50 protein-coding genes and 3 tRNA genes (1 of these 53 only partly in view) are annotated in these 56,985 nt (G+C 68.8%); 39 read left to right on the top strand and 14 right to left on the bottom strand.

Annotated elements, in window-relative coordinates:
* The 9 genes from AC5RUP_RS12160 to AC5RUP_RS12120 all read left to right on the top strand — a co-directional run.
* Positions 1–713, top strand: partial view of a fumarylacetoacetate hydrolase family protein gene (locus AC5RUP_RS12160; protein WP_493986890.1) — the 3' portion only. 61 nt of this gene lie to the left of the window's left edge; only the last 713 of its 774 coding nucleotides appear in the window; the start codon falls outside the window, past its left edge; the stop codon is at positions 711–713.
* Positions 714–717: 4 nt separating this feature from the next.
* Complete coding sequence (locus AC5RUP_RS12155) at positions 718–918, top strand: hypothetical protein (RefSeq protein WP_494153723.1); 201 nt, start codon at positions 718–720, stop codon at positions 916–918.
* A 56-nt stretch (positions 919–974) separates the two neighbouring features.
* Positions 975–2,474 carry a glutamate--tRNA ligase gene (gene gltX, locus AC5RUP_RS12150; protein WP_494153724.1) on the top strand — a complete coding sequence of 500 codons (1,500 nt, stop codon included), beginning with the start codon at positions 975–977 and terminating at the stop codon, positions 2,472–2,474.
* Between the two features lie 142 nt (positions 2,475–2,616).
* A tRNA-Gln gene (locus tag AC5RUP_RS12145) sits at positions 2,617–2,688 on the top strand.
* 63 nt (positions 2,689–2,751) lie between these two features.
* Positions 2,752–2,824, top strand: a tRNA-Glu gene (locus tag AC5RUP_RS12140).
* A 50-nt stretch (positions 2,825–2,874) separates the two neighbouring features.
* A tRNA-Glu gene (locus tag AC5RUP_RS12135) sits at positions 2,875–2,950 on the top strand.
* Positions 2,951–3,061: 111 nt separating this feature from the next.
* Positions 3,062–4,840 carry a dynamin family protein gene (locus tag AC5RUP_RS12130; RefSeq protein ID WP_494158584.1) on the top strand — a complete coding sequence of 593 codons (1,779 nt, stop codon included), beginning with the start codon at positions 3,062–3,064 and terminating at the stop codon, positions 4,838–4,840.
* On the top strand, positions 4,837–6,447 hold the full coding sequence (locus tag AC5RUP_RS12125) for a GTPase (RefSeq protein ID WP_494158583.1): 1,611 nt from the start codon (positions 4,837–4,839) through the stop codon (positions 6,445–6,447). The genes AC5RUP_RS12130 and AC5RUP_RS12125 overlap by 4 nt, the downstream gene beginning before the upstream one ends.
* Before the next feature lie 23 nt (positions 6,448–6,470).
* Positions 6,471–7,508: a thiamine-phosphate kinase gene (locus AC5RUP_RS12120; RefSeq protein ID WP_494153436.1), complete on the top strand. Its 1,038-nt coding sequence runs from the start codon at positions 6,471–6,473 to the stop codon at positions 7,506–7,508.
* A gap of 7 nt (positions 7,509–7,515) precedes the next feature.
* On the opposite strand, the gene AC5RUP_RS12115 is transcribed toward AC5RUP_RS12120, so the two are convergent.
* Entirely contained in the window at positions 7,516–8,235 is a 720-nt protein-coding gene (locus tag AC5RUP_RS12115) for an IclR family transcriptional regulator (RefSeq protein WP_493977303.1), read from the bottom strand.
* A 148-nt stretch (positions 8,236–8,383) separates the two neighbouring features.
* Between AC5RUP_RS12115 and leuC the strand changes: the two genes are divergently transcribed.
* From leuC to AC5RUP_RS12085, 6 genes are all read left to right on the top strand, one after another.
* Entirely contained in the window at positions 8,384–9,850 is a 1,467-nt protein-coding gene (gene leuC / locus AC5RUP_RS12110; protein ID WP_494153437.1) for a 3-isopropylmalate dehydratase large subunit, read from the top strand.
* A 15-nt stretch (positions 9,851–9,865) separates the two neighbouring features.
* Positions 9,866–10,465 (top strand): 3-isopropylmalate dehydratase small subunit, encoded by a 600-nt coding sequence (gene leuD, locus AC5RUP_RS12105; protein WP_494153438.1) that lies wholly within the window; start codon positions 9,866–9,868, stop codon positions 10,463–10,465.
* Positions 10,466–10,688: 223 nt separating this feature from the next.
* The gene (gene murA / locus AC5RUP_RS12100; RefSeq protein WP_494075408.1) at positions 10,689–12,005 is read left to right on the top strand and encodes a UDP-N-acetylglucosamine 1-carboxyvinyltransferase; all 1,317 of its coding nucleotides are present in this window, start codon (positions 10,689–10,691) and stop codon (positions 12,003–12,005) included.
* A 6-nt stretch (positions 12,006–12,011) separates the two neighbouring features.
* Positions 12,012–12,797, top strand: a complete 786-nt coding sequence (locus AC5RUP_RS12095; RefSeq protein WP_493986905.1) for a lysophospholipid acyltransferase family protein — start codon at positions 12,012–12,014, stop codon at positions 12,795–12,797.
* Positions 12,794–13,828, top strand: coding sequence for an NAD(P)H-dependent glycerol-3-phosphate dehydrogenase (locus AC5RUP_RS12090; protein WP_494153439.1), 1,035 nt, complete (start codon positions 12,794–12,796; stop codon positions 13,826–13,828). The genes AC5RUP_RS12095 and AC5RUP_RS12090 overlap by 4 nt, the downstream gene beginning before the upstream one ends.
* A gap of 11 nt (positions 13,829–13,839) precedes the next feature.
* Positions 13,840–14,976: a D-alanine--D-alanine ligase family protein gene (locus tag AC5RUP_RS12085; RefSeq protein WP_494153444.1), complete on the top strand. Its 1,137-nt coding sequence runs from the start codon at positions 13,840–13,842 to the stop codon at positions 14,974–14,976.
* Between the two features lie 36 nt (positions 14,977–15,012).
* Here AC5RUP_RS12085 and AC5RUP_RS12080 read toward each other — a convergent pair whose 3' ends face one another.
* On the bottom strand, positions 15,013–15,492 hold the full coding sequence (locus AC5RUP_RS12080; protein ID WP_494101514.1) for a DUF3515 domain-containing protein: 480 nt from the start codon (positions 15,490–15,492) through the stop codon (positions 15,013–15,015).
* 125 nt (positions 15,493–15,617) lie between these two features.
* Between AC5RUP_RS12080 and AC5RUP_RS12075 the strand changes: the two genes are divergently transcribed.
* The 4 genes from AC5RUP_RS12075 to rsmD all read left to right on the top strand — a co-directional run bounded on the left by AC5RUP_RS12075 (position 15,618) and on the right by rsmD (position 20,515).
* Positions 15,618–16,661 carry an LCP family protein gene (locus tag AC5RUP_RS12075; RefSeq protein ID WP_494131716.1) on the top strand — a complete coding sequence of 348 codons (1,044 nt, stop codon included), beginning with the start codon at positions 15,618–15,620 and terminating at the stop codon, positions 16,659–16,661.
* Positions 16,662–16,809: 148 nt separating this feature from the next.
* On the top strand, positions 16,810–17,748 hold the full coding sequence (locus tag AC5RUP_RS12070) for a DAK2 domain-containing protein (RefSeq protein WP_494149400.1): 939 nt from the start codon (positions 16,810–16,812) through the stop codon (positions 17,746–17,748).
* The gene (locus tag AC5RUP_RS12065) at positions 17,738–19,933 is read left to right on the top strand and encodes an ATP-dependent DNA helicase RecG (protein WP_494153440.1); all 2,196 of its coding nucleotides are present in this window, start codon (positions 17,738–17,740) and stop codon (positions 19,931–19,933) included. The genes AC5RUP_RS12070 and AC5RUP_RS12065 overlap by 11 nt, the downstream gene beginning before the upstream one ends.
* A 3-nt stretch (positions 19,934–19,936) precedes the next feature.
* Positions 19,937–20,515 carry a 16S rRNA (guanine(966)-N(2))-methyltransferase RsmD gene (gene rsmD, locus AC5RUP_RS12060; RefSeq protein WP_494153441.1) on the top strand — a complete coding sequence of 193 codons (579 nt, stop codon included), beginning with the start codon at positions 19,937–19,939 and terminating at the stop codon, positions 20,513–20,515.
* A gap of 108 nt (positions 20,516–20,623) precedes the next feature.
* Here the strand turns inward: rsmD and AC5RUP_RS12055 are convergent, their stop codons facing one another.
* On the bottom strand, positions 20,624–21,394 hold the full coding sequence (locus AC5RUP_RS12055; protein WP_494153442.1) for a spermidine synthase: 771 nt from the start codon (positions 21,392–21,394) through the stop codon (positions 20,624–20,626).
* Between the two features lie 3 nt (positions 21,395–21,397).
* Positions 21,398–22,639, bottom strand: coding sequence for an aminotransferase class I/II-fold pyridoxal phosphate-dependent enzyme (locus AC5RUP_RS12050; RefSeq protein ID WP_494153443.1), 1,242 nt, complete (start codon positions 22,637–22,639; stop codon positions 21,398–21,400).
* Positions 22,640–22,702: 63 nt separating this feature from the next.
* On the opposite strand from AC5RUP_RS12050, the gene coaD reads away from it, so the two are divergent.
* From coaD to mutM, 6 genes are all read left to right on the top strand, one after another.
* Positions 22,703–23,185 (top strand): pantetheine-phosphate adenylyltransferase, encoded by a 483-nt coding sequence (coaD, locus tag AC5RUP_RS12045; RefSeq protein WP_494067055.1) that lies wholly within the window; start codon positions 22,703–22,705, stop codon positions 23,183–23,185.
* Positions 23,186–23,244: 59 nt separating this feature from the next.
* A complete protein-coding gene (gene galU, locus AC5RUP_RS12040; protein ID WP_494131712.1) occupies positions 23,245–24,177 on the top strand; it encodes a UTP--glucose-1-phosphate uridylyltransferase GalU in 933 nt (310 codons plus the stop codon).
* Positions 24,178–24,296: 119 nt separating this feature from the next.
* A complete protein-coding gene (locus AC5RUP_RS12035; RefSeq protein WP_494091646.1) occupies positions 24,297–24,860 on the top strand; it encodes a YceD family protein in 564 nt (187 codons plus the stop codon).
* 2 nt (positions 24,861–24,862) lie between these two features.
* Positions 24,863–25,066 carry a 50S ribosomal protein L32 gene (gene rpmF, locus AC5RUP_RS12030; RefSeq protein WP_127511582.1) on the top strand — a complete coding sequence of 68 codons (204 nt, stop codon included), beginning with the start codon at positions 24,863–24,865 and terminating at the stop codon, positions 25,064–25,066.
* Positions 25,067–25,077: 11 nt separating this feature from the next.
* Positions 25,078–25,797 carry a ribonuclease III gene (gene rnc, locus AC5RUP_RS12025; protein ID WP_494131711.1) on the top strand — a complete coding sequence of 240 codons (720 nt, stop codon included), beginning with the start codon at positions 25,078–25,080 and terminating at the stop codon, positions 25,795–25,797.
* Positions 25,790–26,785 (top strand): bifunctional DNA-formamidopyrimidine glycosylase/DNA-(apurinic or apyrimidinic site) lyase, encoded by a 996-nt coding sequence (gene mutM / locus AC5RUP_RS12020; RefSeq protein WP_494131710.1) that lies wholly within the window; start codon positions 25,790–25,792, stop codon positions 26,783–26,785. The genes rnc and mutM overlap by 8 nt, the downstream gene beginning before the upstream one ends.
* A 4-nt stretch (positions 26,786–26,789) precedes the next feature.
* Here mutM and AC5RUP_RS12015 read toward each other — a convergent pair whose 3' ends face one another.
* From AC5RUP_RS12015 to AC5RUP_RS11990, 6 genes are all read right to left on the bottom strand, one after another.
* Entirely contained in the window at positions 26,790–27,605 is an 816-nt protein-coding gene (locus tag AC5RUP_RS12015; protein WP_494131709.1) for a serine hydrolase domain-containing protein, read from the bottom strand.
* Positions 27,606–27,614: 9 nt separating this feature from the next.
* Positions 27,615–28,580, bottom strand: coding sequence for an NAD-dependent epimerase/dehydratase family protein (locus AC5RUP_RS12010; protein ID WP_494158604.1), 966 nt, complete (start codon positions 28,578–28,580; stop codon positions 27,615–27,617).
* A 44-nt stretch (positions 28,581–28,624) separates the two neighbouring features.
* Positions 28,625–31,267: an alpha/beta fold hydrolase gene (locus AC5RUP_RS12005; protein WP_494158582.1), complete on the bottom strand. Its 2,643-nt coding sequence runs from the start codon at positions 31,265–31,267 to the stop codon at positions 28,625–28,627.
* A complete protein-coding gene (locus AC5RUP_RS12000) occupies positions 31,261–32,286 on the bottom strand; it encodes a 3-oxoacyl-ACP synthase III (RefSeq protein ID WP_494067048.1) in 1,026 nt (341 codons plus the stop codon). Before AC5RUP_RS12000 ends, AC5RUP_RS12005 begins: the two co-directional genes overlap by 7 nt.
* A gap of 127 nt (positions 32,287–32,413) precedes the next feature.
* Entirely contained in the window at positions 32,414–33,811 is a 1,398-nt protein-coding gene (locus AC5RUP_RS11995; RefSeq protein WP_494148939.1) for a hypothetical protein, read from the bottom strand.
* Positions 33,812–33,966: 155 nt separating this feature from the next.
* Complete coding sequence (locus AC5RUP_RS11990; RefSeq protein ID WP_494154533.1) at positions 33,967–34,977, bottom strand: glycosyltransferase; 1,011 nt, start codon at positions 34,975–34,977, stop codon at positions 33,967–33,969.
* A gap of 214 nt (positions 34,978–35,191) precedes the next feature.
* Here AC5RUP_RS11990 and smc point away from each other — a divergent pair, with 214 nt between their 5' ends.
* The 6 genes from smc (at position 35,192) to AC5RUP_RS11960 (ending at position 42,818) form a co-directional block, all read left to right on the top strand.
* The gene (gene smc, locus AC5RUP_RS11985) at positions 35,192–38,803 is read left to right on the top strand and encodes a chromosome segregation protein SMC (protein ID WP_494148942.1); all 3,612 of its coding nucleotides are present in this window, start codon (positions 35,192–35,194) and stop codon (positions 38,801–38,803) included.
* A gap of 18 nt (positions 38,804–38,821) precedes the next feature.
* Complete coding sequence (locus tag AC5RUP_RS11980; RefSeq protein WP_494148943.1) at positions 38,822–39,598, top strand: alpha/beta fold hydrolase; 777 nt, start codon at positions 38,822–38,824, stop codon at positions 39,596–39,598.
* The gene (locus AC5RUP_RS11975; protein WP_494154268.1) at positions 39,595–40,296 is read left to right on the top strand and encodes an esterase/lipase family protein; all 702 of its coding nucleotides are present in this window, start codon (positions 39,595–39,597) and stop codon (positions 40,294–40,296) included. Before AC5RUP_RS11980 ends, AC5RUP_RS11975 begins: the two co-directional genes overlap by 4 nt.
* A 214-nt stretch (positions 40,297–40,510) precedes the next feature.
* Positions 40,511–41,494, top strand: coding sequence for a 1-phosphofructokinase family hexose kinase (locus AC5RUP_RS11970; RefSeq protein ID WP_494154269.1), 984 nt, complete (start codon positions 40,511–40,513; stop codon positions 41,492–41,494).
* A complete protein-coding gene (gene surE, locus AC5RUP_RS11965) occupies positions 41,491–42,273 on the top strand; it encodes a 5'/3'-nucleotidase SurE (RefSeq protein ID WP_494154270.1) in 783 nt (260 codons plus the stop codon). The genes AC5RUP_RS11970 and surE overlap by 4 nt, the downstream gene beginning before the upstream one ends.
* A gap of 71 nt (positions 42,274–42,344) precedes the next feature.
* Positions 42,345–42,818, top strand: coding sequence for a flavin reductase family protein (locus AC5RUP_RS11960; RefSeq protein ID WP_494154271.1), 474 nt, complete (start codon positions 42,345–42,347; stop codon positions 42,816–42,818).
* A gap of 22 nt (positions 42,819–42,840) precedes the next feature.
* Here AC5RUP_RS11960 and AC5RUP_RS11955 read toward each other — a convergent pair whose 3' ends face one another.
* Both AC5RUP_RS11955 and AC5RUP_RS11950 read right to left on the bottom strand, forming a co-directional pair.
* Positions 42,841–43,308, bottom strand: a complete 468-nt coding sequence (locus AC5RUP_RS11955; protein WP_494154272.1) for a GatB/YqeY domain-containing protein — start codon at positions 43,306–43,308, stop codon at positions 42,841–42,843.
* Between the two features lie 30 nt (positions 43,309–43,338).
* On the bottom strand, positions 43,339–44,073 hold the full coding sequence (locus AC5RUP_RS11950) for a glutamine amidotransferase (RefSeq protein WP_494154273.1): 735 nt from the start codon (positions 44,071–44,073) through the stop codon (positions 43,339–43,341).
* Positions 44,074–44,173: 100 nt separating this feature from the next.
* Between AC5RUP_RS11950 and ftsY the strand changes: the two genes are divergently transcribed.
* Positions 44,174–45,391 carry a signal recognition particle-docking protein FtsY gene (ftsY, locus tag AC5RUP_RS11945; RefSeq protein WP_494092543.1) on the top strand — a complete coding sequence of 406 codons (1,218 nt, stop codon included), beginning with the start codon at positions 44,174–44,176 and terminating at the stop codon, positions 45,389–45,391.
* A gap of 107 nt (positions 45,392–45,498) precedes the next feature.
* On the opposite strand, the gene AC5RUP_RS11940 is transcribed toward ftsY, so the two are convergent.
* Entirely contained in the window at positions 45,499–46,764 is a 1,266-nt protein-coding gene (locus AC5RUP_RS11940) for an MFS transporter (RefSeq protein ID WP_494155193.1), read from the bottom strand.
* 330 nt (positions 46,765–47,094) lie between these two features.
* Between AC5RUP_RS11940 and AC5RUP_RS11935 the strand changes: the two genes are divergently transcribed.
* From AC5RUP_RS11935 to AC5RUP_RS11925, 3 genes are all read left to right on the top strand, one after another.
* Positions 47,095–48,399: an ammonium transporter gene (locus tag AC5RUP_RS11935; protein ID WP_494154988.1), complete on the top strand. Its 1,305-nt coding sequence runs from the start codon at positions 47,095–47,097 to the stop codon at positions 48,397–48,399.
* Positions 48,396–48,734, top strand: a complete 339-nt coding sequence (locus AC5RUP_RS11930; protein WP_494154989.1) for a P-II family nitrogen regulator — start codon at positions 48,396–48,398, stop codon at positions 48,732–48,734. Before AC5RUP_RS11935 ends, AC5RUP_RS11930 begins: the two co-directional genes overlap by 4 nt.
* A 349-nt stretch (positions 48,735–49,083) precedes the next feature.
* The gene (locus AC5RUP_RS11925) at positions 49,084–50,856 is read left to right on the top strand and encodes a DUF222 domain-containing protein (RefSeq protein WP_494158581.1); all 1,773 of its coding nucleotides are present in this window, start codon (positions 49,084–49,086) and stop codon (positions 50,854–50,856) included.
* Between the two features lie 61 nt (positions 50,857–50,917).
* On the opposite strand, the gene AC5RUP_RS11920 is transcribed toward AC5RUP_RS11925, so the two are convergent.
* The gene (locus tag AC5RUP_RS11920; protein WP_494132584.1) at positions 50,918–52,312 is read right to left on the bottom strand and encodes a glucose-6-phosphate dehydrogenase; all 1,395 of its coding nucleotides are present in this window, start codon (positions 52,310–52,312) and stop codon (positions 50,918–50,920) included.
* Positions 52,313–52,626: 314 nt separating this feature from the next.
* On the opposite strand from AC5RUP_RS11920, the gene ffh reads away from it, so the two are divergent.
* The 4 genes from ffh to AC5RUP_RS11900 form a co-directional block, all read left to right on the top strand.
* Complete coding sequence (gene ffh, locus AC5RUP_RS11915; RefSeq protein WP_494012310.1) at positions 52,627–54,213, top strand: signal recognition particle protein; 1,587 nt, start codon at positions 52,627–52,629, stop codon at positions 54,211–54,213.
* A gap of 362 nt (positions 54,214–54,575) precedes the next feature.
* Positions 54,576–55,133, top strand: coding sequence for an NUDIX domain-containing protein (locus AC5RUP_RS11910; RefSeq protein ID WP_494131693.1), 558 nt, complete (start codon positions 54,576–54,578; stop codon positions 55,131–55,133).
* A gap of 10 nt (positions 55,134–55,143) precedes the next feature.
* Entirely contained in the window at positions 55,144–55,857 is a 714-nt protein-coding gene (locus AC5RUP_RS11905; protein WP_494131692.1) for an alpha/beta hydrolase, read from the top strand.
* A 24-nt stretch (positions 55,858–55,881) separates the two neighbouring features.
* A partial coding sequence (locus tag AC5RUP_RS11900; protein WP_494158580.1) for a hypothetical protein occupies positions 55,882–56,985 on the top strand: 1,104 nt, incomplete at its 3' end.

The raw sequence follows: 56,985 nt of genomic DNA, 5'->3' as shown, positions 1-56,985 counted from the left end.
AGGGGAGCGAACAGATCACCGTCATCGCCGGCGACCCGTTCTTCAACGGCATCCAGCCCACCGGCGCCCAACACAAGCTCGAGGACGTGCGGCTGCTCGCCCCGATCATTCCGCGCAGCAAGGTGATCGGCATCGGCCGCAACTACGCCGACCACATCCAGGAAATGGGCAACGAGACGCCGGCCGCCCCGCTGATGTTCCTCAAGCCCAACACCTCGGTGATCGGCCCGAACGAGCCGCTGGTCCTGCCCGAATTCTCCGACGAAGTCTCCTACGAGGCCGAACTCTGCGTGATCATCGGACGGATCTGCAAGGACGTCCCGGTGGAGCGCGTGGACGAGGTCATCTTCGGCTACACCTGCGGCAACGACCTGACCGCCCGGGACGCGCAGCGCACCGACAACCAGTGGGCCCGCGCCAAGGGATTCGACGGCTCGGCCCCGCTCGGCCCGTGGATCGAGACCGAACTGGACACCGAAGACCTGGCCATCCGCGGCCGGCTCGACGGCGAGCTGAAGCAGGACGGCAATACCTCGCAGATGATCTGGGGCGTCAAGGAACTGGTCTCCTACGCCTCCCAGGCCTTCACCCTGCTGCCCGGCGACGTCATCATGACCGGCACCCCCTCCGGCGTCGGCACCATCGAATCCGGCCAGCGCTACGAGGTCGAAATCGAGGGCATCGGCACCCTGTCCAACACCGCCCGCCGCTGATCCCATGCCGGCACGCCGCCGCTCGTTCGGAGTCTTTGCGCTCGGATCGCTGGCCACGTTTTCCGTGGCGGCCCGGGCCACCCACTACTGGGGCGGCCCGGACTGGCTGTCCGGGACGTTCCTGGCGGTCGGCATCCTGTTGGCGCTCTATTACCTCTACCGATACACCGCCGGTTGGCGCCGGAAGAAGCCGCGCAAGAAGTAGCCGGGCCTCCGGCCCGGCAAGCGGCAGTGGCTCGGCAGACTAAACTGGAGCACATCATGACTACTGCTGCTGCCATCCCCACTGTCGACGACGAAACTCCTGTCCGTGTGCGCTTCTGCCCGTCTCCCACGGGCACGCCGCACGTCGGACTGATCCGCACCGCCCTGTTCAACTGGGCCTACGCCCGGCACACCGGCGGCACCATGGTGTTCCGGATCGAGGACACGGATGCCGCCCGCGACAGCGAGGAAAGCTACCAGCAGCTGCTGGAAGCGCTGAAGTGGCTCGGCATCACGTGGGACGAGGGCGTGGAGGTCGGCGGGCCGCATGAGCCGTACCGCCAGTCCCAGCGCGGCGACATCTACCAGGACGTCGTCGCGAAGCTCAAGGAGGCCGGACACCTCTACGAGTCCTACTCCACCCCGGAAGAAGTCGAGGCCCGGCACAAGGCCGCCGGCCGCGACGTCAAGCTGGGTTATGACAACTTCGACCGGGAGCTGACACAGGACCAGATCGCCGCGTTCAAGGCCGAGGGGCGCGAACCGGTGCTGCGGGTGCGGATGCCGGACGAGGACATCACCTTCACCGACCTGGTGCGCGGGGAGATCACCTTCAAGGCCGGCAGCGTGCCGGATTTCGCCGTCGTCCGCGCCAATGGCAAGCCGCTCTACACGCTGGTCAACCCGGTGGACGACGCGCTGATGGGCATCACCCACGTCCTGCGCGGCGAGGACCTGCTGTCCTCGACTCCTCGCCAGATCGCGCTCTACCGGGCCTTGGTGGACATCGGCGTGGCCCGCTACATGCCGTTGTTCGGCCATCTCCCGTACGTGATGGGCCAGGGCAACAAGAAGCTTTCCAAGCGCGATCCCGAGTCCAACCTGTTCCTGCACCGGGAACGCGGTTTCATCCGCGAAGGCCTGCTCAACTATCTCTCCCTGCTGGGCTGGTCGCTGTCCGCCGACGAGGACATCTTCACCATCGACCAGATGGTGGAAGCCTTCGACATCCACGACGTGCTGGCCAACCCGGCGCGCTTTGACCTGAAGAAGGCCGAGGCGATCAACGGGACCCATGTGCGCCTGCTGGAGCCCGGCGACTTCAAGCTCCGCCTGATCCCCTACCTGCAGCATGCCGGCCTGGTCGGGGAGTCGTTGACGGAACGCGAGCAGATGATCCTGGCCGACGCCGCACCGCTGATCCAGGAGCGGATCACCCTGCTGGGCGAGGCCCCGGAGATGGTGGCGTTCCTCTTCAAGAACGACGACGAGATCGAGGTCGCCGACGATGCGCGCAAGGGCCTGCCCGAGAACCTGACGGAGGCCTTGGACGCCGCGCTGGCCGCGCTGGAGCCGCTCGAGGAGTGGACGGCAGAGAACATCCAGGCGGCCCTGCGGTCGGCCTTGGTCGAGGGCCTGGGGCTGAAGCCGCGGCTGGCCTTCGGGCCGGTGCGCACCGCCGTCTCCGGCCGTCGGATTTCGCCGCCGCTTTTCGAGTCCATGGTGATCCTGGGCAAGGACTCCTCCCTGGCGCGGATCAAGGCCTTCCGCGGCTGAGCGCGGCCCGAGCGACGCGCGGCGGCACTGCCGCGCGTTGCTCGTTTTGCACTTTCGAGCAGGCATCCGGTAAAGTAATTACTCGTGCTGAGGCGCTAGGGAATGGGCAAGAGCCCGTTTCCAACGGCTCCGAAAGTGCCAGTGGGATATGGTGTAATTGGCAACACAACGGTTTCTGGTACCGTCATTCTAGGTTCGAGTCCTGGTATCCCAGCGCTACAGTCTCCGCTTCGGCGGAGACTGGATTGTGTGGAGCGAAAACTCCACGCAAACCTACGGCCCCATCGTATAGCGGCCTAGTACGCCGCCCTCTCACGGCGGTAACGCGGGTTCGAATCCCGCTGGGGTCACGGTCCGGCAAGGACAAGGCAGTGCAGGCCTTCAACTGCGCAAGCTATGCGGCCCCATCGTATAGCGGCCTAGTACGCCGCCCTCTCACGGCGGTAACGCGGGTTCGAATCCCGCTGGGGTCACCAACAGCCGGTCCCGGACATCCCGTCCCGGACCGGCTTTTTGTATGCCCCGAAGAACCAGGCCCACGGCCCGCCGTGGCAGGGTTGGCGGCTCCTGCTGGCATGATAGGAACCGTGACAAGCAGGTTGCCCGAGGGCCAGGACAGGGGAGCGGCGGACGCCGTCGTGCTCCTGGAACAAAGCCGCGGCTCGCTTAAAGCGATCCAGTTGCCGCTGGACGTTCCCGGCGCCGCCGCAGCCCGCGGCGCCATCGCGGCCGCCATTGCCCAATTGAATGACTACATCCTGCCCCGCTACCGCACGCTGGAAGCCCCGCTGCTGGCAGTCGTGGGAGGATCCACCGGCGCCGGGAAATCGACGCTCGTGAACGCGGTGGCGGGCTTCCCGGCCACCCGTGCCGGGGCGATCCGCCCCACCACGCGCCAACCCGTCCTGCTGCACCATCCGGGCGACTCGGCCTGGTTTTCCGATCGGCGGATCCTGCCCGGCCTCAGCAGAATCACCGGAAGGCCGGCGACGGACGCCGCCGACGGGCAAGTCCCCAATCCGGAACCGGCCGGCGAACCTGCCGGAACTTCGCTGGTGTTGCTCGCCGACAGCAGCATTCCGGCGGGCATAGCGTTGCTCGATGCGCCGGATATCGATTCGATTGCCGACGAGAACCGGCGCTTGGCGGGACAACTGCTGGCCGCCGCCGACCTGTGGATTTTTGTTACCACGGCCAACCGGTACGCCGATGCCGTGCCGTGGGCGCTGCTCCTGGACGCCGCACAGCGGGACATCGAAGTGGCGGTCGTCCTGGACCGGGTGCCGGAAGAAGTTGAGCGTGAAGTCCGCGCCGACCTGGCCGGTCTGCTGCAGCGGCAGGGTCTCGCCGCGGCCCGGCTGTTTGTCATCCTCGAGTCCCGGCTGGACGAACAGGGCATGCTGCCGGCCGGCGCCGTCGATCCCCTCCGCGCGTGGCTCCAAGAACTCGCCGCGGACGCCTCCGGCCGCGCCGACATCGCCCGGCGCACCCTCGGCGGGGCGGTGCGCTCACTGGCCGCGACGGTCGGGGCGGTCGCCGACGCCGCCGATGATCAGCATGCCGCCGGCCAGCGACTGCGCAAGGTCGTGGAAGACGCCTACGAGGCGGCGACCACGCGGGCTCTCGCCGCCACGGAGGACGGAACGCTCCTCCGGGGCGAGGTGTTGGCGCGCTGGCAGGACTTCGTCGGCACCGGGGAATTCTTCCGGGGTATCGAGAGCGGCATAGGCCTGCTGCGGGACCGGATCGGCGCGTTCTTTTCCGGCAAACCCGCTCCCTCCGTCGAAGTCGAGGAAGCCATCGAGTCCGGGCTGCAGGCCGTCGTCGTCGAGGCAGCGGCCGCCGGGGCGGAGGAGGCCGACACGCGCTGGCGGACGGACCCGGCCGGGCAGGGGCTGCTCGGACGCGAAGACCTGTCGACCCCCAGCGCGGGCTTTGCGGATGAAGTAGCGCGTGAAATCCGGGCGTGGCAGGCAGACCTGCTGGACCTGATCCGCAGCGAAGGCGAAAGCAAGCGCTTCACCGCACGCATGCTCTCCTTCGGAGTCAACGGCCTCGGGGTAGCGCTGATGGTGGCGATTTTCGCGGCCACCGGAGGGCTGACCGGTTTGGAAATCGGCGTGGCGGGCGGAACGGCCGTAGTGGGCCAGAAGCTGCTGGAAGCGGTCTTCGGCGAGGACGCCGTACGCAGGCTGGCGCGCAAGGCCCGCGCCGAGCTGCAGGAGCGCACGCGCAGGCTCATGCGCGCCGAAGCGGAGCGCTTCCTGTCCCGGATCCCGGACGTGCAGGAGGCAGGGACCCTGCGCGAACTGGCAGGGCGGCTGCAGGTCCTGGGGGCAAAGACAGACACGGGAGCCCCGGATTGAGCCGCCACCGGGGCCAGCCCGAAACCTCCCTGTTGCAGGCACGGCTGGATGCCCTGAACACGGCCGCCGAGCTCGCCGCGGGAGTGCTGCCGGAAGCGGAACTAGCACCCGTCACCGAGGTCCTGGAACGGGCCAGCACCCGCCGTTCCCTGTCTGCCGAGCACACCGTGGTCGGCTTTTTCGGTGCGACCGGCAGCGGAAAGTCCTCCCTCTTCAACGCCGTATCCGGGACGCGCCACGCCACGGTGGCGGCACGTCGCCCCACCACGTCGGAAGCAATGGCGGGAATTTGGGGAACGGCCGGCAGCGAACCGCTGCTGGACTGGCTGCAGGTGGCCAACCGGCACGTGGTGGAGGACGGGTCCTTCGCCGGGCACGGCGGCCTGATCCTGCTGGACCTGCCGGACTTTGATTCCACCGCCGTCGAGCATCGCGCCATTGTGCAACGGTTCGCCGGCCAGGTCGACGTACTGGTCTGGGTGCTGGATCCGCAGAAGTACGCCGATGCCGCCGTGCACCAAGGATTCCTGCGCCCGCTGGCCTCCCACGATGCCGTAACGCTGGTGGTGCTGAACCAGGTGGACCGGCTGGCCGAGGGACAGCTGCAACCGGTACTGGGTTCGCTGAGGGAGATTTTGCTGCGGGACGGGCTCGCCCGGGTGGATGTCTACCCGGTCTCCGCGAAGACGGGGACCGGCCTCGACGAGCTGACGGCAGCCATCACGGCCTTCGCCGACAAGCGGCAGGCCGCAGCGGAGCGGCTGCTCGCCGACGTCAGAAAGGCAGCCCGGGCCCTGGCCGTTGAACCCGAGGCGGAGCCGGCAGGCGTCAGCAAGGCGTCCAGGAGCGTGTTGGCCGAGCAGTTGGCGCAGGCGGCAGGCGTGGAAGCGATCAGCGACGCCGTGGGCGCCTCGTACCGGCGGCGGGCGCATGCCCGGACCGGCTGGCCAGCGGTCCGCTGGCTCGGAAAGCTGCGCCGCGACCCGCTCAAGCGGCTCAACCTGGACCGCAAGGACGTGAATCCGCTGCTGAACCGCTCGTCCATGCCGGCGCCGGGTCCCGCCCAGCGGGCGCAGGCCGACAAGGCTATCCGTCAGTTCGCCGACCGCGCCGGTGAAGGCGCCGACGCCCCTTGGCGCGCGGCCATCCGCCGGGCAGCACGATCCGCGGAGGAGACGCTTCCGGACGACCTGGACCAGGCCCTGGTCGGTACGGACCTGCGCTCCGACCGCGCGTCGTGGTGGTGGCCGGTTTTCGGGCTGCTCCAGTGGCTCGCCCTCGCCGCCGCCTTGGCCGGAGCGCTCTGGCTCCTTGGCATCGCCGCCCTGGGTTACTTGCAGTTTGCGGTCCCCGAGACGCCCACGGTCGAAGGCTTCCCGGTGCCGACCTTGTTGCTGGCCGCCGGGATCCTCGCCGGGGTGGTGCTGGCGCTGGCATCGGGCGTGATCGCACGATTCGTGGCCCGCGCCAGGGCCGCAAAGGCGCGACGGCGGCTCCGCGACTCGGTTGCGCGGGTGGCGGAAGAGCGGGTGGTCCGGCCGGTCGAAGAGGCAGTGGCCCGGCACCGGGACTTCAGGCGGGCAGTGCTGACGGCGTCGGGCGAATGACATCCCGGGGGAACCGCGGGGCCATGGAGCCGGCACCAGACGAGATACAAGGGAGAACGCAAAGATTGGCCGCTGAACTGACTGTCAACGATCTGGACGAAGGCTCGCTTCTGGACAGGATTTTCCCGCGTCTCGGCCCCGCCCGCGTCCCTGTCGGCCCGGGCGATGACGCTGCCGTGATCGAGGCACCCGATGCCCGAACCGTCATCTCGATCGATACGTTGGTCCAGGATCAGGACTTCCGGCTTGAGTGGCCCTCCGGGTACCGGACGACGGGCTACGACGTCGGATGGAAGTCCGTGGCGCAGAACCTCTCGGACATCAATGCCATGGGAGCCGTGCCGACGTCACTGGTCATCAGCCTGACCCTGCCCGGTGCGACGCCGGTGGCGTGGGTCGAGAGCCTGGCCGACGGCGTGGCCGATGCGATGCGGAAACTGGGAGCGGACCGGTGCTCCGTCGTCGGCGGTGATCTTGGCCGCGGCGACGCGCTCGTGGTCACGGCTGCCGTTACCGGCGATCTCGAAGGCCGCAGTCCGGTCCTGCGCAGCGGCGCGCGTCCCGGCGACATCGTCGCCGTGGCCGGCACGCTGGGACGCGCGGCGGCCGGACTGGCCCTGCTCGAAAGCCCGGTTTTCGACGACGAGGCCCCGGTTCAGCTGCAGGAGCTCGCCGCGATCCAGTCCCGGCCGGTGCCTCCGCTGAGCGCCGGCCCGGCTGCGGCCGAATGTGGCGCGACCGCCATGATGGACATCTCGGACGGCCTGCTCCGCGATGCGGCGCGGTTGGCCCGTGCCAGCAGTGTCGCGGTGGACCTGGCCTCGGCGCAGTTGCAGCACTTTGCCGCACCCTTGGAGGAGGCAGCGGCCCTGCTGGGGGTGGAGCCCAGCGACTGGGTCCTCGGCGGCGGCGAAGACCATGGCCTGCTGTGCACCTTCCCCGCGGCACAAACCCTGCCGGCGGGATTCGCCGCCATCGGCGTCGTCGGCGGCGGACCGGCTCCGGTGACCCTGGACGGCGTCCCCGTCCGGGCCCGGGGATGGGACCATTTCAGGGGCTGACGCGCCGCTAGTCGTTGGTCTTTCGCAGGGCTTCGGTCAGTTGGGCGGCCGCGTTGCAGACCACCTCGGCATGCAGCCGGCCGGGTTGCCGCGTGAGCCGCTCGATCGGCCCCGAAATGGAAACGGCGGCGATGACTCGCCCGGACGGACCACGGACCGGGGCCGAAACCGATGCCACACCGGGTTCGCGTTCGCCCAGGCTCTGGCCCCAGCCGCGGCGGCGCACGCCGGCGAGGACCGTCGGGGTGAAACGCGCCCCATGGAGTCCTTCGAGCAGCCTCTCGTGGTCTTCCCAGGCCAACAGCACCTGGGCGGCGGAGCCGGCCTTCATCGAAAGCTGCGTCCCCACCGGAATGGTGTCCCGCAATCCGATCGGCCGCTCGGCCGAGGCGACGCATACCCGTGAATCGCCCTGCCGGCGGAAGACCTGCGCGCTCTCACCCGTGGCATCGCGGAGGTTCATGAGCACCGGGCCGGCGGCGGCTATGAGCCGATCTTCGCCGGCGGCCGCGGCCAATTCGACCAGCCTGCTGCCCAGGACGAACCTGCCCTGCATGTCCCGGCTGACCAGCCGGTGGTGGACCAGCGCCAAAGCGAGCCGGTGGACGGTGGGCCGGGCCAGACCGGTGGCGGCCACCAGTTGGGCCAGGGACGTGGGTCCGGCCTCCAGGGTGTCCAGCACCATGGCCGCCTTGTCGATGACGCCGACACCGCTAGGATTGTCCATAAGCTGATATTCTCATCTCAATATGTGAGATGCAAGTCGATTGACTGGCGGGCGGGCAGCCGCGCTGGAAGAGTTAAAGCACACACTTAGTGCGGGCCTCCCGGCGGGAGGAAAAGCCCGCGTTGGTATTGATGGAGGAGATCTGGCCATGGCCGGTAACACTGCGGGCAAGACGCTCGCCGAAAAAGTCTGGGATGCACACGTGGTGCGCCACGGCGACGGTGAAGGCGCTGCGCGCCAGCCCGACCTCCTCTACATCGATCTTCACCTCGTGCATGAAGTCACGTCGCCGCAGGCCTTCGAGGGCCTGCGCCTGGCGGGGCGCGGGCTGCGCCGCCCGGACCTGACCATCGCCACCGAGGACCACAACACCCCCACGCTGGATATCGACAAGCCGATTGCCGACCCGACCAGCCGCACCCAGATTGAGACGCTGCGCACCAATTGCCGGGAATTCGGGGTCCGGCTGCACTCGCTCGGGGACGCCGAGCAGGGGATCGTGCACGTGGTGGGTCCCCAGCTGGGACTCACCCAGCCCGGCATGACGGTGGTGTGCGGCGACTCGCATACCTCCACCCACGGTGCCTTCGGTGCGCTGGCCTTCGGCATCGGGACCTCCGAAGTCGAGCACGTCATGGCGACCCAAACGCTGTCGCTGAAGCCGTTCAAGACCATGGCCATCAACGTCGAGGGCACGCTGCGCGCGGGGGTCACCGCCAAGGACATCATCCTGGCGGTCATCGCCAAAATCGGAACCGGCGGCGGCCAGGGCTACGTGCTGGAGTACCGTGGCTCCGCCATCCGGGCCCTGAGCATGGAAGCCCGGATGACCATCTGCAACATGTCCATCGAGGCGGGGGCCCGCGCCGGCATGGTCGCGCCGGACCAGACCACGTTCGACTACCTCAAGGGCCGTCCGCACGCCCCGGAGGGTGCGGACTGGGACGCCGCCGTCGAAAACTGGCGGACCCTGCGTACCGACGACGACGCGGTGTTCGACGCCGAGGTCTTTTTGGACGCCGATACCCTGGAGCCGTTCGTCACCTGGGGGACCAACCCCGGACAGGGCGTTTCCCTGTCGGAAGCCGTGCCGTCGCCCGACGACTTCGCCGACGAGAACGCCAAGGCCGCGGCGGAACGTGCGCTGGCCTACATGGGGCTCGAAGCCGGCACCCGCATGAAGGACATCCCGGTAGACACCGTCTTCCTGGGCTCCTGCACCAACAGCCGGATCGAGGACCTGCGCATCGCGGCGGACATCATCCGCGGCCGGGCCAAGGCGCCGAACGTGCGCATGATGGTGGTGCCCGGATCTGCCCGTGTCCGCCTGGAAGCAGAGGCCGAGGGCCTGGACAAGGTGTTCAAGGAGTTCGGCGCCGAGTGGCGGTTCGCCGGCTGCTCCATGTGCCTGGGCATGAACCCGGACCAGTTGGCGCCGGGCGAGCGCTGCGCGTCCACGTCCAACCGGAACTTCGAGGGCCGGCAGGGCAAGGGCGGGCGGACGCACCTGGTATCGCCGGTAGTTGCGGCGGCCACCGCGGTCAGGGGCACGCTGAGTTCGCCCTCGGACTTGGACCCGGTCAACAACGACGCCGTCTCGCGGCCTGCCGCCTAAGGAGCCTGAAGAATCATGGAGAAGTTCACCACCCATACCGGCATCGGGGTCCCGCTGCGGCAGTCCAACGTGGACACCGACCAGATCATCCCGGCGGTGTACCTCAAGCGGATCACCCGGACAGGCTTCGAAGATGCCCTGTTCGCAGCCTGGCGCAAGCACGAGGACTTCATCCTCAACCAGGAGCCGTTCAGCCGCGGGTCCGTCCTCGTGGCCGGCCCGGATTTCGGGACCGGTTCCTCGCGCGAACACGCTGTCTGGGCGTTAAAGGACTACGGGTTCCGTGTTGTCCTCTCCTCCCGGTTCGCCGACATCTTCCGGGGGAACTCCGGCAAGCAGGGGCTGCTGGCCGCCGAGGTCGCCCAGGATGACATCGAGCTGATCTGGAAGGAACTGGAGAACCACCCGGGCACCGAAATCACGGTGGACCTGGAGTCGAAGACCGTCACCTGCGGAACCATCACCGCGCCGTTCGAGATCGACGACTACACCCGCTGGCGGTTGCTCGAAGGCCTGGACGATATCGGGCTGACCCTAAAGCATGAGGCGGAAATCACCACCTACGAGGCCACCTGCCTATCCTGGAAGCCGAAGACCCTTCCGGTAAAAGTCTGAGGATACGCGCCCTGGCGCGAATCGGCGCCGTCGAGGGAGCTTTCCAGTTCTGTCGGCGGCGCCGATTTGCACCTGCGACTGCCTCATGCAAGGCACCTGCCGGCGGGACGGAGAGCGCCGGACTCGCTGCCCGTTTATTTCAGAGTGGTCACGGATTGCCAATATGCTTAGCTGAGGCCTTGGCGCAGTTCGGCGCTAAACTAGCTTGAGGAAACAGGTATTCATGGCAAGTGTTTTGACCATTCGTGGTGGCGTTCCGTTGGCGGGGAAGGTGTCCGTCCGCGGTGCCAAGAACCTGGTTCCCAAAGCGATGGTCGCGTCCTTGCTCGGCAGTAATGCCTCGGTCCTGCGGAATGTGCCCGAAATCCGGGACGTGGAGATCGTCACCAGCCTGCTCCGCCTGCACGGCGTCGAGGTTTCCAAAGACCCGGTGACCGGTGACCTGACGCTGGATCCGACGAACGTCAAGACCGCCCAGATGAAGGACATCGACGCGCACGCCGGCGATTCCCGCATTCCGATCCTTTTCTGCGGGCCGCTGATCCACGCGATCGGAGAGGCCTTTATCCCCGACCTGGGCGGCTGCCGGATCGGCGACCGTCCCATCGACTACCACCTCGACGTGCTCCGCCAGTTCGGAGCCATCGTGGACAAGCGGCCCGGTGGCATCTCCATCTCCGCACCCAGGGGACTGAAGGGCGCGAAACTCACGCTGCCGTATCCCAGCGTGGGCGCCACCGAACAGGTTCTGTTGACGGCAACCCGCGCCGAGGGCATCACGGAATTGAGCGGCGCCGCCATCGAGCCGGAGATCATGGACCTGATCGCCGTGCTGCAGAAGATGGGTGCCATCATCACGGTCCAGACCGACCGTGTGATCCGTATCGAGGGTGTCACCGAACTCTCCGGCTTCAACCACCGCGCGCTGCCCGACCGCAACGAGGCCGCGTCCTGGGCATCCGCGGCGCTCGTGACGCAGGGAGACATCTACGTCGAAGGCGCCCATCAGGGCGACCTCACCGCCTTCCTGAACACCTACCGCAAGATCGGCGGGGCCTTCGACATCGACGACGACGGCATCCGCTTCTACCACCCGGGAGGCAGCCTGTCGCCGCTGGTGCTCGAGACCGACGTGCACCCGGGCTTCATGACGGACTGGCAGCAGCCCCTCGTCGTCGCCCTGACGCAGGCCGAAGGCGTCTCGATCGTGCACGAGACTGTGTACGAAAACCGGTTCGGCTTTACCGAGGCGCTGATTCGCATGGGCGCGAACATCCAGGTGCACCGCGAATGCCTCGGCAGCATTCCGTGCCGCTTCGGGCAGCGGAATTTCCTGCATTCCGCCGTGATTTCCGGACCCACCCAGCTCTCCGGCGCGGAAATAGACATCCCCGACCTCCGCGGCGGCTTCAGCCACCTGATCGCCGCGTTGGCGGCGGCCGGAACCTCCCGCGTGACCGGCATCGAACTCATCAACCGTGGCTACGAACGCTTCCAGTCAAAGCTGGAGGGCCTCGGCGCGGACTTCGACGTCGAGTAGGCGGACATGGGAGCAGCCTCCAAAGAGCGGGTGGTCATTGGTGTCCTCGCCGGCGTTGTCCGGCCATTCCTGAACCTGGTCCTCCGGCGCAACTGGACGGGAACGGAGAATTTCCCCAAGGACCGGGGATTCATCGTCTGTCCGAACCACAACACGGAAATCGATCCACTGGTGGTCGGCCATTACGTCTACAACCAAGGCGCCCTGCCGCACTTCCTGGCGAAGGCCTCGCTGTTCAAGATTCCAGTGGTCGGGCAACTGTTGACGGCGGCCCGGCAGATACCGGTGGAGCGGAGCAGCTCCGGCGCAAACCGTTCACTGGACGTCTCACGCGAGGTGCTCGACGAAGGCGGTGCCGTGATCATCTACCCGGAGGGGACGCTGACCCGGGACCCGGCCCTGTGGCCCATGCGCGGGCGCACCGGGGCGGCAAGGCTCGCGCTGCAGACCGGCGCACCCGTCATTCCGGTGGCGCACTGGGGCGCCAACGAGCTGTTGCCCCGCTATGCGAAAAGGCCCAGCCTTTTTCCGCGCAAAACGGCACACGTCACGGCCGGACCTCCGGTGGACCTGAGCGAATTCAGCGGCTTGCCGATCACCAGGACCGTTCTCGAGGCCGCAACGAATAGGATTATGGACAGCATCACGGCGCTGCTGGCCGAAGTACGCGGCGAGGCAGCGCCCGCCGTCCGCTGGGATCCTTCTGCTCACGGTCAAAGCGCCATAGGCCGGGACTTTGGTTCCGGCGAGCCGGTGCACACAGAAGAGCTACCGCCTGAGGAGAAGTTGTGACAGCACGCCCCGACCTGCCTGCCAACATCGCCGTTCTCGGCGCAGGAAGCTGGGGCACCACCTTTGCCAAGGTCGTCGCGGACGCCCACCCCGAGGTCGAGGTCAGGCTCTGGGCGCGGCGCGCCGAAGTGGCGGCGGAAATCAATTCCCGGCACCGGAATGCGAAGTACCTCCGGGACATCGCGCTGCCGGAGAACATCGTCGCTTCGGAGGACGTCGCCGAAGTCCTCCGCGGCGCGCCGCTGGTGGTGCTGGCTGTTCCCGCCCAGACCCTCCGGCCGCAGCTGGCGTCCTGGAAGCCGCTGCTCGATCCGGAGGCGGTGGTCGTCTCGCTCATGAAGGGGCTGGAGCGCGGGACCGATGCCCGCATGAGCGAAGTCATCAAAGAAGAGCTCGGCCTGTCCGACTCCCACGTAGCCGTCATTTCCGGCCCCAACCTGGCGCTCGAGATAGCGCGCAAGGAACCGACCGCCTCGGTGGTCGCCTGCACGGACGACGACACGGCGCAGTGGATTGCGCGGTTGTGCACCGCCAGCTACTTCCGTCCCTACACGAACTCCGACGTCACGGGGGTGGAGATCGGCGGCATCGTGAAGAACATCATCGCCCTGTGCGTGGGCATCTGCGACGGCAAGGGCATGGGAGACAACACCAAGGCGACGGTCATCACCCGCGGACTGGCCGAGACCACCAGGCTCACCCTCGCCCTCGGGGGAGAGGTCCAGACGATGGCCGGGCTGGCCGGGCTCGGCGACCTGGTCGCCACCTGCGCGTCGCCGCTGTCGCGCAACCACACCGCCGGACGGCTCTTGGGCGAAGGCCTGACCCTGGACCAGGTGACGGAACGAATGACCCAAACGGCCGAAGGCATCAAGTCCGGCCGCGCCGTGCTGGATCTGGCCACCAAGATGGGCGTCGACATGCCGATTACCGAGGCAGTGGTTGCCGTCCTGGAGGGACAGGTTTCCGTTGAGGCGCTGGCGCCACGCCTGTTGACCCGTGAACTCAAATCCGAAGGTGAACTCCAGTGAACGACGAGATCATGCCCGCCGCTAACGCCCCCTCTCCGGGCCGTAAACCCCGCGTTGCAGTCCTTTTCGGCGGGCGGTCCAGCGAACACTCCGTGAGCTGCGTCACCGCGGCCGGGGTGCTCGGGGCCATCGACAAGGACAAGTACGACGTCGTTCCCATCGGGATAGCGCGCAACGGCCAGTGGGTGCAGGTCGCCGATGATCCGGCCCAGTGGTCGCTGGCCTCGGGAAAAATGCCGGAGATCAGTACGTCCGCCGAACCCGTCGTGCTGGCCAGCAGGCGGGACACGCCGGAACTCATGGTCGCGCCGGCCGCGCAGGTTCCGCAGAGCCTGGGCAACGTGGACGTGGTGCTGCCGCTGCTGCACGGACCGTTCGGCGAGGACGGAACGCTTCAGGGGCTGCTGGAAATGGCCGACGTCCGCTACGTCGGCGCCGGCGTACTGGCCTCTGCCGTCGGCATGGACAAGCACTATATGAAGGTGGTCTTCGAATCGGCCGGCCTCCACGTCGGCCCCTACCAGGTCATCACGGACCGTCAGTGGCAGCAGGACCCGGACGCCGTGCTCGAACGCCTGGGCACACTTGAGTTCCCCGTCTTCGTCAAGCCGGCCCGGGCGGGTTCCTCCATGGGTATCACCCGGGTGGCCGAGCCCGGCGGCCTCCGGGCCGCCGTGGAGGCCGCCCGCGAACACGATCCCAAGGTGGTTGTCGAAGCCGGCATCGTCGGCCGCGAGATTGAAGTAGCGGTGCTGCAAGGGAGGGGAACAGAACCGACGCGCACCAGCCTGCCCGGGGAAATCGCCGTCCAGCCCGGCGAGCATCAGTTCTACGATTTCGAAGCGAAATACCTGGACGGCACGGCGGCCGCCCTCAGCTGCCCGGCGGATTTACCCGCCGACGCCACGGAAAAGGTGCGCGAACTCGCCGCCCAGGCGTTTGACGCGCTCGGGGGAGAGGGGCTCTCCCGCGTTGACTTCTTCTACACCCCGGACGGCGAGCTCATTATCAACGAGATCAACACCATGCCCGGGTTTACGCCGATCAGCATGTATCCGCAGATGTGGGCGAAATCGGGACTGCCTTACACCGAGTTGATCGACGAACTGCTGTACCTGGCCCTCAACCGCAAGACCGGCCTCCGCTGACCATGCCGGCCGGCGACGCCGCGCCGGCCGTGCCGCCTACAGGACGTCGGAAATGCTCAGGCATTCGCGTTCCTGCGGTATCTCGGACGCCGCCGCCGAGATGTCCATCAAGACGGAGCTCTCTGCCACGTCATCGGGCTTGAACAGCAGTTCCGTGGCGGGGGTGCGCCCGTAGGTCGTGGCCGTCCAGTAGCCGTTCTCACCTTCGCGCAGCACCCAGTCGACGCCGTCGACCGAGACGCATTGGTCCGTCGTCGGGCCGGGAACCGGCACCCCGCACCGCAGGATGACCTGGGAAGGGTCCCCCCAGGCGGCGGTCGCCTGGCTACTCGTCTCGCGGCGCGGGAAATCGGCGACGTACTGCGGGAGGATGACCATCATCGGGGCGCATCCGGGGTTCGCCGCGTCCGGAGCGGCGTCAACGTCGACAATAGGCGAACACGCCGTAAGGCTCCCCAGGAATCCAAGCGACAAAAGGACGGCAAAACGGCGGCGTCGGGGGAAGGCGCGGGTCATACAGCCAGCGTATCCCGACCATCGCTGCCCGCCGTTGGCACAGTGACCGCAGCCACGCCAGACGGACCCTGCAGTGAGGAGACGGCCGCGGGGTTTATCCTTTTAGGTAGCCTCACCCCTAGGAAGTGACCCCATTGACTGCTGACCACGACAACGAATACCGCCCGCGGCGGCAGCGCCGCCAGCGGAAGAAAGATCCCATCCGCACCATCTTCTTCACCCTCGTGGGCATCGTTGTCGTCGCAGCGATCATCGGAGGTGGCTACTTGTTCAACTTGGCCAACTCCTTCAACAGCAAGTCCCAGACGATCGAATCGGCCTTCCCGGATAATCGGGCCAAGAAGGACCCGAACGACAAGACGGTCAACATTCTTTTGATGGGCTCCGACAGCCGCGCCACGGGTACGCAGAATCTGACCGAGGTCTCGGACGGCAGCCGCTCCGACACCATGATGCTGATGCACATCCCGGAGAATCGGGAGAACGTCTACGTCATGTCGATCATGCGCGACACTTGGGTGGACATACCGGGTCAGGGCGAGCACAAGATCAACGCCGCCATGGCGTTCGGCGGGGTACCGCTTGTTGTCGAAACCATCGAAGGGCTGTTTGAGACCCGCGTCGACCACGTCGCCATCATCGACTTCTCGGGGTTCAAGGAACTGACCGACGCCTTGGGCGGGGTGGAGATCAATAATCCGGCGGCCTTCTCGGCAACCGGGTCAACCGGCGAGTTCTTCCCGGCGGGCACCCAGACTCTGGACGGCGAGTCTGCCCTGTCCTTCGTGCGGGAGCGCAAGGCCTTCAGCGACGGCGACTATCAGCGCGTGCGCAACCAACAGCTCTTCGTCAAGGCTCTGATGTCCGAGTTCCTGACGGCCGAGACACTGACAAACCCTGTGCGCATTAACGAGGTAGTCGACGAATTTTCCCCGTTCGTGAGCGTTGACAGCGAATTCGACGCCATGACCGCAGGCTCCCTGGGCGTTTCGCTGCGGGATGTACGGTCAAGCAACGTTCAGATGTTTACCCTTCCGACCCTGGGCACCGGCACTTCCGCAGACGGCCAGTCGATCGTCCTGCCGGACGAGGCGGCCATCGCCGAAATAGCCGGCGCGCTGCAGAATGACAGCCTCGGCGAATATCTGAGTACTGCGGACCTCGAGTGAGCCGCGACGCAACCGTTAGCCGGTGAGCGGAGCCGGCTGCGGTAGGCTCAGGTAACGCCGGAGGACTGAGATCGATCGTTGGCGGGCATCGCCGGCGCATGCAGATGGGACCCCTTTGCAGACGAAAATTGCTGCCAATGCCGAAGCGCTGCGCCGCTGGCTGTCCAGGGCCGAGGTCGTCCTCGGCAACCACAGCGACCGCCTGAACGCCATCAACATCTTCCCGGTGGCCGACGGCGACACGGGGACCAACCTCTATCTGACCATCCGGGCGGCGGCGAAGTCGGCCGCCGAAAACCGGACGGCGGACATCGGCGAACTCCTGGCCGGAGCGGGCCAGGCCGCGATGGAAGAAGCGCGCGGCAACTCCGGCACCCTGCTGTCCGTTTTCCTGGCCGCCTTGGCCGAACCCTTGCGGGGCACGACCCGGTTGACGGGGCCGCTGCTGGCCGCGGCCCTCCAACGTGCCGAAATCCGGTGCTGGTCCGCGTTGAGCGATCCCGTTGAGGGAACCATGCTCTCCGTCATCGCCTCGGTCTCGCGGGCGGCGTCGGCGGTACATGCGGCAAAGAACGGCGACGACAGCAACCACGGGCTGGCGGCAACGCTGGAAGCGGTCGTGGAAGAGGCCGTCGCAGCGGTCGTCAGGACCGAGACCCAGCTCGGGGCACTCGAATCGGCGCACATCGTCGACGCCGGTGCCGTCGGGTTCCTGCTCATCATGGACACCCTGCGGGCCAGCGCCCTCGGCGTGGAACTGCAGCCGGAACTGCTGGACGGCCTGCACGGCTACAACGTGCAGGATCCGCACCTGCACCTGGACCACGTGCACGAAGGCGTCGAGGTGATGTGCACCGTCAACCTCAGCCCCCTCGACGCCGCGACGCTGCGCCTGAAGCTGGACGAGCTGGGCGACTCGGTCATCATGAGCGCCGTGACTGAAATCGAGGGCGGATACCGCTGGCGCGTCCACGCGCACGTGCCGGACGGCGAAGCGGCCCTGGAGGTTATCCGGGAGCTGGGTGAACCGATGAACGTCAGCATGACGGAGCTGGCCGGCCCGCCGGAGCAGAACCATGGCGGCTGACCCGGCTGACGAACTGAGCGTCCCGCTGGAGCGGCGGCTCGGCAAGCGCTCGGCCTCGGCACTCGAAAAGCACCTGGGCATGACGGTGACCGGGGAACTGCTCAACTACTTCCCGCGGCGGTACATGAAGCGCGGAGAACTGACCATGATCGCCGAGCTGCCGATCGACGAGGACGCGACCTTGGTGGCCCGGGTGCTGAGCACCAGTTCCCGCAAGATGCGGGCCCGGCGCGGTTCGCTGACCGAGGTCGTCGTGACCGACAACTCGTCGGACATCAGCCTCACCTTCTTTAACGGCTATCAGGCCGAACGGGAGCTGCGGCCGGGGACCATCGCCATGTTCTCCGGTAAGGTGACGTCCTACCGCGGAAACCTGACCTTGACCAACCCCGACTACCAGTTGCTCGAAGACGCCTTCGACTTCGACGCGGCGGAAGCCCTGCGCCCGGTGCCCATGTACCCGGCGACGGCGAAACTGGGCAGCTGGCGCATCAAGGCGGCCGTTGACCTATTGCTCGACGCCGTGGACTTCGGCCGCCTGGGGGACCCCATCCCGACGGACATCGCCGTCCGGGACGGGATGCTCTCACTGGCGGAGGCCTACGAACAGATCCACCGGCCCGCAACGATGGAAGCCGCCAACGCGGCCCGGGACCGCTTCCGCTATCAGGAAGCGCTGGTCCTGCAGGCGGCTCTCGGACGGAAGCGGGCCATCGCCGCGGCCGAACAGGCGACTGCACGCCCGGGCCGGAAGGGTGGTATTGCCGACAAGTTCGACGCCCGCCTGCCCTTCGACCTGACCTCGGGACAGCGCGAGGTCGGCGCGACGATCGCGGCGGAGCTGGCCGGAGATTCACCCATGAACCGGTTGCTGCAGGGGGAAGTCGGGTCGGGGAAGACCTTGGTTGCCCTTCGGGCCATGCTGCAGGTGGTCGACTCGGGCGGCCAGGCCGTCCTGCTCGCGCCGACCGAGGTCCTGGCGGGCCAGCATTTCGCATCGATCACCCGGACGCTTGGCCCCTTGGCGCAGGGCGGCATGTTGGGCGGCGACCCCGACGGCACCAAGGTAGTGCTGTTGACCGGCTCGATGACCGGAACGGCCAAGCGCAGGGCCTTGCTCGATGTGGCGGCCGGAGAAGCGGGCATCGTCGTCGGCACCCATGCCCTGCTGTCCGACAGGGTGCAGTTTTTTGACCTCGGCCTCGTGGTCGTGGACGAACAGCACCGCTTCGGCGTGGAACAGCGCGACCGGCTCCGGAGCCGCTCGGCCACGCCACCGCACCTGCTGGTCATGACCGCCACGCCCATTCCCCGGACGGTGGCCATGACCGTCTTCGGGGACCTGGAAACGTCGGTGCTGACGGAGCTGCCCGCGGGCCGCGCGCCGATCACCACCCACATGGTGGCTCTCCAGGAACATCCTGCCTGGGAGGACCGGATCTGGGAACGTGCCCGCGAGGAGGTCGCCGCCGGCCGGCAGGTCTACGTCGTGTGCCCCAAGATCGGGGATGACGAGCTCGAAGAGGCCGATCCGCCGGACGAGTTGTCGGGGCAGCCGGAGCAACAGCGGCCCATGGCATCGGTGGCCGCCCTGGTCGAGCACCTGAGCGGGCTGCCGGTCCTGGACGGAATCCGGATCGGCATGCTGCACGGCCGGATGGAGCCGGACCAGAAGGCTGCTGCCATGGCGGCGTTCAACGACGCCACGCTGGACATCCTGGTGTCCACCACGGTCATCGAGGTCGGCGTCGACGTGCACAACGCCACCATGATGGTGATCCTGGACGCCGACCGCTTCGGCATTTCGCAGCTCCACCAGCTCCGCGGACGGGTGGGCCGCGGCGGCCTCCCCGGCACCTGCCTGCTGGTCACGCAGCTGGAGCCCGGGCACCCCAGCCGGGAGCGGCTGCAGGCGGTCGCCGCGACCACCGACGGGTTTGAACTCTCGCAGGCAGACCTCCAGCTGCGTCGCGAAGGCGACATCCTCGGGGCGTCCCAGTCCGGCGGCAAATCCACCCTGAAGCTGCTGCGGGTGATCAAGGACGAGGCCGTTATCGCCCGTGCCCGGGAAGACGCCACGGCCATCCTGCAGCGGGACTCCACCCTGGCCCGGTATCCCGAGCTGGCGGCCGCCATCGAGCTGTACCTGAACCCCGAGCGGGAGGCCTTCCTTGAGCGCGGGTAGCCGGTGAGCCGCATCGTGGCCGGCGTGGCCGGGGGACTGACCCTGGCCAGCGTGCCGGGGGAGAACACCCGGCCGACGACGGACCGGGTCAAGGAGGCGCTGTTTTCCCGGCTGGAGTCCTACGACGTCGTGGCCGGCGCCCGGGTACTCGACCTTTTCGCCGGCTCCGGGGCTCTGGGAGTCGAGACCGCCAGCCGCGGCGCCGCCACGGTGGACCTGGTCGAAGCAGCCGACAAAGCCGCGGGGGTGTGCCGCCGCAACGCCGAGCTGGTCAACGGCAAGCTGGGCCGGAATACGGCCAAGGTGCACCGCATGAAGGCGGAACGGTTCCTCGAGGACCTGCCGCCGGGGCACCATTGGGACCTGGTGCTGATGGACCCGCCGTACCCGCTGGCCGAGGACGCGCTCGCCGGCATCCTCGCTTCCTTGTCCGGATTCCTTGCCGACGGCGCCGTCGTCGTCGTCGAACGCTCTTCGCGGTCACCCGAACCAGGATGGCCCGAAGGCCTCGTCCGGTTCGCCGTCCGGAAGTACGGCGAGACACAGCTCTGGTTCGCCGAACCGGCCCTCGGCGACGGTTAATCTATTGAGGCAGGGACGCCATGTGTGGGGACGGCCCTGCCTCTGCACCGGAATGATGTCTAGTCAGATGTCGGTGCTCAAAGGATTCTATCCGACCTCGATCGAAGATCATGACCGGGCGAATGAATCGAGCTCCGGGCCGGTGAGGACGGCGGCCGGGTGCGGGCCCGCCGCCAGCAGGGCGGTCGACCATTCCGGCGGCCACGAGCCGTTGCGTGCGGCCAGGACGATGTTGCCCGCCCTTCGGCTGCCGAACATGCCGGTCTCGCCCAGCGCCGCCACCGAACCGGCGACCGACGCGAGCTCGGCGATCTGCCGCTTGGCGAACGCCAGCGGCGGATCGTCTCCGACGTTGACCAGCAGCACCCCGTCCGGTTCCAGTGCCTCCAGCATCTCCTGGTAGAAGTCCGCCGTGGTCAGGTGCTCCGGGGCGTCGTCGCCGGCGAAAACGTCCAGCACGATCACATCGAAGGTGCCTTCGATGTCTCCGAAGGCCAGTTCATGCCGGGCATCGCCGAAGTGGACCGTCAACTCCGTGCCGTCGGGCATGGGAAGGTGCTCGAGGACGAAGTCCAGCAGCTCCCGCTCCAACTCGACGGCGACCTGCCGGGAACCGGGACGGGTGGCCTGCACATACCGGGCCAGCGTCAGGGCGCCGGCGCCCAGGTGCAGGCAACGCAGCGGGGCACCTGCCGGACCCGCCAGGTCGACGACGTTGGCGATTCGGCGCAGGTATTCGTAGAACACGTGATCGGAATGCCGCAGGTTGACGTGCGATTGCTCCGCGCCGCCAATGCTCAGGACGTAGGACCCCGGCACCCGGTCGTCCTTGTCGACGCCGGCGTGGAGGCCGCTGCCGCGCAGGTAGCGTTCGGTCACGGCTCAGACCCTGCCCGGCAGGGAGGCGAGGCGTTGGGCGGCGTCCTGCAGGACCTCGATCCGCTTGCAGAATGCGAAGCGCAGCAGCGAGCGGGTGCGCTCGGCGCCGTCGGGGTGGCAGAAGACGGGCACCGGGATGGCGGCCACGCCGATCAGCCCGGGCAGCCGGCGCGCCAGGTCGAGTGCGTCGGTGATACCCAGCGGTGCCGTGTCCACGTTGACGAAGTAGGTGCCCTGCGGCGTGAAGACATCGAAGCCCGCCTGCCGCAATCCGTCGCTGAGCAGGTCCCGCTTGGCCTTCAGGCCGGCGGCGATCCCGCCGTAGAACGAGTCCGGCAGCCCCAGCCCCGCCGCCACCGCGTCCTGGAACGGTGCGCCTGAGCTGTACGTGAGGAATTGCTTGACCGTGCGGACGGCTGCGACGAGGTCCGCCGGGCCGGAGAGCCAGCCGACCTTCCAGCCGGTGAACGAAAACGTCTTGCCGGCCGACGAGATGGTGAGCGTCCGCTCGGCGGCTCCCGGCAGGGTGGCGATGGGGATGTGCGGTGCATCGAAGGTCAGGTGCTCGTAGACCTCATCGGTGACGATCAGCGCGTCGTAGCGCTCAGCCAGCTCGACGATGCGCAACAGGGCCTCGCGGGAGAAAACGCTGCCCATCGGATTGTGCGGGTTGTTGACCAGGACCATGCGGGTGCGCTCCGAGAAGGCCGCTTCGAGTGAGTCGAGGTCCGGCTGGAAATCGGGGGCGAGGAGCGGGGCCGTGGTGTGCCGGGCTCCGGCCAGGCCGATGATCGCCCCGTAAGCGTCATAAAAGGGCTCGAACGTCAACACTTCGTCGCCCGGTCCGGTCAGGGCCAGCAGCGTCGCGGCCAGCGCCTCGGTGGCTCCGGTCGTGACGATGATCTCGGTTTCCGGGTCCGGTGACAGGCCGTAGAACCGCTGCTGGTGGGCGGCAATGGCGCTGCGCAGCGTGAGTGTTCCCTTGCCCGGAGCATACTGGTTGGCTCCACCGCGGATGGCGTCGATGGCGGCGGCGGCGATTTCCGCCGGGCCGTCCTCGTCGGGAAATCCCTGCCCCAGATTGATGGCGCCGGTCCGCGCGGCGAGGGTCGTCATTTCCTCGAAGATGGTGAGGCCGAGGCCGCCGTCGTCGCCGAGGAGGTTCGATCCGGCCGCGGTCCGCCGCCACGGCGCCGGAACGTCGGCCCGCCGGCCGTGGACGAGTTGCCGCATAGCTGTGCTCATGACTCCCAGTATTACCACCGAAGCGTGGTGCACCGCCCGCCCGGATCGACTAGATTCGACTCTATGCGCCGTGCCGTCTGTCCAGGATCCTATGACCCGCTCCACAAAGGCCACGTGGAAATCATTGCCCGTGCCGCCAGCATGTACGACGAGGTCATCGTCGCCGTCTCGACGAACTATGCCAAGAAATACCGCTTCAGCCTGGACGAGCGGCTGACCATGGCCCGCGAGACGCTCTCCTACCTCCGCGGCGTGAGCGTTGAAGCGATGGGTGAAGGCCTGCTGGCCGAGTACTGCCGCAGCCACGGCGCCGGCGTCATCGTCAAGGGCCTGCGCTCATCGCAGGACTACCACTACGAACTGCCGATGGCCCACATGAACCGGCACCTGGCCGGCATCGAGACGGTTTTCCTCGCCGCGGAGAGCAGCTACACGCACCTGTCGTCGACCTTGATCAAGGAAATTGCCGCGCTGGGCGGGGATATCTCGGAGTTCGTGCCGAAGGCCGTGCTCGCCGGTTTCCGCGCCGCGGAGCAGCCCCGGTAGCCCGGCCCGGATCGCTGCCGGCGGTTGCGGCGGAGCCCGCGTTTGCTAACGTTTGACCCATGCCTCAAGCTCAATCCGTACGAAAAGCCGTTCTGCCCGCCGCCGGGCTGGGGACCAGGTTCCTGCCGGCCACCAAGGCCATGCCGAAGGAGATGCTGCCCGTCGTCGACAAGCCGGCCATCCAATATGTCGTCGAAGAAGCGACGCGCGCCGGCCTGGACGACGTCCTGATGATCACCGGGCGCAACAAGCGGTCCCTCGAGGACCACTTCGACCGGGTCCCGTTTATCGAGCAAACCCTGGCGGACAAGGGCGACGACGACAAGCTGGCCGCGGTGCGGGAATCTTCCCAGTTGGCCGACATCCATTACCTGCGCCAGGGCGACCCCAAGGGGCTCGGCCACGCCGTTCTCTGCGCCAGGCAGCATGTGGGCAACGAGCCCTTCGCCGTCCTGCTGGGCGATGACCTGATCGACGAGCGCGACGAACTGCTCACGGAGATGATCGCGGTCCAGCAGGCGACCGGCGGCTCCGTCATTGCCCTGATGGAAGTCGATCCGGAAGCGATCAGCGCCTACGGGTGCGCGGACATCAGCCGCATCGACGGCGCGGCGCACGTGAAGGTGAACGGCCTGGTGGAGAAGCCCGCCGCCGCCGAGGCGCCGTCGAACCTGGCCGTGATCGGCCGTTATGTCCTGCATCCCGCGGTCTTCGACGTGCTGGAGGAGACCCCGCCGGGCCGCGGCGGAGAAATACAGCTGACGGACGCGCTGCAGGTGCTGGCCGGCTCCGAGGAGGCCGGCGGCGGGGTTTATGCCGTGGTCTTCAAGGGCCGCCGCTACGACACCGGGGACAAGCTCAGCTACCTCAAGGCCGTCGTCTCCCTGGCCACGGAGCGCGAGGACCTGGGACCCGAGTTGCGCTCCTGGATCGTGGACCTGGCAGCACAGATCCAGGTTGAGAGGCCGTTGCAGCCCGCCGGACGGGACTGACGGACGCGTAGCGCCGCCGGTTTGGGCCCGCGGGAGATCCGGGCTAAGATGATACGTCGGTCGTATGTTCTTTAGGAGTTCTCAGTACTGTGGTCTTGAACCATGATCAAAGTTCGGCCTTGACCCTTGCGGTCAAGGACCTCGGGCGCAGCCCGGGCACCATGCGGACTCTTGAAGAACGTATCGCTGCACCGAAGGATTTCGGTGTAGCACTCATTGGCGTTCAGGAAGGCTCCGACATGGAGTTGGACCTGAAGCTTGAGGCCGTGCACGAGGGAATCCTGGTTTCCGGCACCGTTTCCGTGGCTGTCACGGGCGAGTGCGGGCGTTGCCTGGATCCCATCGCGTACGACCTCGACGTCAATGTGCAGGAACTCTTCTACTACGAGGAAGCTGAACTCCTCGAGGAAGAAGAACAGGACGAACAGCGGCGGGTTGAGCGCGATCTGATCGATCTCGAACCGGCGCTGCGGGACGCAGTGGTGACCGCCCTGCCGTTCCAGCCGGTGTGCCGGGAAGACTGCCAAGGTTTGTGCCCGGAATGCGGGATGCGCCTTGAAGAGGATCCGGGTCACCACCATGAGGTCGTGGATCCTCGCTGGGCAGCCCTTGCCGGGTTGGCCGGTACGGCCGCCGACGAGGCGTCCGAAAGTAAAGAGTCAGACGAGAGAGAAGAGAGTTAGCCGTGGCTGTTCCCAAGCGGAAGATGTCCCGCTCGAATACGCGCGCACGCCGGTCCCAGTGGAAGGCCACTGCGCCCAACCTGGTCAAGACCGTTGAGAACGGCCGTGTCACCTACAGCCTGCCGCACCAGGCCAAGGTTGTCACCGACTCGGCAGGCACCGCGCTGTTCCTTGAGTACAAGGGCCGCAAGGTAGCCGACGCGTAACAACGTCCGGTATGCCTTCAACTGAAGAGCTTTTGGAGCGTCTCGGCGTTGATATCGACGCCGAGACGCTCCGTCTTGCTTTAACCCACCGTTCCTACGCCTATGAGCACGGCGGACTGCCGACCAACGAGCGCCTGGAATTCCTCGGCGACTCGATCCTGGGCTTTTCCGTGACGGACGCGCTGTACCGGGACAACCCGGACCTGCCCGAGGGTGAATTGGCCAAGCGGCGCTCCGCCGTCGTCTCCACCCGCGCGCTGGCCGGCATCGCGCGCAGCCTGGACGTCGGCCGGTACGTGCTGCTCGGGCAGGGCGAAAAGCTCACCAACGGGGCCGACAAGTCGTCCATCCTGGCCGACACGATGGAGGCCCTCTTCGGCGCCGCCTACCTGTGCCAGGGCATCGAAACGGCGCGCCAGCTGGTGATGCGCCTCGTCGGGCCGCTCCTGGCGGACGCCGACGCCCTGGGCGCGGGGACGGACTGGAAGACCAGCATCCAGGAGTTGGCCGCCGCCCGGAAGATGGGCACCGTGACCTACCGGGTGGAGGGATCGGGCCCGGACCACGCCCGGACCTTCGTGGCCACGCTGCTGATCGGCACCACCGAATACGGTCGCGGCACCGGACATTCCAAGAAGGAAGCCGAGCAGGAAGCCGCCGCCACCACGTGGCGGGCGCTGCGTGCCTCGCTGCCCGTATCGGTGACGGAGACCGCCGACTCCGATGCCTGAACTGCCTGAGGTGGAGGTTGTCCGCCGCGGGCTCGCCCAGTGGGTCCGCGGGCGGACGATCACCGGAGTGGACGTTTTGGACGAGCGTTCCATCCGGCGCCACGCCCTCGGAGCCGACGACCTGCGCGGCAACCTCATCGGCGCCCACGTCGCCGACGTCGCCCGGCGCGGGAAATTCCTCTGGATGCCGCTGCTGGAGACCACGCCGGCCCCTTCGCCGCACCCGGCCGCCGTTGAGGCCGTGCCCGACGAGCCCAAACTCGCCCTGATGGCACACCTCGGCATGAGCGGACAACTGCTGGTCGAAGACAGCGGGCAGCCCGACGAGAAGCACCTGAAGGTCCGGTTGACGCTCAGTCCGGCCGGCGGGCCCGATGGCCCGCCGATGCCGGCCGAGCTGCGCTTCGTGGACCAGCGGATCTTCGGCGGCATGTTCCTGGCGGACCTGATGCCCACCCCTGACGGCCATGCCGGCGGCATGTCCGAGACCGGCCTGCCGCTGATCCCGGTCGAGGCCTCGCACATCGCCCGCGACCCGCTGGACCCCGCGTTTTCCTTCGAGGCGTTCTACCAGCGCCTGCGCAGCCGCAAGACCGGCATCAAGCGCGCCATCCTGGACCAGGCCCTGGTCTCCGGCATCGGCAACATCTATGCCGACGAAGCCCTGTGGGCCGCGAAGCTGCACTACGCCCGCCCGACCGACACCCTGCGCCGCAAGGAAGCGGAGCGGCTGCTCAGCGCGTGCCGGGACGTCATGAGCAGGGCGCTCGACGCCGGCGGCACCAGCTTCGATTCCCTCTACGTGAACGTCAACGGCGCCTCCGGGTACTTCGAACGGTCGCTGAACGCCTACGGCCGGGAGGGCGAACCCTGCCACCGCTGCGGCGACCTGGGGCTGTCCACGAGGATCCGCCGGGACACCTTCATGAACCGGTCGTCCTACACCTGCCCGGCCTGCCAGCCGAGGCCCCGAAACGGCCGCTGGTAACGGGCTACCGTCCCAGCTCCGCCAGCACCGCGTCCGTGTAGGCGGGCCACGCGTCGGCGGCCCAGGGCCCGAAGTTGCGGTCGGTGAGCGCGATGCAGGCGGCGCCGGCGTCCGGATCCACCCAGAGGAAGGTGCCGGACTGGCCGAAGTGGCCGAACGTTTTCGGCGAGCTCTTGCTGCCGGTCCAGTGCGGGTCCTTGTGGCCGCGGATCTCGAAGCCCAGGCCCCAGTCGTTGCCCTGCTGGCGGCCGAACCCCGGCAGCACGCCGGCCAGGCCCGGGTAGGCCACCTGCGTCGCTTCCTGCACCGTGGCGGCGGCCAGCAGCGACGGCCGCTGGAGCTCTGCGGCGAACCGGGACAGGTCATCGGACGTGGAGGTCGCCCCGGCCGCGGGGGAGCCGTCCAGGCTGGTGTCCTTCATCCCGAGGGGAACGAGCACGCCTTCGCGCAGGTAGTCCGCGAACGCCATGCCCGCGGCGGCCTCGAGCGTCTCGCCGAGCACCTCGAAGCCGGCGTTGGAGTAGAGCCGCCGGTCGCCGGGGGCGAACCTGACGGTGCGGTCGCCGAAGTCGTAGCCGGCGCTGTGGGCCAGCAGGTGGCGGACGGTGGCGCCCTCGGGGCCCGCCGCCTGGTCCAGTTCCAGCGCGCCTTCCTCCACGGCCAGCAGCACCGCATAGGCGCTGAGCAGCTTGGTCACGGACGCCAGTGGGAAGCGCCGCTGCTGGTCGCCATGTGAGGCAACGACGGTGCCATCGGCCCCGACGACGGCGGTGGCCGCGTTGTCCACCGGCCAGGATTCGATCAGCTTCACGCTTTCCAATGCTTGCTCCTACTTCGTCGTTCCGCCGTAGTGGGCTGCCAACCGTCGCAGCCCTTCTTCAATGCTGACCTCGGGCACCCAGTCCAGCACCTCGTGGGTGCGGCGCTGGTCGAACCAGTGCGCGGTCGACAACTGCTCGGCGAGGAAGCGCGTCATGGGCGGTTCGTCGCGGACCAGCTCGCGGGCTCCGGCGGCCGTCCAGGCCCGTTCGATCACGGCGCCGGCGCCGCGGGCCAGCCAGCCGGGAACCGACCAAGCGGGCGCAGCCACGCCGGCCGCCCGGCAGATGCCGGCGATCAGTTCGCCGACCGGCCGGGGCTGGCCGTTGGTGACCACCAAGGCCTGGCCGTGTGCATGGTCCATCCGCTCGAGCGCACGGACAATCGCGGCCGCGGCGTTGTCGATATAGGTGGTGTCGATCAGGGCGGCGCCGTTGTCCAGCAGCGGCAGCCGGCCGGCCCTGGCCCGCGCAATGACGCGTTCCACCAGCTGGGTGTCGCCGGGGCCCCAGACGATGTGGGGGCGCACTGCCGCGACCCGGAAGCCGGGGGAGTCCGCGGCCAGCGCGAGCAGCTCGGCGGCTGCCTTGGACCGGGCGTAGTTGCCGCGCGCCCGGTCCGGGTCCGCCGACCCCGCGCCGGCGCCGGCAATCGCCTCGCCGACATGCGCGACCGAGGGGGAGGACACGAACACCACGTCGCGCACGCCGGCGGACCTCGCCGCCTCGAGCAGGGTGCGCGTGCCGTTGATGTTGGTGGCGACGAACTCGCTCCACGGGCCGGTAAAGGAAACTTTTGCGGCCAGGTGGATGACGGCGTCGACTCCCTCGACGGCCCGGGCGACGGCGCCGGCGTCCGTCAGCGAACCGAGGACGGTCCCGACGGCGGAGCCGACGCCGGCGGCGGGGCGGCGCTGGAAGGTGCGGACGCCGTGGCCCTCCGCCAGCAGCAGCCGCGCCACGGCGGCGCCGAGCATCCCGCTGGCACCGGTGACGAGGACGGTCCGGGTTTCGGCGGCGCTCACGGTGTGGTGATCCGTCCGCCGGCCAGCGCCTTGCCGGCCCACTGGGCCAGGCCGGCGCGGTCGATCTTGGAGTTGTGCCGGATGTCGGTGGGCAGCTCGGGCAGCACCAGGACGGCGGCCAGCTCCAGACCCGTGGCGCGGGCGACGGCGGTGCGCACCTCATCGCCGAGGGCGTACGGCGCGATGTCCGGCTTCGAGGACGGCGGAACGGTCTCCAGCACCGCGACCGGGACCTGGGCGCCTGCGGGACCGACGCCGACGACGGCGGCCAGCCGGACGCCGTCGTGCGTTTCCGCGGCCTGCTCGGCGGCCACCGGGGTGGCGACGCCGTTCGCCGTGGTGATGATGTGCGCCAGCCGGCCCTCGACCCACAGGCGCCCGTGGGCGTCGAGATGGCCCACATCGCCGGTGCGGTGCCAGCCGGGCACGGACGCGCTGTGCCGCTGCGTGATCCAGAGCCGGTCGTACCGGTCCTTGACGTGCGGGGCGCTCACGAGGATCTCCCCGGTGACATTGGGGTCGGTGGTGGGGAGCTCCGCCACGCTGCCGTCCGGGGCCAGCGCCCCGATGGCCACCGTGGCCCCCGCCACCGGGGTGCCGACGCAGACGCCGTTTCCGAAACCGGCCGCGCGGATTTCCGCCAGGCTGATGTCCGTCACGGGCAGCGCCTCGGTCATGCCGTAGGGGGTGTGCAGCTGGGCCGACGGCATCAGCGACTGCATCTTGGCCAGCAGCGGCTCGGGGATCGGCGCGCCGGCCGAGAGCAGCAGTTGCACGTCGGCCAGGGCCACCCGGTGTTCGTCCGTGAGGCCGTCGGCGGTGGCGAGCACGTTCGCGAGGGCGGCGGGCGAGGCGAAGACGGCGGTGGCGCCGACCGCCGCCGCAGCATCGGCCAGGGCCGCAGCGGTGAGCGTCTTGGGCGCGGTGACGTCCATGTCCGGGGTCACCGACGTGGCCCCCAGTGCCGGGCCCAGCAGGGCGAACGGCGCGAAGCCGGCCACCAGCGAGGTGCCGGCTTCCAACCCGTAGGTGTCCTTGAGGGTGTCCCGCATGGCGGCCAGCCGGCGGTGCGTATAGACGACGCCCTTGGCCGGTCCGGTGGAGCCGGAGGTGAAGAGGATGGCGGCGTCGTCATCCGGCCGGGGGGCGGCGCGCCCGGCGCGGCCGCCGGCCGGGGCAGCGGCAGAGGCGGCGGCGGATTCGAGCAGTTCGGGTACGGTGTGGGCGATGCCGTAGAGCCTGCGCTTGGCCCCGCCCATTTCGGTCACGCTGATCCGCTCGCCCGGCCAGCCGAACAGCCGCGCGGCCGCGAAGGCACGTTCGATGCCGATGATGAACCGTGGACCGGCGCCCTTGATGGCACGGCTCAGGCCGGCGGGTCCCAGCCCGGCGTCGGCCACCACGATGACGGCGCCGAGCTTCAGGCAGGCGTAGATCAGGCTGGTCAGTTCGATGCCGGGCGGCACCAGCAGGTTGACGCGGTCGCCTGCCCGCACGCCGATCCCGGCCAGGCCGTCGGCGAGCAGGTCCACCTGGCCGGCGAGCTCGGCCCACGACAGCGTCCGCTTTCCTGCCGCCGCGGCGCCCAGCGGGGCCATGTCGACGACGGCGGGGGAGTCGTCGGTCCGGCGTTCGTCCAGTTCGGCGAGCATGGAGCGGAAGGGAGCCGCGGCGCGGGGCTCTTGGGCGGCGGCCGCGTGCCCGCCGCCGGCAACGGCGGCGTCGAGCCAGGTGAAAACGGGGCCGGCGATGTCGCGGTCTTCGGGGAGCAGGTGCCCGGCGCCTTCGAAGCGGTGCACGTCGGCCTGCGGCAGCCGGTCCAGCAGGTCGCGCAGGTAGCGGTCGGAGAACACCGGGTCCCTGGGGCCCCACAGGATCAGCGCCGGAACGTCCAGGCCGCGGATGCCCTCGGCCACCCCGTTCAGCGCATCCCAACTGGGCGCGGCCTCGTCGGCCGGGATGTCGGCCACGAAGTTGCCCACCCCGGTGCGGCGGGCCGCGTGCCGGTACGGGGCCATGAACGCGGCCCTCACGTCCTTCGCCAACGGAGGATGCGCCAAGGCGTGCGTGACGCGCAGGAAGGCGGCCGACGTCGTCGTGCCCCAGCGATGCACGGCGGGGTGCAGCGCCAGTTTGAGCGGGGCGGGCAGCCCGAAGCCGGCGTGGTGGACGGCGGTATTGGTCAGGACGACGCCGGCGAGCTGGTCGCGGTGCCGGGTGGCCCAGCCCAGCGAGATCACGCCGCCCCAGTCGTGTCCGACGGTGACGACGGGGCCGGTGATGCCCAGTCCGGCGGTCAGGTCGCCCAGGTCGGTGATCCGGTCCTCGAGCCGGCGGAAGCTGCCGGTGCGTTCGGAGAAACCCATGTCCAGCTGATCGACGGCGACCACGCGCCACGGCGCCGCGGCGTCGCCGGCGGCGTCCAGCAGGCTGCGCCACAAGTAGGACCAGGTGGGGTTGCCGTGCACGCATAGCAGCGTGCCGACCGGCTCGATGCCGCGTTCGGCCAGCTGCGGGCCGTTGTCCAGAAGGTGCCAGGCGTGCGCGCTGCCGGCCGGGTCCACGGCGGCGGTGGACGGGACGCGGACGCGGCGGGACCAGGCCGGGTCGACGCCCGGCCAGAGGGGGGTGTCTACCACGCAATCTCCATCATGGTGGTGTTCAGGCCGGAGCCCACGCCCATGCAGAGCACGCGGTCGCCGCTGCCCAGGGTCTGGGCCTCCTGGGCGAGGGTCATCGGCAGCGAGGCCGGCCCCACGTTGCCCCACTTCGGGAAGGTGATCGGCACGCGCTCGCGGACCAGGTTGACGGCCTTGATGATCGCGTTGGTATACGAGGTGGAGACCTGGTGCGTGACGTATCGGTCCATGGCGGTCCAGTTCCAGCCGTCGCGGTGGGCCTCGTGCCAGGCGTTGACCACCAGTTCCAGCCCGTTCTCCAGCAAGCCCTTGGTGTCCGTGAACATGCCCGCGGGCCCGCCGACGCACAGCTCGTGGTGTTCGGTGCCGGCGCGGGAGACGCCGCCGAGGATCCGGTGCGAGCCGGGGTGGGCGTCGGCGGGGCCGATCACGGCCGCGGCGGCCCCGCACCCCAACGTCAGCGTGGCGAATTCGCGCAGGTAGTCGGCGCGGGTGGAATCCGGGTGGTTCAGCCGCTCGAAGGTGGTTTCCTGGGTCGGCTGCGCGTCCTCGCCCGCGACGATCAGCGCGTACTTGATCTGCCCGGAATCGATCATGTTGGCGGCCAGCGTGATGCCGTTGACGAAGCCCAGGCAGGCGTTGGCCAGGTCGAAGTTCATGGCCGACGACGGCAGGCCCAGCCCGTGGTGGATTTTCACCGCGACGGACGGCTCGAGGTTCTTGCGGGTCACTGAGGTGTTGATCAGCAGGCCGATCTGGCCCGGCTCTACGCCGGCCTCGGCGAGGGCCTTGGCGCCGGCCTCGATGGCGGCGTCGTCGAATGATGAACCGGGCGACCACCAGCGGCGTTCGGTCACGCCGGCAACACGTTCCAGCAGCTTCCGGGAGAGCTTCAGGCGCTTCAGGCTGGGTGCCAGCCGGTCGTCGAAGTCGGCGGAAGTGACGGCTACCGGGGCCTCCACGCTGGAGACGGCCAGCAGCGCCGTGTTGTCATGTCGAAACGTCGCGTTACCGATCAATATCCAGCCTTTATTCGTCTTCGGGGACGGTCACCTGTAAACGGAAAATCCCCATTGGTACCCGAACTCTTAACTATGCACCCCGAACCAGCGTTCCGCACATGCAGAGAAGGGCATGCGTGTGTGGTCATTGTCTCTCCGGCTGCCTGTCCCCGTGCCTCGGATCGCCTTGCAGGCGTTGCTCAGGGGCCCGAAAGCGCGATCCGGGGGGCCGTTCGGATGCACCTAGCTGCGGGCCGGAATCTTTTGCGATTCCCTTGTTGTTTAAGCGGCGGTCCGCCAGAAACAGCACCCCGGCAAGTGTGCAGGCGACGGCGGGCCAATAGCTGTAGCGGTAGTCGGCTGCCGGGACGATGGGGAAGTATCCCACCAGGTAGAGGAGCGCCGACCAGCCCAGGGCGGCGACCTGCGGCCGCAGGTGCCGTGCCTTGGGGAGTGCCACGATCAGCGCTATCGAGGCGGCGAGCCAAAACCAGGCCTTAAAAAACCAGGGAAAAGTCTTCAGCCCGAACTCAACGACGTAGTCATAGAGAATGTTGTCCGCCTTCGACGGCTCCACGCGGTACTCGGCGGGGACGACCTCCGCGCCGGTACCGACGAATTCCAGCTTGCTGGTGAAGAGGAACCGGGCGTAGGTCTCGGCGCGGTAGTACAGGTAGCGGGCCGGATGCGTCACCACTTCATCAATCCACAGGTCCCGGACCTCCGACTGATAGGCGATCGGTTCAAAGGATTTGCCGGTTGCCCCGCGGCCGTAGCACTTCCAATAGGCATCCCAAATAGCTTCTTCAGCCTGGCATTTTTCGCGAGCGGCAAGCAGTTTGTCTTCCAGTTCCCGGGGGATATCCGCGTCTCGTATTTTTTCGGCGGGCACGGTGAAGATGATGTCGTCGAGGAAGACTTGGGATAGCTGGCCGGTGGCTTTGGGCTGGAATGCGGCGTTGAACGCCGCGCCCGTGCCCAGCATCAACACCAGGAATGCCACGGCGGCCAGGACATATCCGCCCTGCAAGCGTTGGCGGTTGGCTGTCAGCCGTCTGCGCCGCGCCGGGGATGCGTTGCGCCAGGCCCGGTAGAGGAGGAAGACGAGGGGAAGGATCGCAAAGAACGCGTTCTTTCGAACCATCGCCCCGTACAGCAGGAACAGCAGCGACAGGGCGAGCAACGGATACCGGAGCCTGGGGAAGCGCTCGGCGAGCAGGATGAGGACGGTGCAGCTAAAGAACGCGATCATCATGTGCACGTCCTTCCACATCACGCCCAAAAACGTGATGGTGAACGGCAGCAACGGAATCGCGAGGGCGAGCGAGGACATGAGCCGGCTGCGGGAGAGATCGTGAAGGTAGATGGCCAGCAGCAGCGCGGCGATGAACGTCAAGCAGATTTGCACCAGAACCATCGCGCTGACTTCGCCGGTCAGCCTGTACAAGCCTGTCCAGCCGACGGTCATGACGGCGGGGTGCCAGTCGTCCAGCGGAATCAGGCCGAGGACCTGCTTGAGCTGATGGGCGGAATCATTCGTCATGCGCCCGGGGTGGTTCGCCACCCACAGAAAGGCCGTGGCCAGGAAAGCGGCGGCGCCCAAGACTGTAAGCCACCGGTAGTCCGCCGCAGTCCAAGCGGTGCGCACACCCCTCGGGCCGCCGGCCCGGGCACGGGGGGAACGGGCCGATGAACCGCTCACGTGTTCGTCCCGTCCAGACGCGCGTGGGCCGGGTCCGCCCACGCCCCGCCTGCATCCTGCCGGTGCTGCGGCGGCTCCAGGCGCAGGTATGCCAGGCGCGCTGCTTCATGCCGTCCCCGCTTCAAGCCGTCGAGGATGATGCCGATACAACCCACCAGAACCGCCAGGCCCATCACGGCCGCAGCCAGGATCGCCGTCGGGAAGCGGGGCACCAGGCCGGTCTGGAAGAACTCGGCGACCACGGGCACCCCCAACCCCAGCGAAACCAGCGCCAACACTGCGGCGATGATGCCGTGGAAGAGGGCCGGCCGTTCATGGCGGACGAGCTGGAAGATGAGGGACAGGATTTTGAAGCCGTCCGAATAGGTATTGAGCTTGCTTTCGCTCCCCTCGGGCCGTTGGCGGAATCCGACCTCGACCTCGGCCTGAGGCAGCCGCAGGGACGTGACGTGCACCGTGAATTCGGTCTCGATTTCGAATTCCTTGGACACGGCGGGGAATGACTTGACGAAGCGGCGCGAAAAGACGCGATATCCCGACAACATGTCCGACACCTGGGATCGGAAGAGGACGCTGACAACCCGGTTAAACATCCGGTTCCCCATGGCGTGCCCCGGGCGGTACGATCCAGTTTCTGCCGTGTCGGCACGAACACCGAGCACATGATCGTAGGGTCCGTCCAACAGGGCGCCGATCAGGCGTGGCAGGTCCTCTGCCTCGTACGTGTCGTCGCCGTCGATCGTGACGTAGATATCGGCGTCAATATCGGCAAACGCCCGCCGGATGACGTTGCCCTTGCCCTTGCGCGTTTCCGTCCGGACGATGGCGCCGGCGGCCCGCGCCAGCTCGGCGGTCCGGTCGGAACTGTTGTTGTCGTAGACATAGACCGTTATCCCCGGGACTGCGAGCCTCAGGTCCCGGATTACGGTGGCGACTGTCTGTTCTTCGTTGTGGCAGGGGACAATGGCGGCAATGCGCTGCCCTGGATGACGGGCTGGATCTGACACGGGCGAAAGCACTCCTAACCGGACGTGGCCTGGCTTTCAGGGTAGTTCTCCGCGGCCCTTACACAAGGTTGCCACCCCGCCCGCCGGGATGACCGCACCTGCACACGCCGGCCGCTCAACACGTTTGCCACCGCGACAAGCCCGTCGTGCCCGTGTATCCGCGGCGGGCACGGTAGATTGAGGCAGGGAAAACGTCCGCCGCGGGAGACACAACGTGCATCTTAAATCTCTGACTGTGCGGGGCTTTAAGTCTTTTGCGTCGGCGACGACCTTCGACTTCGAGCCCGGCGTCACCGCCGTGGTCGGTCCCAACGGGTCGGGAAAGTCCAACGTGGTCGACGCCCTCGCCTGGGTCATGGGGGAGCAGGGCGCCAAGACGCTGCGCGGCGGCAAGATGGAGGACGTCATTTTCGCCGGCACGGCGGGCCGCCCGCCGCTGGGCCGGGCGCACGTGTCGCTGACCATCGATAATTCCGACGGCGCCCTGCCGATCGAATACTCCGAAGTCACCATCTCCCGCACCCTGTTCCGCACCGGCGGCTCCGAATACGCCATCAACGGCAGCAGCTGCCGACTGCTGGACATCCAGGAACTGCTCTCGGACTCCGGGCTGGGCCGGGAGATGCACGTGATCGTCGGGCAGGGCCAGCTGGACAAGGTGCTGCACGCGACGCCGGAGGACCGCCGGGGCTTCGTGGAGGAAGCCGCCGGCATCCTCAAGCACCGCCGGCGCAAGGAAAAGACGGTGCGCAAGCTGGAGTCGATGCAGGCCAACCTGCAGCGGCTGACCGATCTCACCGGCGAGATCCGCCGGCAGCTGACACCGCTGGGCAAGCAGGCCGAGGTGGCCCGCCGGGCCCAGCAGGTCCAGTTCGAGGTACGCGATGCCCGCGCCCGGCTGCTCGCCGACGAGCTGCTGGAGCTGAGCACCTCCCTGGCCCAGGAAGTGGCGGACGAGGCCGCGCTGAAGACCCGGCAGGCCGAGGTGGAGAAAACCCTGGAGTCCGGGCGCCGGCGCCTGGCCGAGCTGGAGCGGCTGGCGGCCGAAGCCACCCCCGAGCTCAACGCCGCGCGCGAGCGCTGCTACCAGCTCGCGTCCACCCGCGAACGCTTCCGCGCCCTCGCCAGCCTCGCCAACGAACGACGGCGGCTGCTCGGCTCCGCCGACCGGGAACCGGACGGCGGGCGGGACCCGGAGGTCCTGGAACAGCAGGCGGCCGAGGTCCGCGAGGAGCAGGCCGAGCTGGAGTTCGAGCTCGAGGACCGCCGGGCCGCGCTCGACGACGCGATCGAAGGCCGCGCCGCCGCCGAGCGGGCTGCCGAGGACGAGGAGAAGCGTCTGACCGGCATCCTGCGTGCCGCAGCCGACCGGCGCGAGGGACTGGCCAGGCTGGCCGGCCAGGTGGGGGCAGCCAGGTCCCGGGTGGAGTCCGCCGAGGCCGAGCTGGGCCGGCTCCGCGCCTCGATCGGCGAGGGCGAGGAACGCCGGCGCGAGGCGCAGGCCGAATTTGCCGCGCTGGAGTCGCAGGTGGCCGGGGTGGAAGAAGGCGAAGAAGGGCTGGACGCCGCGTACGAGGACGCCAGCGACGAGCTCGCCGAGATCGAGGCGGAGCTGGAGCGGCTGCGGGCCGACGAACGCGAGGCCGAACGCGAACGCGACGCCCTCGCCGCGCGCAAGGAGGCGCTGGAAGTCGGGCTGAACCGGCGGGACGGCAGCGAGCTGCTGCTGGCCTCCGGCAGCGAGGGTGTGCTGGCCCCGCTGGCGGACCTGATCACGGTGGAGCCCGGCTACGAGGCGGCGATTGCGGCAGCCCTGGGGCCGCTGGCCGAAGCCGTCGCCGTCGCGGACCCCGACGCCGCCGTCCGGGCGCTGGAACTGATGAAGGCCGACGACGCCGGCCAGGTGGACCTCCTCATCGCCGGCACGGCGGTGCCGGAGGGCCGTGGCGCCGGCGGCAAGGCGGAGCTCCCGGAAGGGGCGATCCCCGCGGCCGGCCTGGTCCAGGCCAAGCGGGGCGTCGAAGGAACGGTCCGCACGCTGCTGGGCTCCGCCGTCGTCGTGGCGGACCTCCCGATGGCGGCAGGGGTCATCGCGGCCGACCCGGCGCTGACCGCCGTCACCCGGGACGGGGATATTTTTACCGCCTGCTCGGCGCGCGGCGGGTCCGCCGGCGGCCCCAGCCTGCTGGAGGTCCAGGCAGCGGTGGACGAGACCATGCACAGGCTCGAAGCCGCCACGGCCCGGGCCGAGCGGGCCAAGTTCGCGATCGCCGGCGCCACCTCGCGCCGCGACGAGGCCAGGCTACGGGCAGAGGCCGCCCTCGAACAGTTGCACGAGTCCGACGCCCGGCTGGCCGCGGTCGCCGAACGCCTGGGGCAGCTGGGCTCGGCGCTGCGCTCCGCCACCGGGGAGAGCGAACGGCTGGCCAAGCTGGTGGAGGCCGCCGAGGCCAACATCGTCACCGAACAGCAGAAGCTGGCGGACATCACCGCGCGGCTGGCCGCGGCCCAGGCCGCGGAGGATGCCCCGGCCGACGCGGAACCGTCCACCGCACAGCGCGACGCCCTCGCCGCGGCGGCCGCCCGGGCACGCCAGGTGGAGATGGAGGCGCGGCTGGCGCTGCGCTCGGGCGAGGAACAGTTGACGGCCATCGGCAACCGGGCGGCCTCGCTGGAGCGGGCCGCCGCCACCGAACGGCACGCCCGGGCGCAGGCTGCCGAGCGCGCCCGCAAGCGCCGGCTCCAGGCCGCCAAGGCCGCCGCCGTCGCGCAGGGCGCCCGGGAGGCTCTGGCCTGGCTGGACGTCTCGGTGGACCTCGCCGAACGGGAACGGGACGAGGCCGAGGAGGTGCGCTCGGCGTGGGAAGCTGAACTGTCCACGGTGCGCTCGTCGACCGACGCGCTCGCCGCCGAACTGCGCGAACTGACGGACACGGTCCACCGCGACGAGCTGGCCCGGGCCCAGCAGCAGCTGAAGATCGAGGCCCTGCAGAGCCGGTCCATCGAAGAGCTGGGCCTGACCCCCGACCACCTGATCGCCGAGTACGGGCCGGACCAGCCGGTGCCGGTCGCCACCGCGGCGTCGAACGACAAGTGGGCGGCGCTGCGGACGCCGGTGGATGAGGACGGCAACGCCGTCGCCGAGGGTGTGCCGTTCGTGCGCGAGGAGCAGCAGAAGCGGCTCAAGAAAGCGGAGCGCGACCTGGCCGCGCTGGGCAAGGTCAACCCGCTGGCGCTGGAGGAGTTCGCCGCGCTGGAGGAACGCCACCAGTTCCTGAGCACCCAGCTGGAGGACCTCAAGGCCACGCGCAAAGACCTGCTGGAGATCATCAAGGAAGTCGACGAGCGGGTGGAACAGGTCTTCACCGAGGCCTACCGCGACACCGCCGTGCAGTTCGAGCGGGTGTTCGGCCGGCTTTTCCCGGGAGGCGAGGGCCGGCTGGTGCTCACCGACCCGGAGGACATGCTCACCACGGGCATCGACGTGGAAGCCCGGCCGGCCGGCAAGAAGATCAAGCGCCTGTCCCTGCTCTCCGGCGGCGAGCGCTCGCTGACCGCGGTGGCCCTGCTGGTGGCGATCTTCAAGGCCCGGCCGTCCCCGTTCTACGTGATGGACGAGGTGGAAGCGGCGCTGGACGACACCAACCTGGGCCGGCTGATCACCATTTTCGAGGAGCTGCGCGAATCCAGCCAGCTGATCGTCATCACCCACCAGAAGCGCACCATGGAGGTTGCCGACGCGTTGTACGGTGTGACGATGCGCGGCGACGGCGTGACCACCGTCATCTCGCAGCGGCTGGAACATGCAAAGGCCTTGGTCGACTGAGGCAGGAAGGCAGGCAAAGTGGCGACAATCCCGGGCGAAACCCCCCAGTTGCTGACCATCGACGGATGCCAGGTCCGGATCCGGACGGTCGGCTCCGGACCCACGGACTTCGTGCTGGTACACGGCATCGGCGTCTCCGGACGCTACTTCGAACCCCTCGCGGCTGAACTGGCCAGGCACGGAACGGTACATCTGGTCGATCTGCCCGGCCACGGCGGAACCGCCAAACCGGAACGCGCACTGGGGCTGGTAAACTTCGCCGGGCTGGTCGACGCGGCCATGGACCGGCTGGGCGTCGGCCCCGCCGTGCTGGTCGGCCACTCGATGGGCTGCCAGGTCGTCGTGGAGATGGCGCTGCACCACCCGGACACCGCCGCCGCGCTGGTGCTGCTGGCGCCGACGGCGAACCGCCGCGAGCGCACGGCCTGGCAGCACGGCCTCCGGCTGCTCCAGGACGGGTTCCGGGAACCGCTGACCGTGGACATGATCGAGGTCACCGACTATCTTCGTTGCGGGCCGCGCTGGTTCCTGAAGACACTGCCGGCCATGCTCGACCAAAAGCTGGAGCAGCGGATCGCCGGGGTGCAGGTGCCGGTGCGCATCGTCCGCGGCGACCGGGACCCGATCGTGCCGCTGGACTGGTGCCGCGAACTGGCCGATGCCTGCCCGGGCGCCACAGTAGACAGCATCCCCGGCGAGGCGCACGTGATGATGTTCCGTTCGCCCGGTCCGGTGGCCCGGCTGTGCCTGGCCACGGCCGGATTCGACGATGCTGCCGTCATAGACCGGCAATGAACAGTCTGCTCCCTCGACTGCGGCTGGGCCGGGCCTGGCTGCTGGACTACGCCTACATCGGCCGCCAGCAGGTCCGCGGACTCTTCGACCGGACCGGCCCGGCGCGTTACCGGGAGGCCGGAACCCGCGCGGCGGACCCCGTCGTCGTACTTCCGGGCATCTACGAGTCCTGGAAGTTCATGCGCCCGCTGATCGAGCACGTCCACGGGCGCGGGCATCCGGTGCACGTGATCGAGCCGCTGGGCTACAACGTGGGCAGCGTCGAGCGGATGGCCGGGCTGGTCGCCGACTACCTGCGCGGGCAGGACCTGGACAACGTGACCATCATCGCGCACAGCAAGGGCGGACTGATCGGCAAATACGTGATGACGGGCGCGGAGTCCGGGGCGCGGGTGAAGCGCATGGTGGCGATCGGAACGCCGTTTTCCGGGTCCCGCTACGCGTCCTTCGCGGTGACGCCGATGGTCCGGGCGTTCGCGCCGAACAACCGCGTCCTGCGGCGGCTGCTGGCCAATTTGGCGGTCAACCACCGGATCGTGTCCGTCTACAGCGCGTTCGACCCGCACATTCCGGGCGGCTGCCGGCTCGACGGCGCAACCAACATCCGGCTCGAGACCAGCGGGCACTTCAAGATCATTGCCGAGGACCGCGTCCGGGACATCATCGACCGGGTGCTGGACGGCGCGACGCCGGAATAGGCGGTCAGGTCATAACCGGTCCGATCCGCGTGCCCGCGGGGCTGGGAGGACTTTAGCGCCGGAGGCGGCCATTGTCGGGCCCGCGACGGGCCGTTAGTGTCGAAACCACGGACCACTTCAGAAGGAAAACCGGGCAGCCGCGCAGCCGTGACGGCGGTCCGGGGCAACAAAAGGAGGCAGTCATGACCGGACACCGGTTCGATGGAGGTTCGCGATGGGCTCCGTAGTTATTTTCGCTCCGTCGCCCGTGCTCACCGTGACGGTGGAGGACGTCGAGGGAACCGCCGATATCCACCTGCACGCCGGTGGCCAGGGCGTCTGGCAGGCGCGGATGCTGACCGCCCTCGGCGCGTCCGTCACGATGTGCGCCGCGTTCTCGGGCGAAGCCGGCGGCGTGATCCGGCACCTGATCGCCGACGAGGGCGTCAAAGTCGTCCCGGTGGAGGGCCAGGGCAGCAGCGCGGCGTACGTCCATGACCGGCGCGGCGGCGAGCGCGAGGTCATCGCCGAGAGCCCCGGGGAAAAACTGACCCGCCATGAACTCGACGAACTCTACGGCCTGACCCTGCAAGCGGGGATCGAGGCGGGCACGGCGATCCTGAGCGGCGCGGTCCGCGAAGACGCCGTTCCGCACGACGTCTACCGCCGGCTTGCGGCCGACCTGCGCACCGCCGGCTGCCGGGTGATCACCGACCTCACCGGCGACCGACTCACCGCCGCGCTCGCAGGCGGGGTGAGCGTGGCCAAGATTGCCGATGACGAACTGACCGAGAGCGGGCGCGCCGCCTCGGACGAGCCCGAGGCGATCATTGGTGCGATGCGCGCCCTGCACGAGGAAGGAGCCGGCACGGTGATTGTCACCCGCGCGCATCTGCCGTCCCTGATGCTGCACGACGGCGCCCTCAGCGAGATCCGGGTCCCCGAGATGCAGAGCGTTGACACCCACGGGGCGGGGGACTCGCTGACCGCCGGGGTCGCGGCCACCTTGGCCGACGGCGGCACCATCCACGAGGCGGTGGTGCTGGGTACGGCCGCCGGCGCGCTGAACGTGACCCGCCACGGGCTGGGCACCGGGGAAGAGGGCGCCATCCGGAACCTGACCAAACTGGTGACGGTCTCGCCGTACGACGGCGGCGGGAAGGCAACAGGACGGCAAATCAGCCCCGACGAGTTGGCGCGGAAGGTTCAAGAACAATGAGCAAGCCGAAGATGGTCCTGATCACCAACGACGACGGCATCGACTCCCCGGGCCTGCACGCCCTGGCGGCGGGAGTCCTGGAGGCCGGCTTGAACGTGACGATCGCGGCGCCGGTAGCGGAGGCCAGCGGCAGCAGCGCGTCCATTACCGCCCGGGAGGACGAGGGCCGCATCCGGATTGAGCGGCGCACGTTGAAGGGCCTGGAGTCCGTACCGGCGTTTGCCGTGCACGGCACGCCGGGCTTCATAGCCATGATCGCGCCGCACGGTGCCTTCGGGGACGCCCCGGACCTGGTGCTCTCCGGCGTGAACCGCGGCGCGAACGTGGGCCGGGTGATCCTGCACTCCGGCACGGTCGGCGCCGCGCTGACCGCGGGCGTGAACGGCGGCCGCGGGATGGCCGTGTCGCTGGACACCGGGCTGGAGCCGGCACAGCTGAACTGGGACACCGCGGCCCGGCTGGCGACCGGGCTGCTGCCGTACCTGATGGACCAGCAGACCGGCACCGTGCTGAACCTCAACGTGCCCAACGTGGACGGCACCCGGCTGCCCGAATACCGGTCGGCGACGCTGGCCGAATTCGGCATCGTGCAGACCACGCTGGCCGAACGCGGAGACGAGGACCTGCGGCTGGCCATCGCGGACAGTCAGGAGGAAGCCCCGCCGGAGAGCGACTTCGCGTTGCTGGCCGCCGGCTTCGCCACGGTCACCGGCATCCAGCCGGTCACCGAGAGCAAGATCCCGGAGCTGTCGGCCACCATGGCCAGGGTGCAGTGGTAAGCGGGAAAAGCCCTTGAAGGTACGGCATGATGTGGGCATGGCGCAGAAACAGGCAACGTTCCGGGCAGCTGATGGACGACTTTGTGCGGGGCTTCGACTATCCGATGTACATCGTCACGGCAGCCGGCGCCGGCGGCGAGCGGTCCGGCTGCCTGGTTGGCTTCGCCACGCAATGCAGCCTGAAGCCGGCCCTGTTCCTGGTGTGCATCTCGCAACAGAACCGCACCCATCCCGTGGCGCTGGAGGCAGGCGTGCTGGCGGTGCACGTGCTCGGGCGCGGCCAGCGCGCGCTCGCGGAACTGTTCGGCACCGCGACGGGCGACGACGTGGACAAGTTCGCGCACTGCGACTGGGTGCCCGGACTGGAGGATGTTCCGCTGCTGGCTGACGCCGCGCGCGTCATGGTCGGGCGCGTCGTGAAAAGGGTCGATCTCGGCGACCACACCGGCTTCCTGCTCTCCCCGCTCGAGACGCACGGGCACGATGCCGCCGAACTCCTGGCCTTCGGCGACGTCAAGGATCTCGACGCCGGCCACCCGGCCTAGGAGCCGACGGTCACCGTTTCAATTACTGCCTCGCCAGCCGCCCGCGGACCATCTCGCTGACGGCCTTCCCGTCGAAGCGGCCGGCCACCTTCTCGGTGACCGGCTTCATCACCGCTCCCATCTGCCGCATGGACAGCTCCACGCCGTCGGACTTAAGTCCGACGATGGTGCTGTCCACGATCTCCGCGACCTCGGCCTCGGTGAGCGGCTGGGGCAGGTACGCCTCGATGACCTCGGCTTCCGCGGTTTCCGCGGCGGCCCGCTCCGGCTCTCCGGCTTCCGTGTAGATGCGGGCAGTGTCGCGGCGCTTGGCGGCTTCCTTCTGCAGCAGCGCGGTGGTCTGGGCGTCGTCCAGCTCCACCGGCGTCTTGCCGGACTTTTCCTTGGTCGCGATTTCGCCCAGTACGTTGCGGACGGTGGTCAGGGCCGTCTTGTTGCCCGCCTTCATGTGGGCGACGACGTCGGCCTGCAGCTGCTCTTTCAAACTCATGCGGTTTCCTCGTTTCGGTGGTGTGCTGTGTCAGTCGGTGGCGTAGCGGGTGACGAAGTTGCGGAGTATCCGCTGCGGAATCGTCACGGTGCGACCGCGCACCCGTTCCATGACGGCATCGGCCTGGTCCGGCGGGAAGTAGCCGGCATCGCGGTAGATCCAGATCCGGGTCAGCAGGCCGTCGACGTCCAGTTCGGCGTGGAACTGGGTGGCGTAGAGGTTTTCCTGCAACCGGAACATCTGGTTGGGGCAGTGCGCGGATCCGGCCAGGCGGACCGCGCCCGCGGGCAGGACCGAGCAGGCTTCCTTGTGCCCGACGAAGGCGCCAAACTCCCTGGGCAGGCCGGCCAGCAGGGGATCGGCGGCGCCGTCGTCGGTCAGCACGATGTGCGCCTCGCCGATCGGCTCGCCGTACCGCCGGTCCACCACGCCGCCGCCGTACCGGCCCAGGGTGCCGACGCCGTAGCAGGCCCCCAGGAACGGGAAGTCGTGGGCGACGACGGTGTCCAGCAGCTGCTCCAGCTCCGCCTCGACGCGCAGCTGGGCGGCGGACTTGAACGCGTCGTCGTCGCTGGAGGTGTACGGGCTGCCGCCGAGGATGATCCCGCTGTACTCGTCCAGATCGATGGCCGGCATCGGTCCGGCCTCCAGCCGCACGCGCTGCAACTGGCCCGGTTCGAGGCCGCCAAAACGGGCGAAGGCCGCATACTCCTCATCGGCTGCGGTGTCTTCGGCGCGCGTGGCCAGCAGCAGGAACGGCTTCATGCGTTGATCGTACAGTCGCTGCGCCGGGCCTTGGAACGTGGAAGTCCGGCCGCGTCGCCTGACCCGTGACGCGGAACGCTCAGCAGCTAGGCTAGGAACCGTGGACGCAACCATCATCATTTACGTAGTCATCGCCATTGTCGTCATCGGATTGGTGGCAACGCTGCTGCTGCGGGGACGCAGGACCCCGCCCGGCACGTACACCACCACCCGGGACGCGAATGACCCGGCCATGCCGCCTACCGGGGGCGGTACCGGCACCCTGGAAGCGCCCCGCGGACCGACGGCCCCGGCACCGCCCCTCGGCGCGCCGACCGAGGAGGAACTGCCGCCGGCCGAGGTCGAAATTCCGGAGGACGCCGCCGCGCTGGAGACCATCCCGGTCGAAACGCCGGCACCGGTGCAGGGCCGCCTGTCCCGGCTGCGCGCACGGCTGGTCAAGTCCAACAACGCGCTGGGCAAGGGCCTCCTCGCGCTGCTCGCCAGCGACAAGATCGACGACGACGTCTGGGACGAGATCGAAGAGACCCTCCTGCTGGCCGACCTGGGCACCGAGCCCACGATGGAACTCGTGGACGCGCTCAAGGACCGGGTGAAGGTGGAGGGAAGCCGCAGCCCGGAGCAGGTCAAGGCCATGTTGCGCGAGGAACTGATCAAGCTGGTGGACCCGTCCATGGACCGCTCGCTGGCCGTGATGCGCCATGCCGACCGCCCAGCGGTGATGATGGTGGTGGGCGTCAACGGCGTGGGCAAGACCACCACGGTGGGCAAGCTGGCCCGCGTGCTGGTGGCCGAGGACAAGGACGTGATCCTGGGCGCCGCGGATACCTTCCGTGCGGCCGCGGCCGAGCAGCTGGCTACCTGGGGATCGCGCGTGGGCGTGCCCACCGTGAAGTCCGACGTCGATGGCGCGGACCCGGCGTCCGTCGCCTTCGAAGCGGTGAAGGCCGGCATCGAGCAGGAAGTCGATGTGGTCATGGTCGATACCGCCGGGCGCCTGCAAAACAAGGTCGGCCTGATGGACGAACTCGGCAAGGTCAAGCGCGTGATCGAAAAGCAGGCCACCGTGGACGAGGTGCTGCTGGTGCTCGACGCGACCACCGGCCAGAACGGCCTGAACCAGGCCAAGGTGTTCGCCGACGTCGTTAACATCACCGGCATCGTGCTGACCAAGCTGGACGGCACCGCCAAGGGCGGCATCGTCGTCGCGATCCAGCGCAGCCTCGGAGTGCCCGTTAAACTGGTGGGCTTGGGCGAGGGGGCCGACGACTTGGCGCCCTTCGAGACCGAAGACTTCGTCGACGCGCTGCTGAACTAGCGCCAGCGGGGCCGTCCGCGCCCCGCTTGGCGGTTCCCGCGGCCGGCGCGCCTGCATGGCCGCGCCGGCCGCGGGTGCCGCGGGAAACGACCACACGCTGCCAGACGTCAGCCCTTGGCTGGCTCTTGGAGGGGACCCACCAGCGTCTCGCGGCCGAAGAGCAGCCAGAGCAGTGCGGCGCCCAGCATGATGGCTCCGGTGGTGCCGAAGGCCCAGGCGTAGTTGAGCCGGTCGGCCAGCGCGCCGGCCAGGACCGGGCCGACGATCGCACCGGCGTCGGTGCCCATCTGGAAGACGGCCAGCACCTTCCCGCCGCTGCGGTCGTTGCCGATGATGTCGGCGACGGCGGCCTGTTGTGCCGGCCCAAGCAGCCCGGATCCGAAACCGGCGATGACCGAGGCTGCCACGAACACCGGGACGGACTCGGTGAACCCGATGGCCGCGATCGCCAGCCCGGCCACGGTCAGCCCGGCAATCACCAGGGGACGGCGGCCGGTGGTGTCCGAGAGACGGCCGGAGAAGGTCAGCGCCAGCGCGTTGCCGACGGCGAAGACGGCCAACGCCAGCCCGGCAGTCTCCGGACCCGCACCCAACACGGCCGCGGCAAAGAGCGGAATCAGCGCCATTCGGACCCCGAAGGTGGCCCAGCCATTGGCGAAAGCGGACACGACGGCGGCGCGGTACCCCGGGTCCGAGAGCGCCTCGCGCAGATCCATCGCCTCGGGCGCCGGGGCGTCGTTGCCGCTCCGGGCTGCGGGTTTCTTGAGCATGACGGCGACGACGGCTGCCGCCACGAGCAGCGCGATGGCATAGACCACGAACGGCATGCGCAGGCCGAAGCCGGCCAGCAGGCCGCCGGCCACCGGGCCGAGGATGCCGCCCATCAGGAACGTGCCGGCGTAGAGGCTGGAAACCCGGCCGCGGCCGTCCGGCGGGGCCAGCCGCAGGATCAGCGCCATGGCCGAGACCGTAAACATGGTGGAGCCGAGGCCGCCCAAGCCGCGGAAAATCAGCAGCTGCCAGTAGTCCTGCGCCAGCGCGCAGGCGCCGGTCGAAGCGGCCACGATCAGCAGGCCGGTCAGGTACACCCTCCGTTCACCCCAGCGGCCCACCAGGGCGCCTCCCGCCGGAGCGAAGACCAGCCGGGCGAGGGCAAACACGCTGACGATGATGCTGGCAGCCGCGACGCCGACGTCGAAACTGGCGGCGAACTGCGGCAGGACCGGAGCCACCAGCCCGTACCCCAGGGCGATGACGAAGGCAGCGGCAACCAGCACCTTGATGTCGCGCGGGATCGGAGTCGGCGCTGGCTTGCCCGGACGCTGGTGGCCGGACAGGCTAAACTGACGCGCCGTGCGGCGGAAAACTGGCATGTCAACCAGCGTAGCCCGACCCGCACGCCGGCTCGGTGCCAACGCCGGCCGCACACCGCCGTCGTCCTCTGTGCCGCGCACTGTGCCGCCGGCCGGCGCCGGCTCGGTGCCGCCATCGGGCCGCGCGCCGCCGTCGTCCTCTGTGCCGCTCTCTCCCGCCGCTATGTGCCGCCCGAAACAATGCCGAAACACGACGGCTGCACGGGTTTTACCTGCGGAGGTTTCTTGTAACGCGGCCGCAACGAAGCATCCTGCTGGCCGAAACACGCCGTCGTCAGTCTTGGTTCATCGGTGGGAAATCACCCGCCAACGAACGAGGGGACGTGAAACATGGATCTGTCGGCAGGTCACGTCTGGGTAATGATTTCGGCGGCCTTGGTGCTGCTCATGACGCCGGGACTGGCATTCTTCTATGGCGGAATGACGCGGGCCAAATCGGCCCTGAACATGATGATGATGAGCTTTTCCGCCGTAGCACTGGTGGCGGTGGTCTGGGTGTTGTGGGGTTACTCGATGAGCGGGGGCGAGGGCGTGGCCCAGCTCTTCGGCAATCCGTTCGCCGCGTTCGGCCTGGAAGGGCTGCTTAACTCCGCTGACCTGATCAGCGCCGGCTACGGTGCCACGTTCGCGATCATCACGGTGGCACTCATCTCCGGCGCCATCGCCGACCGGGCCAAATTCAGCGCCTGGGCGGTCTTCGTGCCGGTCTGGGTCACGCTGGTTTACTGCCCGCTGGCCTTCATGGTCTGGGGCGGCGGATTGCTGGGCGCCGAGGGGGTCATCGGTGCCTGGGCGGGCGAGGCGATCGATTTCGCCGGCGGCACGGTGGTGCACATTAATGCCGGTGTCGCCGGCCTGATCTTGGCCCTGATCTTGGGCAAGCGCAAGGGCTTCGGCAAGGACCCGGCACAGCGCCCGCACAACATCCCGCTGGTGATGATCGGCGCCGCGATGCTGTGGTTCGGCTGGTTCGGATTTAACGGGGGAGCGGCGGGCACGGCGGAGGAAGCCGGCCTGATCTGGGTCAACACCATGGCCGCCCCGGCAGCCGCCATCGTGGGCTGGCTGGTGACCGAGCGTCTCCGCGACGGCCGTCCCACGTCCCTCGGGGCGGCTTCGGGCGTGGTCGCTGGGCTGGTGGCCATCACCCCGGCCTGCGCCAACGTTTCCCCCCTGGGGGCGTTGGGCCTGGGCCTGGTGGCCGGAGTGCTGGCCGCGCTGGCGGTGGGGCTGAAGTACAGGCTGGGCTACGACGACTCGCTCGATGTGGTGGGCGTCCACCTGGTGGCCGGCCTGGTCGGAACGCTGGCCCTGGGCTTCATCGCCCTGCCGGCCGAGGGTGCAGGCGCCGGCCTTTTCTACGGCGGTGGCGTCGCCCAGCTGGGGGCGCAGGCGGTGGCGGCGGCGGTCTCCATGGTGTTCTGTGGCGTGATGACCCTGATCATCGGCTTGGCGATCCACAAGACCCTTGGCTTCCGGGTGACCGCAGAGGATGAGGTCGCCGGCGTGGACCTCGCCCAGCACGCCGAATCCGCCTACGAATTCGGCGGCCTGGGCACCGGCGGAACATTCATCCCGCACCCGGCAACCGACCCTAGTGCCCGCAGCACGATCAAGGAAGAGGTCAACGCATGAAACTGGTCACCGCAATCATCCGGCCTGAAAAGCTGGAGGCAGTCCGCAACAGCTTGGAAAGCTACGGGGTCCAAGGGCTGACCGTGAGTGAGGCCAGCGGGTACGGGCGGCAGCGCGGCCACACCGAGGTCTACCGCGGCGCCGAATACACGGTGGACCTGCTGCCCAAGGTCCGCGTCGAGGTCCTGGTAGGGGACGACCTGGCCGACGACATCGTCGACGTCCTCGTGGCCACGGCCAACACCGGGCGCGCGGGTGACGGCAAGGTCTGGCTGGTGGATGTGCGGGAAGCGGTCCGTGTCCGCACCGGCGAACGCGGCGAGGCTGCCATTTAGGACGGGAACCTTCGGCTGATTCCCACGACCCGGTTGTTCCGGCCGCCCCTGCGGCGTCCGGAGCAACCGGGTCTTCCCGTGGGCGGGTGTGCACGAGCGGTGCCTGCGGCGTGCCGCGGTTTCTTCGGTTAGAGGTGGGCTGGTTTCCCCTCCCGACTTGTCCTGCACCGGCATGGACGGTTCCGCGTTCAGCCGTCCGCCTGATGAGTTGTCCTGCACCGGGAAGGACGGTCCTCCCTTCAGCCGCTAGCCTGCTGAGTTGTCCTCCACAGGCAGGTGTCGAGGGCAGGTTATGCACTTTCCTCGAAGACCCGTTCTACCCGCGGCGCGGGCTGCGTAGCGTTGAAGTATGGCAGCGGAACCGTTCGACGAGGCGCAGGAGCCGGAGGAATCCTCCGGTACCCCTGCCGCGCCCGAGGATGGTTCCGCCGAGCCGGTACCGGTGCCGCGGGGCTGGGCGGACGATTGGCAGGACTTGGGACCGGCGGAACTGGCAGGCCTGCTCGCCGGCACGGACCCCGCGACGCTGGACGACTGGTCGACCCTCGACTACCTCCAGGCGGTGCGCAAACACGAGGCCTGGACCCAGTCCCGCAGGCTGCGGGCCGTGCACCGCCTGGCGGTGCTCCGCCCGGCCACCGGACCCGACGCCGGGGCACCGGACGGGATCTGCCGGCACGCCGACGCCGAGCTCGCACCCGTCCTGGCCCTGCCCCGCCAACGCGCGGCCGCGGAACTGGCCGACGCACACCAGATCGCCACCTGCCTGCCCGCCACCCTCGCCGCCCTCGGCAACGGCGACCTCGACCTGCCCCGCGCCACCGCCATCGCCCGCAAAGGCGCCGACCTGCCGCCCGAGGTCCTGACCGGTTACGAAGCCCGCGTTGTTCCCGGCGCCGGGACCATCACGCTGGAATCCGTCCAGGCCCGGGCCCGAACCGTCCGCGACCGGCTGCACCCCGAACCCCTCGAGACCCGGCACCGGGCCGCGATGGAGCGCCGCACCGTTCACTACCAGCCCCAGGACGACGGGATGGCCGAACTCTACATCCGCACCAGCGCCGACAAAGCCCTGCTCGCCTACAACCTGATGCAGGCCCATGCCCGCAAACTCCAAACCGTCGAGGAGACCCGAACGCTGGGCCAGCTCCGCGCCGACGTCTTTACCGACATGCTCCTGCGCTACCCAGGCCACGCCTACCAGCCCGCCACAGCCACCGCCACACCAACCGGACCCGCCGCCGGCGACACAGCCGCCACCCAGACGGCACCTGACAACGACGAGGCAGCGGCCGACAACGAAGCAGCAGCCGGTTCGCGAGCAGCACCCCGTTCCGGAATTGCGGCCGGACCCGGGGCCGCCCCCGGCGCCGCAACGAACACAACGACATCGGCAACGGCAGCCGCTCCCGCAGCGGCAGCCACAGGCGCTCCACCGGGTACGGAACGGCAAGGTCCCTGCACCTGCGGGGGCGGGAACGTGACCGCCTCCGTCGCCGTCACCGCGCCCCTTGCAACCTTGCTCCGGCTCGCCGAAGAACCCGGTGACCTGACCGGGTACGGGCCCATCCCGCCGGGCATGACCCGCGACCTTGCCGCGCTGGCGAAGTCCTGGTTGATCGTGCTCACCGATGACTATGGCAAGGCAGCCGCCGTCGCCAAAGACTTGCGCCACCCGCCCGAATGGCTCAAACGCCTCGTCCGGCTACGCGACCGCCACTGCCGCGACTTCGGTTGTACCGTCCCGGCGGACCAATGCGAGATCGACCATACGATCGCCTGGCAAACAGTCCTGGAAAATCTCAGTGCCAGGTGCAAACCCGGGCACAAAACCAAACACAACGGCGGCGGAACCGTCAGACAGGATCCCGACGGGACCCTGCACTTCACGACCCGCTCCGGCCACACCCACACCACCACCCCCGACGAAGGGTGGACACTCACGCTCCCCTCGGCACCCAGCGGCGGAGCCACGGAAAGCCCGGGCAACGGGGCAAACAGTACCCGGGACGACACCGGCGACACCCACGACACCGGCGGCGACGGCGGCGATGGCGGCGACACCGGCGGCGGCGATGGAGCCACGGACGGCCCATGGGACAACACCCCGCCACCGTTCTAGACACCCGCCACCGTTCTAGACACCCGCCACCGTTCTAGGCATTTGGAGGCCTAGAGTTCCGTCAGGGGAGTGGTCTGTCGCTTCGGGATGTATCCCAGCCGGACGGACCGTTGCTGCCCGCTTCGTACTCTTCCAAAGGCACTTCGTCTTTTTCCCAGGCCTTCAGCACGGGCTCGACTATCCGCCAGCACTCCTCGGCGGTGTCCCCCCGAACGGACAGGAGCGGGTCGCCACGCAGCACGCCTTCCAACACTTCGCCGTAGGGCAACAGGTCGGCCGAGTGCAGGTCAGCGCTCATGACCGCCCGGTCCAGAGTGAAGATGTCGCCCGGGCCGTTCACGTCGATCTCCAGTTGGAGGGTTTCCGGTCCGAGCCCAATCCGCAGCCGGGTCGGGGCGTCGATGCCCTTGAAGCCCGTGGGCAGGTGGTTGACCGGCCTGAAGGTGACGATCACTTCCTTCTGCGGCTTGCCCAAAGCCTTGCCCGAGCGGAGGATGAACGGCACACCGGACCACCGGGAGTTGTTGATCGAGACTTCCACCTCGGCCAAGGTTTCGGTCTTCTTGGCCGGGTCCACGCCCGGTTCGGCGGCATAGTCCGGAATGTCGCGGTCGCCGATCCTGCCGGCGGTGTAGCGGGCACGCCGCGTGCTCTTGGCGAAATCCGGGCTGACGCTGCTGGCGCGCAAGACGCTGCCGATATGGTCGCGCAGGTCCCGCTCCTTGATGGTGGCCGGTGCGTTCAGGGCGGTCAGCGCCATCACCTGCAGCAAGTGGCTTTGAATCATGTCGCGCAGCGCGCCGGCCCCGTCGTAGTATCGGGCACGACCCTCCAATGCCAGCGACTCATCGTAGAAGATCTCGACTTTCGCCACATGTTCGTTGCTGAGCAGCGGTTCCAGCAGGCGGTTGGCGAAGCGCAGGCCGAGGATGTTAAAGACCGTTGCCTTGCCCAGGAAGTGGTCCACCCGGTGGATATGGTCCTCCGGCACCAGCTGCAACAGCGTCCTGTTCAGCGATGCGGCCGATTCACGGCTGGAGCCGAACGGCTTTTCCAACACCAGCCGGGTTCCCTCCGGCACGTCCTCGGGCCGGAGCATCTCGCAGGCTTTCTGGCTGACCGCGGGCGGCAGGGCAAAGAACACGGCCACCGGGCCATCTAAAACGGCCAGCAAGTCCGCCAGAGCGCCCTCCGCCGTCACGTCCACCGAGTGGTACCGCGTGTTGTCCTGGACGTCGAGCAGTTGCCGCCGTCCGTCGTCGTTCGCGTTCACCGCGCAGGAATCAAAGGCGCCGCGGACGCGTTCCTGCCACTTGTCCTCGTCCCAGTCATCCGAGCCGGCGCCCACCACTTTCAGCCCACTGGTCCTGCCTTGCGCGATCAATTTGCCCAGCCCGGGCAGCAGCAGCCGGCCGGTCAGGTCGCCGGAAGCCCCCAAAATCAGCAGCGTCCGGATCTGCAGCGGCCCGTCGGCAGCGGGGGTGGACACGTCCTCGGGCTGGATCTTGTCCTGTGTCTGGGTCTGTTCAGCGCTCACGTTCCCACCTTGCCACGGCTGTACCGCAGGGGGAACGTTCCGTGGGCCGTGCGAGGTACGGAACCCACTGGCGTTCCTCCTTACCGCGGTTCCTCAACGGGATACGAGCCAGCGGCCGCGTCGTCGCGTTTTTTCCGGCGCGACTGCCGCCACCGCCAGTTGATACCCTTAAGTGCTGAACTCCGGCGCGGCCCGGGGACTGTGAACCAGATCGACGAAAGTAGACACGGCGCGTGTTCAATTCACTCTCTGACCGGTTGGCCTCAACCTTCAAGAATCTGCGCGGCAAGGGACGGCTGTCCGAGGCCGACGTCGACGCCACCGTACGCGAAATCCGGCGAGCCCTGCTCGACGCCGACGTCGCGGTGCCCGTGGTGCGCGAGTTCGCGGCCCACGTGAAGGAACGCGCGCTCAGCGAAGAGGTCTCCGCGGCGCTGAACCCGGCCCAGCAGGTCGTCAAGATCGTCAACGACGAGCTGGTCAACATCCTCGGCGGCGAGACCCGGCGCATCAAGCTGGCCAAGACCCCGCCGACGGTGATCATGCTCGCCGGCCTGCAGGGTGCCGGCAAGACCACCCTGGCGGGCAAGCTGTCCAAGTGGCTCAAGGGCCAGGGCCACAGCCCGCTGCTGGTGGCTGCCGACCTGCAGCGACCCAATGCCGTGACCCAGCTTCAGGTCAACGGCCAGCGTGCCGGCGTGCCGGTCTACGCCCCGCACCCGGGCGTGCAGTCCGAGTTCGACGCCGTTACCGGCGATCCGGTGGCCGTGGCCCGCGACGGCGTGGCCGAGGCGCGGCAAAAGCTCTACGACGTCGTCATCGTGGACACCGCCGGACGGTTGGGCGTCGACGCCGAGATGATGCAGCAGGCAGCTGACATCCGCGCCGCCGTCAACCCGGACGAAGTGCTCTTCGTGATCGACGCGATGATCGGCCAGGACGCGGTCAACACCGCGCAGGCCTTCAACGAGGGTGTCAATTTCACCGGCGTGGTCCTCTCCAAGCTCGACGGCGATGCCCGCGGCGGCGCGGCGCTCTCCGTCGCGTCGGTGACCGGCAAGCCGGTGATGTTCGCCTCCACCGGCGAAAACCTGGACGACTTCGAGATCTTCCACCCGGACCGGATGGCCAACCGCATCCTGGACATGGGCGACATGCTCACCCTGATCGAGCAGGCGGAGAAGTCCTGGGACAAGGGCGAAGCCGAGCGGATGGCGCAGAAGTTCGCCGACCAGGAAGACTTCACCCTGGACGACTTCCTCGCCCAGATGCAGCAGATCCGCAAAATGGGCTCGATGAAGAAGATGCTCATGATGATGCCCGGCGCCGCCAACATGCGCCAGCAGCTGGAGAACTTCGATGAACGGGAAATCGACCGCGTGGAGGCCATCGTCCGGTCGATGACCCCGCACGAGCGCGTTGCCCCAAAGATCATCAACGGCTCCCGCCGGGCCCGCATCGCCAAGGGCTCCGGCGTGCACGTGTCCGAGGTCAACGGACTGCTGGAGCGCTTCGGCCAGGCCCAGAAGATGATGAAGAAGATGGCCCAGGGCGGCGGCATCCCGGGGATGCCGGGCGTGGCCGGGCCGGGCGGCTTCGGTGGCGCCCGGAAGAAGCAGCAAACCGCCAAGGGCAAGAAGAAGGCCCGCTCCGGCAACCCGGCCAAGGCGGCACAGGAGCTGCGCGAGGCCGAGGAACGCCGGAAGAACAAGGCCTCCGTTCCCGCAGGAAGTGCCTTCGGCGTCCCGCAGGACGGGCAGGACTTCGACCCGTCGGCGCTGAACCTGCCCAAGGGCTTCGAGAAGTTCCTCGGCAAGTAGCCGCGAAGCTGTAGTCGCGAAGGCCTACCGCGAAGGCTGTATCGCTGCAGGTAAATGCCCCGTCGTTTTCAAGCGGGGCATTTTCCGTGGGCCGGCGAGGGACCCCGGCACCCGCGGGGGCGCTTGCCGTGCGTCGAGGGGGAGCTGTCGATGGGCGGCGGGGCGCTTGCCTGCGCCGGGGGAACCTGCCCTGCGTCGGCGGGGCACTTGCCCTGCGCCGGAAGGTAAGCTAGTTGTCGAATCGTTTCAACGGGGACACGGGGCCGGCGGACCGAGCGGCCCGTCGGCACGGGCGGCCCACGCCCGGCGACAACCGGCCGCGCCGGCCGGCCGGCCCGGCGGCAGCGCAGCGAAGGAGTTTTGTGGCAGAGCAGGCACGCGGCGACGACGACAGCCAGCCCGGAATGCGGCGGGACACCGTCGCGGTGATCGTGCGCAGTGTCGGCGGCTCCGTGGTGCTGGTGGACAATCCCGGCGGGCCCCGGCTGCCCGCGACGCCGGTCCGGCCCGGCGAGGACCCGCGCGCGGCCGCGGCCCGGGTGCTCGCCGAGTCCTCCCTGCTCGTACCGCCCGGGCGCATCCTCGCCCTGGATTACCAGCCGCTGGACGGCGAAGCCGCAGAAGCCATCACCTTCGTGTACGACGGCGGAACGTACGACGGCGGTGAACTCGCCGCCGGTGCCGGGGGACAGGCGGTCTTCCTGCCCGTCGAGCAGGCCGGAGCCGTCCTGGACCCGGCGCAATCGGCCCAGCTGGCCGCGGGGCTCCGGGCCCACGAACTGCTCACCGTGGTTGAACTGCGCCACGGGCAGCCGCTGCGGACCGGGCAGCTGCGCGTCCCGGAACGAGAACTGGTGCCCCACGTCTGGGCGACGGAGGCCGCGGGCGACTCCAAGGGAACCGTGGGTTCCGGCGTTTAGTATTTCTCCCATGGCAGTCAGTGGCAGCGGAGAGCGGGTGGTCTTTGTCCACGGCACCGACAGCTTCGGGGCCGCCGCGTGGCCGCGTCAGCACCGCCTGGCCGGGCGCTACGACTGCCTGTTCCTGCGCCGCCACGGGTTCGACCCGCAGTCAGAACCCCGGCCGACCGACTTCGACGAGGACGCCCGGATCGTCGGCCGGCACCTCGGCCCGGGTGCCCACGTCGTTGCGCACGCCCAAGGTGCCGTCGCGGCGATGATGGCCGCGGTCGAACACCCCGGCAGGGTGCACTCGCTCACGCTGTTTGAACCCGCCTGCCTGTCCCTGACCGCTGACCTGCCGGCCACGCGTGCCTACCGTGAACGGCTGGAGCCGTTGTTCGACGCGCGGCGGGAGCTGACCGACGAGGAATACCAGCGCGCCTTCGTCCGGCTGGTGGTCGGCGCCGAAGCGCTGCCGCTGGCCACCGCGGCGGACCGGGCACAGGCGATGCGGGTCCGCCTGCAGGCGCCGCCCTGGCAGGCGCCGCTGCACATCGTCCCCGGCCTGCCCACCCTGGTGGTCACCGGTGGCTGGGAACCGCTGTACGAGGAAGTCGCCGAATACCTGGCCGCGACCGGCGCCGTCCACCGCCACGCCGGCGGGCACCACCGCCCGCAGGACACGGACCGCGGCCATGCCCTGCTGGCGGCCTTCCTGGCCGGGGCAACACTGCCGGACTGATCAGAGGTTGCTAGCGTTGAGGTTATGAATGAATCAGCCTGGGAACCGGCGTCAGGACAGCTGTGGTGGCCGTGGCCGCTGGACGAAGCGGGCGTGGCCGCCCTGCAGCAGCAGCTCACCGGCCGTTCGCTGCTTGGTGCCTTCGCGGGCGGCGCTCCGCAGGCCGGCGACAGCGTGGTCTCCGTGCTGCTGGCCGTGAACGGCGAACAGCGCGCCGCCGTCCTGGATCCGGCCGGCCGGGCAGTGCCCGGGCCCGACGTCGCGGCCCTGGTCCGCGGGCTTTCCGCCGACCTGGGGGCGGCCGTGGAGATTGACGGCGTCGAATACGAAGCACCGGCACCGGACGCGGCGCTGGAAGTGGAGGAGATGCCGGAACCGGACGAGGCCGAGGAGCTCGAAGCGCCGGACGCGGCCGAGCTGCGCACCGTGCTGGTGGGCAGGTTCCGGCGCGAGGACCTGATGATGTTCGGCGCCCTCAACGGCGTGGAACTCCACGTCCTGGAGCCCGAGACGGGCAGGCCGGACGCGCCGGACGGGGCCGCACCGGGACAACGGATCGTGTTGGTCTACGGGGAGGCAGCGCCCGGGCTCTACAACTGGCCGGCCTCGGCCAAACCGATCGTGGCGCTGATGGACCTGGACGGCTTCCGCGCCGTCGAGGCGTGGCTGCCGGGCACGCGGAGCGACCCGGACACCAGCTTCTGGCACGCCTGGGAGGCGCCGGCCAAGCCGTTCCCTTCGGCGTCCCGGGCCGACGCCGAGGCGCTGCGGCTGCTCGGCCGGATCGTGCACCCGGAAGGCCCCGACATGCAGCGGCTCAGCGATGTGCTGGGCCTGGAACCGGGCGCCGTCGAGGGGCTGCGGGACCTGATGTCCTCCCCGGACGAGCCCGGGATCCTAGCCCGCGCCGGCCAACTGCTGCAACTGCCGCCGATCGCCGCCCGGCTCGCCGAAGGGTCGCTGCAGCCCGACCGGGTCCCCGGGATGGAATCGATTCCCGTCCAGTCCATCGGCAAGGCGCTGCTGGAACTGGCCAGCACCCCGGCCGAGGGCAGGGGCCCGTTGGCGGCGTGGCAGCGCGCCGTCGTCGCGCGCCCTGCCCTGCTGGCCGGCAGCGCCGCCGCGGCC

This window comes from Arthrobacter sp. Y3223151, assembly GCF_059091125.1.
This window is presented reverse-complemented; position numbering and strand designations above follow the sequence as displayed.

What these genes read in the sequence shown, in the direction of transcription:
- galU (WP_494131712.1), top strand. Translation starts at nt 23,245, where the DNA reads ATGCCTCAAGCTCAATCCGTACGAAAAGCCGTTCTGCCCGCCGCCGGG.
- AC5RUP_RS12065 (WP_494153440.1), top strand. Translation starts at nt 17,738, where the DNA reads ATGGCGGCTGACCCGGCTGACGAACTGAGCGTCCCGCTGGAGCGGCGG.
- AC5RUP_RS12080 (WP_494101514.1), bottom strand. Translation starts at nt 15,492, where the DNA reads ATGACCCGCGCCTTCCCCCGACGCCGCCGTTTTGCCGTCCTTTTGTCG.
- surE (WP_494154270.1), top strand. Translation starts at nt 41,491, where the DNA reads ATGAGCAAGCCGAAGATGGTCCTGATCACCAACGACGACGGCATCGAC.
- AC5RUP_RS12115 (WP_493977303.1), bottom strand. Translation starts at nt 8,235, where the DNA reads ATGGACAATCCTAGCGGTGTCGGCGTCATCGACAAGGCGGCCATGGTG.
- leuD (WP_494153438.1), top strand. Translation starts at nt 9,866, where the DNA reads ATGGAGAAGTTCACCACCCATACCGGCATCGGGGTCCCGCTGCGGCAG.
- leuC (WP_494153437.1), top strand. Translation starts at nt 8,384, where the DNA reads ATGGCCGGTAACACTGCGGGCAAGACGCTCGCCGAAAAAGTCTGGGAT.
- AC5RUP_RS11905 (WP_494131692.1), top strand. Translation starts at nt 55,144, where the DNA reads ATGGCAGTCAGTGGCAGCGGAGAGCGGGTGGTCTTTGTCCACGGCACC.
- AC5RUP_RS12120 (WP_494153436.1), top strand. Translation starts at nt 6,471, where the DNA reads ATGGAGCCGGCACCAGACGAGATACAAGGGAGAACGCAAAGATTGGCC.
- AC5RUP_RS11975 (WP_494154268.1), top strand. Translation starts at nt 39,595, where the DNA reads ATGAACAGTCTGCTCCCTCGACTGCGGCTGGGCCGGGCCTGGCTGCTG.
- AC5RUP_RS11940 (WP_494155193.1), bottom strand. Translation starts at nt 46,764, where the DNA reads ATGCCAGTTTTCCGCCGCACGGCGCGTCAGTTTAGCCTGTCCGGCCAC.
- gltX (WP_494153724.1), top strand. Translation starts at nt 975, where the DNA reads ATGACTACTGCTGCTGCCATCCCCACTGTCGACGACGAAACTCCTGTC.
- mutM (WP_494131710.1), top strand. Translation starts at nt 25,790, where the DNA reads ATGCCTGAACTGCCTGAGGTGGAGGTTGTCCGCCGCGGGCTCGCCCAG.
- AC5RUP_RS11970 (WP_494154269.1), top strand. Translation starts at nt 40,511, where the DNA reads ATGGGCTCCGTAGTTATTTTCGCTCCGTCGCCCGTGCTCACCGTGACG.
- AC5RUP_RS11930 (WP_494154989.1), top strand. Translation starts at nt 48,396, where the DNA reads ATGAAACTGGTCACCGCAATCATCCGGCCTGAAAAGCTGGAGGCAGTC.
- AC5RUP_RS11950 (WP_494154273.1), bottom strand. Translation starts at nt 44,073, where the DNA reads ATGAAGCCGTTCCTGCTGCTGGCCACGCGCGCCGAAGACACCGCAGCC.
- rnc (WP_494131711.1), top strand. Translation starts at nt 25,078, where the DNA reads ATGCCTTCAACTGAAGAGCTTTTGGAGCGTCTCGGCGTTGATATCGAC.
- coaD (WP_494067055.1), top strand. Translation starts at nt 22,703, where the DNA reads ATGCGCCGTGCCGTCTGTCCAGGATCCTATGACCCGCTCCACAAAGGC.
- murA (WP_494075408.1), top strand. Translation starts at nt 10,689, where the DNA reads ATGGCAAGTGTTTTGACCATTCGTGGTGGCGTTCCGTTGGCGGGGAAG.
- AC5RUP_RS11935 (WP_494154988.1), top strand. Translation starts at nt 47,095, where the DNA reads ATGGATCTGTCGGCAGGTCACGTCTGGGTAATGATTTCGGCGGCCTTG.
- AC5RUP_RS12050 (WP_494153443.1), bottom strand. Translation starts at nt 22,639, where the DNA reads ATGAGCACAGCTATGCGGCAACTCGTCCACGGCCGGCGGGCCGACGTT.
- AC5RUP_RS11995 (WP_494148939.1), bottom strand. Translation starts at nt 33,811, where the DNA reads ATGACGAATGATTCCGCCCATCAGCTCAAGCAGGTCCTCGGCCTGATT.
- AC5RUP_RS11955 (WP_494154272.1), bottom strand. Translation starts at nt 43,308, where the DNA reads ATGAGTTTGAAAGAGCAGCTGCAGGCCGACGTCGTCGCCCACATGAAG.
- AC5RUP_RS12010 (WP_494158604.1), bottom strand. Translation starts at nt 28,580, where the DNA reads ATGCTCGGCGCCGCCGTGGCGCGGCTGCTGCTGGCGGAGGGCCACGGC.
- AC5RUP_RS12095 (WP_493986905.1), top strand. Translation starts at nt 12,012, where the DNA reads ATGGGAGCAGCCTCCAAAGAGCGGGTGGTCATTGGTGTCCTCGCCGGC.
- AC5RUP_RS12085 (WP_494153444.1), top strand. Translation starts at nt 13,840, where the DNA reads ATGCCCGCCGCTAACGCCCCCTCTCCGGGCCGTAAACCCCGCGTTGCA.
- AC5RUP_RS11960 (WP_494154271.1), top strand. Translation starts at nt 42,345, where the DNA reads ATGGACGACTTTGTGCGGGGCTTCGACTATCCGATGTACATCGTCACG.
- AC5RUP_RS11925 (WP_494158581.1), top strand. Translation starts at nt 49,084, where the DNA reads ATGGCAGCGGAACCGTTCGACGAGGCGCAGGAGCCGGAGGAATCCTCC.
- AC5RUP_RS12155 (WP_494153723.1), top strand. Translation starts at nt 718, where the DNA reads ATGCCGGCACGCCGCCGCTCGTTCGGAGTCTTTGCGCTCGGATCGCTG.